33 protein-coding genes and 2 pseudogenes (1 of these 35 running past the window's edge) are annotated in these 57,671 nt (G+C 43.2%); 28 read left to right on the top strand and 7 right to left on the bottom strand.

Translation table 11 applies throughout. From position 1 onward, the window contains the following. The 6 genes from ACGF5R_RS10850 to ACGF5R_RS10825 all read left to right on the top strand — a co-directional run. Positions 1-469, top strand: partial view of a type VI secretion system tip protein VgrG gene (locus ACGF5R_RS10850; protein WP_387690837.1) — the 3' portion only. 1,562 nt of this gene lie to the left of the window's left edge; 469 of the gene's 2,031 nt are visible here — the last part of the coding sequence; the start codon falls outside the window, past its left edge; the stop codon is at positions 467-469. A 90-nt stretch (positions 470-559) separates the two neighbouring features. Continuing rightward, entirely contained in the window at positions 560-967 is a 408-nt protein-coding gene (locus ACGF5R_RS10845) for a DUF4123 domain-containing protein (protein ID WP_240000682.1), read from the top strand. Then, positions 964-1,305, top strand: coding sequence for a hypothetical protein (locus ACGF5R_RS10840; protein WP_112876346.1), 342 nt, complete (start codon positions 964-966; stop codon positions 1,303-1,305). Before ACGF5R_RS10845 ends, ACGF5R_RS10840 begins: the two co-directional genes overlap by 4 nt. A 1-nt stretch (position 1,306) precedes the next feature. Then, the gene (locus ACGF5R_RS10835; protein ID WP_387690835.1) at positions 1,307-2,071 is read left to right on the top strand and encodes a Tox-REase-5 domain-containing protein; all 765 of its coding nucleotides are present in this window, start codon (positions 1,307-1,309) and stop codon (positions 2,069-2,071) included. 12 nt (positions 2,072-2,083) lie between these two features. Further along, complete coding sequence (locus tag ACGF5R_RS10830) at positions 2,084-2,806, top strand: Imm52 family immunity protein (protein WP_112876344.1); 723 nt, start codon at positions 2,084-2,086, stop codon at positions 2,804-2,806. Positions 2,807-2,851: 45 nt separating this feature from the next. Next, positions 2,852-3,118 (top strand): PAAR domain-containing protein, encoded by a 267-nt coding sequence (locus ACGF5R_RS10825; RefSeq protein ID WP_112876343.1) that lies wholly within the window; start codon positions 2,852-2,854, stop codon positions 3,116-3,118. Between the two features lie 217 nt (positions 3,119-3,335). Here the strand turns inward: ACGF5R_RS10825 and hmpA are convergent. Continuing rightward, positions 3,336-4,529 (bottom strand): annotated as a pseudogene (hmpA, locus tag ACGF5R_RS10820) (NO-inducible flavohemoprotein); the annotation flags it as partial. Between the two features lie 365 nt (positions 4,530-4,894). Between hmpA and glyA the strand changes: the two are divergent. From glyA to treC, 5 genes are all read left to right on the top strand, one after another. Further along, positions 4,895-6,148, top strand: coding sequence for a serine hydroxymethyltransferase (gene glyA, locus ACGF5R_RS10815; RefSeq protein ID WP_112876341.1), 1,254 nt, complete (start codon positions 4,895-4,897; stop codon positions 6,146-6,148). A gap of 191 nt (positions 6,149-6,339) precedes the next feature. Continuing rightward, a complete protein-coding gene (locus ACGF5R_RS10810; RefSeq protein WP_387690833.1) occupies positions 6,340-7,485 on the top strand; it encodes a 3-phenylpropionate MFS transporter in 1,146 nt (381 codons plus the stop codon). Between the two features lie 72 nt (positions 7,486-7,557). Further along, on the top strand, positions 7,558-8,505 hold the full coding sequence (gene treR, locus ACGF5R_RS10805; RefSeq protein WP_387690831.1) for a trehalose operon repressor TreR: 948 nt from the start codon (positions 7,558-7,560) through the stop codon (positions 8,503-8,505). 148 nt (positions 8,506-8,653) lie between these two features. Further along, on the top strand, positions 8,654-10,075 hold the full coding sequence (gene treB, locus ACGF5R_RS10800) for a PTS trehalose transporter subunit IIBC (RefSeq protein WP_112876338.1): 1,422 nt from the start codon (positions 8,654-8,656) through the stop codon (positions 10,073-10,075). Positions 10,076-10,159: 84 nt separating this feature from the next. Then, positions 10,160-11,821, top strand: a complete 1,662-nt coding sequence (gene treC, locus ACGF5R_RS10795) for an alpha,alpha-phosphotrehalase (protein WP_387690829.1) — start codon at positions 10,160-10,162, stop codon at positions 11,819-11,821. A 104-nt stretch (positions 11,822-11,925) separates the two neighbouring features. Here the strand turns inward: treC and suhB are convergent, their stop codons facing one another. Further along, complete coding sequence (gene suhB, locus ACGF5R_RS10790; RefSeq protein WP_112876336.1) at positions 11,926-12,729, bottom strand: inositol-1-monophosphatase; 804 nt, start codon at positions 12,727-12,729, stop codon at positions 11,926-11,928. 133 nt (positions 12,730-12,862) lie between these two features. Between suhB and trmJ the strand changes: the two genes are divergently transcribed. The 16 genes and pseudogenes from trmJ (at position 12,863) to ACGF5R_RS10710 (ending at position 39,473) form a co-directional block, all read left to right on the top strand. After that, positions 12,863-13,588, top strand: a complete 726-nt coding sequence (gene trmJ / locus ACGF5R_RS10785; RefSeq protein WP_112876335.1) for a tRNA (cytosine(32)/uridine(32)-2'-O)-methyltransferase TrmJ — start codon at positions 12,863-12,865, stop codon at positions 13,586-13,588. A gap of 86 nt (positions 13,589-13,674) precedes the next feature. Then, positions 13,675-14,169 (top strand): Fe-S cluster assembly transcriptional regulator IscR, encoded by a 495-nt coding sequence (gene iscR, locus ACGF5R_RS10780; protein ID WP_112876334.1) that lies wholly within the window; start codon positions 13,675-13,677, stop codon positions 14,167-14,169. Positions 14,170-14,218: 49 nt separating this feature from the next. Further along, positions 14,219-15,433: an IscS subfamily cysteine desulfurase gene (locus ACGF5R_RS10775; protein WP_387690827.1), complete on the top strand. Its 1,215-nt coding sequence runs from the start codon at positions 14,219-14,221 to the stop codon at positions 15,431-15,433. Between the two features lie 24 nt (positions 15,434-15,457). Then, positions 15,458-15,844 (top strand): Fe-S cluster assembly scaffold IscU, encoded by a 387-nt coding sequence (gene iscU, locus ACGF5R_RS10770; RefSeq protein WP_112876332.1) that lies wholly within the window; start codon positions 15,458-15,460, stop codon positions 15,842-15,844. Between the two features lie 102 nt (positions 15,845-15,946). Further along, entirely contained in the window at positions 15,947-16,270 is a 324-nt protein-coding gene (gene iscA, locus ACGF5R_RS10765; RefSeq protein ID WP_011147476.1) for an iron-sulfur cluster assembly protein IscA, read from the top strand. A gap of 37 nt (positions 16,271-16,307) precedes the next feature. Continuing rightward, positions 16,308-16,829, top strand: a complete 522-nt coding sequence (gene hscB / locus ACGF5R_RS10760) for a co-chaperone HscB (protein ID WP_112876331.1) — start codon at positions 16,308-16,310, stop codon at positions 16,827-16,829. A gap of 11 nt (positions 16,830-16,840) precedes the next feature. After that, positions 16,841-18,691: a Fe-S protein assembly chaperone HscA gene (hscA, locus tag ACGF5R_RS10755; protein WP_387690825.1), complete on the top strand. Its 1,851-nt coding sequence runs from the start codon at positions 16,841-16,843 to the stop codon at positions 18,689-18,691. A 2-nt stretch (positions 18,692-18,693) separates the two neighbouring features. Further along, the gene (fdx, locus tag ACGF5R_RS10750; RefSeq protein ID WP_011147473.1) at positions 18,694-19,029 is read left to right on the top strand and encodes an ISC system 2Fe-2S type ferredoxin; all 336 of its coding nucleotides are present in this window, start codon (positions 18,694-18,696) and stop codon (positions 19,027-19,029) included. 18 nt (positions 19,030-19,047) lie between these two features. After that, positions 19,048-19,248 (top strand): Fe-S cluster assembly protein IscX, encoded by a 201-nt coding sequence (iscX, locus tag ACGF5R_RS10745; protein ID WP_112876329.1) that lies wholly within the window; start codon positions 19,048-19,050, stop codon positions 19,246-19,248. Positions 19,249-19,428: 180 nt separating this feature from the next. Next, positions 19,429-20,724: an aminopeptidase PepB gene (gene pepB, locus ACGF5R_RS10740; RefSeq protein WP_387690823.1), complete on the top strand. Its 1,296-nt coding sequence runs from the start codon at positions 19,429-19,431 to the stop codon at positions 20,722-20,724. A gap of 65 nt (positions 20,725-20,789) precedes the next feature. Then, positions 20,790-21,182, top strand: a pseudogene (locus ACGF5R_RS10735) (enhanced serine sensitivity protein SseB C-terminal domain-containing protein); the annotation flags it as partial. Between the two features lie 1,332 nt (positions 21,183-22,514). Further along, positions 22,515-23,957, top strand: coding sequence for a serralysin (gene prtA / locus ACGF5R_RS10730; protein WP_387690821.1), 1,443 nt, complete (start codon positions 22,515-22,517; stop codon positions 23,955-23,957). A 987-nt stretch (positions 23,958-24,944) separates the two neighbouring features. After that, positions 24,945-25,091, top strand: a complete 147-nt coding sequence (locus tag ACGF5R_RS10725; protein WP_158537749.1) for a hypothetical protein — start codon at positions 24,945-24,947, stop codon at positions 25,089-25,091. A gap of 119 nt (positions 25,092-25,210) precedes the next feature. Next, on the top strand, positions 25,211-37,597 hold the full coding sequence (locus ACGF5R_RS10720; RefSeq protein ID WP_387690819.1) for an amino acid adenylation domain-containing protein: 12,387 nt from the start codon (positions 25,211-25,213) through the stop codon (positions 37,595-37,597). Between the two features lie 684 nt (positions 37,598-38,281). After that, positions 38,282-38,500, top strand: a complete 219-nt coding sequence (locus ACGF5R_RS10715; RefSeq protein ID WP_262980817.1) for a hypothetical protein — start codon at positions 38,282-38,284, stop codon at positions 38,498-38,500. Continuing rightward, positions 38,490-39,473 (top strand): T6SS immunity protein Tli4 family protein, encoded by a 984-nt coding sequence (locus tag ACGF5R_RS10710; protein WP_112876323.1) that lies wholly within the window; start codon positions 38,490-38,492, stop codon positions 39,471-39,473. Before ACGF5R_RS10715 ends, ACGF5R_RS10710 begins: the two co-directional genes overlap by 11 nt. 414 nt (positions 39,474-39,887) lie before the next feature. Here ACGF5R_RS10710 and ACGF5R_RS10705 read toward each other — a convergent pair whose 3' ends face one another. The 3 genes from ACGF5R_RS10705 to ACGF5R_RS10695 form a co-directional block, all read right to left on the bottom strand. Next, positions 39,888-40,556: a helix-turn-helix transcriptional regulator gene (locus tag ACGF5R_RS10705; protein ID WP_262980816.1), complete on the bottom strand. Its 669-nt coding sequence runs from the start codon at positions 40,554-40,556 to the stop codon at positions 39,888-39,890. 376 nt (positions 40,557-40,932) lie between these two features. Continuing rightward, on the bottom strand, positions 40,933-41,619 hold the full coding sequence (locus ACGF5R_RS10700; protein ID WP_387690816.1) for a helix-turn-helix transcriptional regulator: 687 nt from the start codon (positions 41,617-41,619) through the stop codon (positions 40,933-40,935). A gap of 36 nt (positions 41,620-41,655) precedes the next feature. Next, the gene (locus ACGF5R_RS10695; RefSeq protein WP_387690814.1) at positions 41,656-42,345 is read right to left on the bottom strand and encodes a PAS domain-containing protein; all 690 of its coding nucleotides are present in this window, start codon (positions 42,343-42,345) and stop codon (positions 41,656-41,658) included. Between the two features lie 1,684 nt (positions 42,346-44,029). Here ACGF5R_RS10695 and rtxA point away from each other — a divergent pair. Further along, complete coding sequence (gene rtxA / locus ACGF5R_RS10690; protein ID WP_387690812.1) at positions 44,030-54,595, top strand: MARTX multifunctional-autoprocessing repeats-in-toxin holotoxin RtxA; 10,566 nt, start codon at positions 44,030-44,032, stop codon at positions 54,593-54,595. Between the two features lie 342 nt (positions 54,596-54,937). Here rtxA and ACGF5R_RS10685 read toward each other — a convergent pair whose 3' ends face one another. After that, entirely contained in the window at positions 54,938-56,176 is a 1,239-nt protein-coding gene (locus ACGF5R_RS10685) for an acetyl-CoA carboxylase biotin carboxylase subunit family protein (RefSeq protein ID WP_262980813.1), read from the bottom strand. Positions 56,177-56,188: 12 nt separating this feature from the next. After that, positions 56,189-57,520, bottom strand: a complete 1,332-nt coding sequence (locus ACGF5R_RS10680) for an MATE family efflux transporter (protein WP_112876317.1) — start codon at positions 57,518-57,520, stop codon at positions 56,189-56,191. Between the last annotated feature and the right edge of the window lie 151 nt (positions 57,521-57,671).

Below are 57,671 nucleotides of genomic sequence, written 5' to 3'. Positions count from 1 at the left end.
GGTCAATATTGCACATAATCGGACTCATCATATTAAACACGACGCTCACTTACGTGTTGATAATGAATATCGTGTTCTGGCGAAGCATGATATTTCCGTTTCAACCGGGCAAAAACTTCATATCAAAGCTGACGATGCGTTGTTGGTACAAAGTGGAAATGAAATTCATCTCAGTTCCGGGGCGAAGGTGGTTATTGATGCCGGCAGTGAGCTCACCTTACAGGCTGCGGGGCATTTTATTAAAATTGATGCCAGTGGTATCAGCAGTAGTGCCGGGATTAGTTTTGCCAGTGGAACACCGGGCACAGGTTCGGGTTGGGGAGGAAAACTGCCGGATATGCTGGATAAACTGAAACAGGTCAGCGCTGAAATATCCACTCCTGTTGCTAAAGCACTACTTAAAGAAATTTGTCTCAGTTGTTTGATGAAAGCTGAGCTTGAAGAAGCAATAACCGTTATCCGGGGGTAATTATGACACCTGAATTAAGCGAAAAACTGGTTAATTATCAGAAAGAACATCTCGGCGTTCGGCTTTATGCGTTGGTGAATGGTTTGCAATATGAGCTGTTTTGGTGAAGAAATTAATTATATCGCGGGTATCAACAACCCACTATTCCGGCACTATCCAGATTCAAAAGTTGCGTTTGCAGGCCCGTGGCTGTTTGATATGGAATACGCTCATCAGTGGCAAGATAAATTATCAACCCTTGAAGAAACATATCCGGCAGTATCATGGCTGTTAACCGCTCTATCATTAGATAAGTTGACCCACCATCTTGTGCCATATTTGAATATTCAATTGCCGACAAAACAGGCGGCACTGCTACGTTTTTATGATCCCCGTATTTTGCATCGCATCAGTGACATTTTTAGCCATGAGCAATTGTCTGCATTTACGCATTGTATTGATAAATGGGTTTATCAATACAATACCACTTATTATTCGGTGTCAGGAGCTCCATTATGATTGAATTGACTCAGGAACAATTTGATATTATCACCAAACTGGAAAAACAGACGGTGATTGATCGTATACAGGCTGAACTTCTTACCAAACATGCGGGTTTAATTCCTTCCCCATCTTCGCTGAACGAACGGCTAATGGCCGCTTATGATTATTTGCTGACATTAAACTTTCAGGATAAATATTTGATTCAATCCTATTTATCTCTGGTTGCGTTTAATCCTGATTTTCAGCACGCCTTGCCAATCAAGACAGCCTTGGAATCCCCTGACCAAAAATCCGAGCAGCAGTTTAAAGATATTCTTTGTATTGCAAAAAATAAGATAAACAGGAGACGTTAATATGCCAATACCGTTATTAGCCCCTGTCGCCGTGGGTGCGGCTGAATATGTCGCAAGCGCCTGTGCCGGGGTATTAATTGCAGTCGGTATTATGGAAGCCGGTAAAGATAAATCCGTTATAGACGATGACGACATTCACCATAAGAAAACGGATTTTGTGATAAGCCCTGAAATCACCGACGAAGATCGAAATATCGTCTGGAGCGCCGAAGCGCATGCGGATTTTTGGGAGGATGATGATTTAGGGGATGAATTTGTTGATACCAGTGCGGTTCAAACTAAAGCCCAGTCTGAAACGGAAGAATGTGAAAAAAAGGAAACTAAAAAAGCGTGCAAGGCTTGCCTTGCTATTCCGGTGACAAGTGAAAAATATCGTAAGGTTAGTCGCTGGAGCGCTATCACGATTAACTATCAGCGATTTATTGCGAAAACTAAATATAACCCGGTCACACAAATGATCCAGGAATTTCAATGCCTGAAAGTGACGTTTGATGGCTGGCGGCCAGCATATTGCCTGTTTCTGGAGGCTAAAGCGCGGTATGACCAGTTTTTTAAGAGTGATGAGGAACCTAAGAAATGGTGGAAAGGTGTTTTTTCAGCCATAAGGCAAGCCCAAAGGCATCAAACAGTCTGTAACGTTTTGGATGGTACCCCTCATGTGGAATGGCACTTTTTACAGCCGATTAGTTATGAATATTTTAAAGTGCAATTTAGTGATCATAAAAATATCAGTGTTCACTATACCCCCTGCGATAGTTTCTTTTAATTCGAGGTCAACATGACAATAATTCATTTAAAAATCAATGTACGTTATGAACAGCAGGAAACTATTACCGCCCATACTGCGTTGATAGATTTGTTTCATATTACACGTCAAATTGATGTCTTTTTTAACCTGAAAAAAACTTGGTACTTAACTGGTTACTCCCGAAAGGATGCTCTAAAATATATTGTGTTCGATGAGGAGGGGCCAACTGAGGTTGCTATAAAAGATTTTGAAAAAGATTATAAAAAAGATTTTCCAGCGCTTATTACTGGGATATGGGATGGTGAAAAGGATGAATTAGATAGTGGTATTATGTATAAAAAAATGCGAACTGCCAGCCCTAACTGGGTTTGGCTGGAACTAAATCTAAGTATTAACAGCCATCAACTTGATGTCATCCGATTAATTGATTTAGTTAAATACTTAGCTGCCAGTCGTGATTTTCCTTATATTCAAGTGGAAACTAACGGCTATACCTTAAAAGGCAAACAAGTTTTCCCTGATCGCCTCAGTGTTGGTTGGATGCTTTACCAGCCCCGCATTATTGATAAATCCTATCTTCCTATGGCGGAGGATGTGCTTCCTGTGTATCAAAATAATGAACAGGTTGGCAGCTTGATTATTACCAAAAAAGGCATTTTTGATGGAAGAGATCAGGATGATATTGATAAATCCAATGATGTTGAAATTCAGTTGGTGAATCTGGGATTACTGCCATTAATTACCGAAGTTTAATGGGAGTGATGTTATTTACCAATCGAAAAACGAGGGAGAACTTTCATGTCAAAAGCGGTTATTCTGTTAGGCGATACGACAGATCATGGCGGTAAGGTTATTACCGCTATTGATGAATATACTCACAATGGTGTTCCTATAGCAGGTCAAGAAGATTTGGTCGAGTGTCCTCAATGTCAAGGTGTATTTCCTATTATTCAGGGTGCTGGTTCTTTAAAATATAAAGGAAAACCTATTGCGCTTGAAGGAATGCAAACAGCCTGTGGAGCAAAATTAATTGCCAGTCAGAGTAAATTTACCCATGACTTTTGAAATCAATGGAGCTGACGTCCAATTGGGACGGGCTCCATGATAAACAAACGCCATAAGGTCTCTAAAATAGTGATGAATTGGTTTTTTCGGTCACATTAAGCACATTCAATACAGATGAATATTGAATATCAGAGTCTATAAATTAAAGATAGTTTCTGTTCACTTCACTTTATTGGCTATTATCACTGTATAACGTTTTTAATATTAAGCTGAAAATTTAAATCACTTTATGTGGGCCAAAACATTCATAGTGAATAAATTGTTCATCTATTCCCATATCCAATAACTGTTTCGCTACATATTGCATAAAGGGAACTGGACCACAGAAATAGAAGTGCATTCCTTCTGTTTTCAATGCCTCATTCAGAACTGCCAGATCCATAAAACCTTTGTGTTGATAATGAAGACCTTGTTGATCTTCATTCCTTGGTTCGCGGTACCAAATTGTGCTGTCAAAATTCGGCATTGCCTGCGCCATCGTTGCGACTTCATTGCTAAACGCGTGATGGCCGCCGTGTTCCGCCGCATGTAACCAGTTGATTTGGCTATTATGGTTTTGCTGGTGGAGGTGATGCAACATACTCATCATGGGTGTCAGGCCAACGCCCGCAGAAATCAAAGTAACCGGCGTTTCTGGTTTAATATCAAGGAAAAAATCACCGCGTGGAGCGGCCAGCCAGATGGTATCGCCTTCTTGCATTTTATCGTGCATATGGTTGGAAACGATTCCTTGTGGCTCACGTTTAATCGCAATCCGGTAGCTGGAACCGTTTGGGGCTGCCGTCAGTGAATACTGGCGAATTTCTCGGTTAGCAAAATTATCATCTTCCAGATAAATGCTCAGATACTGGCCAGGTTTGTAATCCATCACTTTCCCGCCATCCTGTGGTATAAATTCAAAGCTGCAAATTACCTCACTTTTTACCTCTTTCCGGCTGATACGGAATGGACGTAAGCCACGCCAGCCACCATCTGTTGATTCTCCGCTATGATAGATTTGCTCTTCACGATTGATAAAAACATCAGCGAGCACGCCATAAGCTTTTCCCCAGGCATCCAGAATTTCATTTCCCGGCTGGAACATTTCATCCAATGTTGCCAACAGATGAGTACCGACAATCTGATAATGCTTTGGTTGAATATTCAGGCTAGCGTGTTTATGCGCGATTTTTTCTACAGCCGGTAATAGTACCTCTAAGTTATCAATATTGGCGGCATAGGCGCAGATCGCGTTGAACAGGGCTTCACGCTGATCGCCATTAAGTTGATGGCTCATATTAAAAATATTTTTCAACTCAGGATTATGTTTAAACATCCGTTCATAGAAATGTGCTGTCAGTCGTGGACCAGTAGCAGAAAGTAATGGAATCGTTGATTTGACAGTGGCAATAGTTTGGCTATCCAGCATGTTGAAGCTCCTGAATTTCTTTCAAGTGGGTAATGAAATTTATAACATGTAATTAAAATGCAACTTATACTTTTTTGGGGGCCTTGTAAATATAGAATGTGGTCTTTATGGTAAAAAAATAGTCATAATGGATATTTGTACTAAGGAAGGGACTTCTTTGGGCCGTAAATTCTGACAAAGAGGAAAAATGGAGCGTAATTTTCATTACCCTACTTTGGAGCAGATACTTTGCTTGCAATCGATATGCAATCGTTTGCGTAAAATATTTTGTCAAGACTATCTCATTAGGTGAAAAGGGTTTACACTGTGTGCCATTCGGCCCCTTGGGGTGTTGTTTGAAGAGAAGTTAGCTGAGTCAGGAGAACCCAATGTTAAAGCGTGAAATGAATATTGCTAGTTATGATCCCGAACTATGGCAGGCGATGGAGCAAGAAGTTGTTCGTCAGGAAGAACATATCGAATTAATTGCCTCTGAAAACTATACCAGCCCAAGAGTTATGCAGGCACAGGGCTCTCAACTCACTAACAAATATGCCGAAGGTTATCCGGGTAAACGCTATTACGGTGGTTGTGAATATGTAGACGTTGTTGAACAATTAGCTATCGATCGTGCTAAGGCGCTGTTTGGTGCTGATTATGCCAATGTTCAACCACATTCTGGTTCTCAAGCGAATGCGGCAGTTTATATGGCTTTGTTGCAACCGGGCGATACGGTTCTGGGGATGAATTTGGCACATGGCGGTCATTTGACCCACGGCTCTCCGGTTAACTTCTCTGGTAAGTTATATAACGTTGTGCCTTACGGCATCGATGAAAGCGGTAAAATCGATTATGACGATATCGCGGCACAAGCTCAAAAACATCAGCCAAAGATGATTATCGGCGGTTTCTCGGCTTATTCCGGTGTGGTTGACTGGGCAAAAATGCGTGAAATTGCAGACAGCATTGGTGCTTATTTGTTCGTTGATATGGCACACGTTGCCGGCCTGATTGCCGCAGGAGTATATCCTAACCCAGTTCCTCATGCCCACATCGTGACTACCACGACGCACAAAACACTGGCGGGTCCACGTGGTGGTTTGATCTTGGCGAAAGGCGGCGACGAAGATCTGTATAAGAAGCTGAACTCTTCAGTGTTCCCTGGCTGTCAGGGTGGACCCCTGATGCATGTGATTGCAGGCAAAGCGGTGGCATTGAAAGAAGCAATGGAACCAGAGTTCAAAGCGTATCAACATCAGGTTGCTGATAACGCGAAAGCGATGGTTGAGGTGTTTTTGGCACGTGGTTACAAAGTAGTTTCTGGCGGTACAGAGAACCACCTGTTCCTGCTGGATCTGGTTGATAAAGACATCACTGGTAAAGATGCCGATGCTGCGTTGGGTCGAGCCAACATTACGGTAAACAAAAATAGCGTGCCTAATGATCCGAAGAGCCCATTTGTAACTTCTGGTGTGCGTATTGGTACGCCTGCGATTACCCGCCGTGGCTTTAAACAAGCAGAAGCGCGTGAATTGGCTGGCTGGATGTGTGATGTATTGGACAACATCAATGATGAAGCGACTATTGAAACAACTAAGCAGAAAGTTCTGGCTATTTGCGCAAGATATCCGGTTTACGCATAAATTAAAATTTCAATAAGTCATTACAAAACCTGCTCCGGCTAACATTGTTTGCTTAAGTGGGATATTGAGGAGTGATGCGTGGATTTTCCCCCGGGAATATCTACTTCAAGATAACTCTCAGTATCTTAATTTCTTGAGCTAATCAAGTTAGGTAAGGGCGGGTTTTTTGCATTTTTTACCAGGGAGGACTAATGGTTATTCGATCGACGCGCTGGCTGGCGTTAGATTACTTCACATATTTCTTTTCTTACGGGATATTTTTACCTTTCTGGGCAACTTGGCTACAGGGTGAAGGTATAGAGCACGATATGATAGGGGTTCTATTGGGTGCAGGTTTGATTTCCCGTTTCTTGGGCAGTTTATTAATCGCACCTACAGTTAAAGATCCCGCAAAACTTATTTTTGCGCTACGTATATCAGCATTGATAACCTTTATTTTCATCGTTGGCTTTACATTAGGAAATCATTGGGCGTGGCTCCTGTTCGTCATGGTTGGCTTCAATCTATTTTTTTCGCCGATGATGCCATTGAGTGATGCGCTGGCGGGAACATGGCAAAAACAATTTCCTTTTGATTACGGCAAGATACGGGGTTGGGGTTCAATTGCCTTTATTATCAGCTCAGCATTAACCGGGGAATTGATCTCTGTCGGGGGACATCGTGCCATCCTCATCACGATATTGTTTAGCGTCTTCTCTACGTTGTTGGTGACATTACTTAGGCCCTCTATCATGCCTGTTGGTGAAGTCAAATCCGCCAAAGTGGATGTTGTGTCATTTAAGCAGTTGTTGTCTGAAAAACCGGTATGTCGGTTCCTGTTATGTGTCGCTTTATTGCAGGCGGCTCATGCGGGATATTACAGCTTCAGTGCGATTTACTGGAAAAATGCAGGCTATTCTGCCTCGGTAGTCGGTTATCTCTGGTCATTGGGCGTAGTGGCTGAAGTTATTATTTTTACTTTGAGTAATAAATTATTTCGGCGTTGGAATGCTCGTAATCTTTTGCTGCTTTCTGGCATATGTGGCGTTGTTCGCTGGGGATTGATGGGAACATTCACCTCATTACCAGTGTTGATTATCGTTCAAATTTTGCATTGTGGTACGTTCACTGTCTGCCATTTGGCAGCGATGCGTTTTATCGGTGCAAGAAGAGAAGGGGAAATTGTGCGTTTACAGGCGGCTTATTCCGCGTTGGCAATGGGGGGAGGTATCGCTGTCATGACGGTAATTGCTGGATTTATGTATGATTATCTGCACAGTGGCATTTTCTGGATGATGGCTTTGGTTGCTTTTCCTGCTATTTTCGTACGACCACAGGTTAAAGCTCATAATTATTAACAATATACATTTAGTTTCTTACAATATTTTTGTAAGAAACTAAATGCCTCAATAAGATTTTTATGAGATATCATGTTGAATAAATTAACAATAAAAGATATCGCTCGCTTGGCTAATGTCAGTAAATCAACCGTCTCGCGAGTATTAAACAATGAGAATAGTGTAAGCCCACAAGCACGTGAAAGAGTTGAAACGATTATCCAACAAAATAATTTTATTCCATCTAAATCAGCAAGAGCGATGCGAATAAAGAGTGACAAAATCATTGCTTTAGTTGTGTCGCGTCTGGGATCTTTTTCAGAGAATTTATCGATAAGTACTATGTTACCCCTGTTTTACCAGCATGGTTACGACCCCATTATTATGGAAAGTAATTTTGATCCACAGCTTTTACAGGAACATCTACGTCAGTTGGCATTACGTCATGCAGATGGCATTATTTTGTTCGGTTTTACCGGATTGTCAGAAGAGTCCCTCTTCCCTTGGCGTGACAAAATGGTGGTATTTGCCCGTGAATATACAGGTTTTTCTTCTGTATGTTATGACGATATTGGTGCTGTTCGTTTATTGATGAATGAATTCTATCGGCGGGGGCACAGAGATATTAGTTTTCTTGGCGTAGATGATTGTGATACCACGACAGGTTTTCTTCGCCATCAATCTTATCTAACTTGTTGTGAACAGCAAGATTTGCTTCCGCTTGCTGTTCAATGTGATTTAAGCTATCAGAGTGGGTTTCAGCATGTTAATAAGGTATTGAGAGAGAAAACGACAGCTTTAATCTGTGCAACCGATAGTTTGGCATTAGGTGCATATAAATATTTGCAGCAAAATAATCGGGAAGATATACAAATAGGTAGCATTGGTAATACACCTTTATTGAATTTTTTATACCCTAACACGCTTTCTATTGATTTGGGTTATGGTGAAGCGGGTAAATATGCGGTTGGTCAATTAATTGCTCAAATAAATCGTCAATACCCAAAACAACAAGTAATCATTCCGAGTAAGTTGGCTTAAAAATAAGAAATATTTCCGTCTCAATGTGATCTTCAACCCACTTTTGGGAACGTTCCCATGACAAGCATAACCAAATGATATTAGGATAAAATTAGTTTACTAAGCATGCTAATTAGTAATTGATACTAACTTATGATGACTGGCTATTATGAAAAACAAAATAAATTCTAAAGATATAGAAAAACTAATTACATTAATCGGTGGTTGTGAAAATATAGCCAGTGTAACTCATTGTATTACCCGATTGAGGTTTATATTAGTTGAACCAGTTAAAGCCAAGCCGGATGAGATAAAGAATTTGCCGATGGTTAAAGGCTGTTTTACCAATGCAGGGCAATTCCAGGTAGTGATAGGCACGAATGTTGGTGATTATTATCAGGTTTTAAATCGTTATCTTGGTCAATCTGAATTGAATAAAAAAGATAAACAGCAGGTTGAGAAGAAAAACATGAAATGGCAAGAGCGCTTCATTTCTAAGTTTGCGGAAATATTTTTTCCTCTCTTACCAGCATTAATTAGCGGTGGGCTTATTCTAGGTTTCCGTAACATTATTGGTGATATTCCTTTTAGTGAAGGCAAAACTTTAGCTCAAATATATCCTATTTGGAAAACGATATATGATTTTTTATGGCTGCTAGGAGAGGCAATATTCTTCTATCTGCCAGTGGGTATTTGTTGGTCGGCGGTTAGGATGATGGGTGGAACACCGATATTAGGCATTATATTGGGAATAACACTGGTCTCGCCGCAATTAATGAACTCTTATTATTTAGGGCAACAAATCCCTGATATATGGAATTTCGGCCTGTTCACGATTGGAAAAGTGGGTTATCAGGCGCAGGTTATTCCGTCACTTTTGGCGGGTATTACTTTGGGGTGGATTGAAGTTCAGTTAAAACGGGTGGTTCCTAGTTATCTCTATTTGGTGATTGTTCCAGTAGTCTCGTTAATATTGGCAACCTTTTTAGCACATAGTCTTATTGGGCCATTTGGTCGGTTACTTGGTGATGGGGTAGCTTGGGTTGTTAAGGCGTTGATGACCGGAAGTTTTGCTCCTATTGGTGCAGCTTTATTTGGATTCTTTTACGCGCCGTTGGTGATTACCGGTATACATCAGACCACATTAGCTATAGATATGCAGATGGTTCAAAGTATAGGTGGAACACCGATCTGGCCTATTATTGCATTATCCAATATTGCTCAGGGATCGGCGGTTGTTGGTATTATTTTAGTCAGTAAGAAGCATAATGAACGTGAATTATCCGTACCTGCGGCTATCTCCGCCTATTTGGGCGTTACTGAGCCGGCAATGTACGGTATTAACATTAAATATCGATTTCCTATGTTCTGTGCCATGATTGGTTCCGGTTTAGCTGGGTTGATTTGTGGGTTGAGTGGTGTATTGGCAAACGGTATTGGCGTGGGTGGGCTGCCAGGTATTCTTTCGATCAAGCCGCAATTTTGGCTAATTTACGCATTAGCTATGCTTGTCGCCATCATTGTTCCGTTGATTCTCACGACCGTTGTTTATCGAAAGAAGAATATGACCGGTATGTTAGCTGTTGAATAATGCTGTTAAATCTTCACAAGTAACAGATATAAAAATAACCATTTGGTTATTCAATTCAGGAAATATATTAATAAGGTGTTTTTGATGGACAAAATCATTCCGTGGTGGTTACAAGGCGTCATCTATCAGATATATCCTAAGAGTTTCCAGGATACTACGGGTAGCGGAACAGGCGATCTTAATGGCATTACTTACCGGCTTGATTATTTGAAGAAACTGGGCGTAGATGCTATTTGGGTGACGCCTTTTTACCTCTCACCACAGGTAGATAACGGTTATGATGTCGCTGATTATTATGCGATTGATCCGGCTTACGGCTCAATGGATGATTTTAAGCGTTTGGTTGATGAGGCACATCAACGTGATATCCGTGTCATCGTGGATATTGTTTTCAACCATACCTCGACTCAACATCCTTGGTTTAAACAAGCGCAAGATATTGATAGCCCTTATCGGCAATATTACATTTGGCGGGATGGGGTACCTGGAATCCCGCCTAATAATTGGTTGTCAAAATTTGGTGGTAATGCTTGGGCGTGGCATGAAGCAAGCAAGCAGTATTATTTGCACCTGTTTGCTGTTGAGCAGGCTGATCTAAACTGGGAACATGAACCCGTACGGGCTGAACTGAAAAAGATTTGCGAATTCTGGGCTGGCCTTGGTGTTGATGGTTTCCGTCTGGATGTCATTAACTTGGTTTCTAAGCAGCAAGATTTCCCTGAATCAACTCAGGGGGATGGGCGTCAGTTCTACACTGATGGCCCGCGTATTCATGAATTTCTGCAAGAAATGAACAGAGAGGTATTCCAGCCTACCGGAGTGATGACCGTCGGGGAAATGTCCTCTACTTCACTGGAACATTGTCATCGCTATTCTTCATTAGATGGTGAAGAGTTGTCGATGGTTTTTGCTTTTCATCACTTAAAAGTCGATTATCCTAATGGTGAAAAATGGGTTGCAGCGCCACCCGATTTTATTGAATTGAAGAAAATTTTTGCCAAGTGGCAGCAAGGCATGTACGAACGGGCATGGAATGCGCTGTTCTGGTGTAATCACGATCAACCCCGTATTGTTTCACGCTTTGGCGGTGAAGGTGTTTGGCGGGTGCCGTCCGCTAAAATGTTAGCAATGGTACTGCATGGTATGCAGGGAACCCCTTATATCTATCAAGGGGAAGAGCTGGGAATGACTAACCCTCACTTCTCTCATATTGAAGAGTACCGGGATATAGAAAGTTTAAATATTTATCAAGAGAAGATTGAGCAGGGCAATGATAAACAACAAATCTTATCAGTCTTAGCGAAGAAATCTCGTGATAATGGGCGAACGCCAATGCAGTGGGATACGACTGCTAATGCAGGGTTTACTCAAGGGGAGCCGTGGATAGCGCTGAATAGTGATTACCAGGATGTGAATGCTGAAAACGCTATGCAGGATGATGATTCAGTTTTTCATTGTTATGCCCGTTTAATCAAGTTGCGTAAGGAATATCCTGTATTGACTTATGGCAGCTATGAAGACTTATTACCATTTCATCCTTCTCTTTGGTGCTATGTGCGTCGTTGGGAAAATCAGACGTTGTTGGTTATTGCTAATCTCAGTGTTGAAGTGCAGGAATGGTCGCTGGACGCTTCTTTATCCGATTGTTCATGGGTTAAATTGATGGGGAACTATCCTGAAAACCATTTACCTGCAAAAGATATGCAGCTACAGCCTTATGAAGCTGTTTACTGGTTAGCGGGGTAACAATGGTTTTTGTTGCTAAATGATATTGCAGGAGCGGGGGTAGACCGCATTTTTGCAGTCTACCTGATTACCGTCTTGCGATTCTTATTTGAAATTAACTGGAATTAACGTTTCAATGCTTCTGATAATTCGTTACGCATTTCAGCCAGAATATCTTTAACAACGCGTGGATTACCTGCAACAATGTTGCCGGAATGAATATAATTATGACCGCCAACGAAATCAGTTACGATACCGCCAGATTCACGAACTAACAGTTCGCCACCCATAAAATCCCACGGTTTTAGGCCAATTTCAAAGTAACCATCCACCCGACCAGCCGCAACATAAGCCAAATCCAGTGCAGCGGAGCCTGTACGACGGAAGTCAGCACAACGAACAAATAATTTACCCAAAGTATTAATAAAAACAGTGGAATGATGTTTTGCTTTGAATGGGAAACCTGTTGCCAGAATAGTGCCATCCAGATCACGGGCATTGGTACCACGCAGACGGTAGCCATTCAACTGCGCCCCTTGACCACGGGTTGAGGTGAAAAGCTCATTGCGCATTGGGTCATAAACAACCGCAACTTCAGTACGGCCTTTAATGCGTACTGCAATAGAAACGGCGAAGTGAGGGAGGCGTTTGATAAAGTTAGTCGTGCCATCCAGTGGATCGATTACCCATTGAATATCAGCATCTTCGCCTAGCAGCTCGCCACTCTCTTCAGTAATAATCGAGTGTTTGGGATAAGATTTGCGAATAATGTCGATAATGAGCGCTTCTGCGGCTTTGTCAACGTTGGTAACAAAGTCGTTACTGCCTTTTTGGCTAGCTTCAACCGCATCGGGAGTTTCATAATTTTTGGCAATTAAGTTGCCGGCTTTACGCGCTGCGCGTATAGCGATAGTCAGCATCGGATGCATGGGATATCTTCCACCAGGATGTTAAAGAACGGGTAATTAATCGGCGCGTAGTATAGCAGTAATTCGGAAAAATGACTAATGCTGTGTTAAGATATTTGACTCTTATAATTATCCAGACTATTCAGAAGTTGTCATGTTAGAAAATATCCGCATTATCCTGGTTGAAACTTCCCACACTGGAAATATGGGGTCAACCGCCCGGGCAATGAAAACAATGGGATTAACCAATCTTTATCTGGTTAATCCTTTGGTTCTGCCAGACTCTCATGCGATTGCACTTTCTGCGGGTGCTAGTGATGTTATTGGTCATGCGACGATTGTCGATAGTTTGGATAAAGCGCTGGCGGGTTGCGGCTTGGTGATTGGTACCAGCGCCCGTTCCAGAACGTTATCATGGCCGGTGGTCGAGCCTCGTGAATGTGGTGAGCGTAGTGTTCAGGAGGCTGTACATGCGTCGGTTGCCATAGTTTTTGGCCGTGAGCGGGTAGGGTTGACCAATGAAGAATTGCAGAAGTGCCATTATCATCTGAATATTCCAACTAACCCGGAGTACGGTTCATTAAATCTGGCAATGGCGGTTCAACTTGTTAGTTATGAAATCCGTATGGCCTATTTGGCGCGTCAGGATAAAAATGAGCAAAAAACCGATGAAGTGGAATATCCATTATCTGATGATATGGAACGCTTTTATCATCATCTCGAATCTGTGTTAAATGATTCCGGTTTTATCCGAAAAGCACACCCAGGCCAAATAATGAATAGATTAAGGCGGCTTTTTACCCGTGCCCGGCCTGAAGCGCAGGAACTGAATATTTTGCGTGGCATCTTGTCCTCCGTTGAAAAATGGGCGAAGAAATAGTTGAGTAAATTACTAGGTTAAATAGTTGACTAAAACACTCAGGAATGACACAATTTCTTCATATTTCACCACGGGGTAATTCATTTATGAGATTGACATCTAAAGGGCGTTATGCAGTAACTGCTATGCTTGATGTGGCGTTACACTCACAAGAAGGTCCGGTACCATTGGCCGACATTTCTGAACGTCAGGGTATTTCCCTCTCCTATCTTGAACAGTTATTTTCTCGCCTGCGCAAAAATGGTCTGGTTTCAAGTGTCCGTGGTCCGGGTGGCGGTTATTTATTGGGCAAAGATTCCAGTGAAATTGTTGTTTCCGAAGTGATTTTTGCTGTTGATGAATCGGTAGATGCTACCCGTTGTCAGGGTAGAGAAGGATGTCAGGGCGGTGATCGTTGCCTGACTCATGCTTTATGGCGCGATTTAAGTGATCGTATTACCGGTTTCCTGAGCAGTATCAGTTTAGAAGAATTGGTCAATAACCAAGAAGTATTGGACGTTGCTGATCGCCAGGATAACGATAAACGCCGTGCACCTAACGGCAGAGCACAAGAAACAATTAATGTCAATCTGCGCCCATAAGCAGAACTTGTGATGAATTGAAGTATTAGAAGTAGGGAGCATGTGAGTAATGAAATTACCAATTTATTTAGACTACTCAGCAACGACACCGGTTGATCCGCGTGTTGCTGAAAAGATGATGAACTATCTGACTAGGGACGGGATATTTGGTAACCCCGCTTCTCGTTCACACCGTTTTGGCTGGCAGGCTGAAGAAGCGGTTGATATTGCCCGTAATCAGATTGCTGATTTAGTCGGTGCGGATCCGCGAGAAATTGTTTTTACTTCTGGCGCAACGGAATCTGACAATCTTGCCATTAAAGGGGCGGCTAATTTTTACCAGAAAAAGGGCAAACACATCATCACCAGCAAAACCGAACATAAAGCGGTGCTGGATACTTGCCGTCAATTGGAACGTGAAGGATTTGAAGTCACTTATTTGGCACCTCAGAGCAACGGGTTGATTGATTTAAACGATCTGGAAGCCGCGGTGCGTGATGACACCATTCTGATTTCTATCATGCATGTTAACAATGAAATTGGCGTGGTACAGGATATTACCGCTATCGGTGAAATGTGTCGCAGCCGCGGAATTATTTTCCATGTTGATGCTACTCAGAGCGTAGGCAAACTGCCAATTGACTTAACCAAACTGAAAGTTGATTTGATGTCTTTCTCGGCCCATAAGATTTATGGGCCGATGGGGATTGGCGCACTGTACGTTCGCCGTAAACCCCGCATTCGCATTGAAGCACAACAACATGGTGGCGGTCATGAACGTGGGATGCGTTCTGGTACTTTGCCTGTTCATCAGATTGTGGGTATGGGTGAAGCTTACCGTATTGCCAAACAGGAAATGGAGAGTGAATCTCAGCGTCTGTGTGGTCTGCGGTTGCGTCTGTGGCAGGGTATCAAAGATATCGAAGAGGTCTTCCTTAACGGAGATTTAGAGCACGGCGCACCGCATATTCTGAATGTCAGCTTCAACTATGTTGAAGGTGAATCACTGATGATGTCATTAAAAGATCTGGCGGTTTCTTCGGGTTCTGCATGTACTTCTGCCAGCTTGGAGCCTTCCTACGTATTGCGTGCGTTGGGGATGAATGACGAACTGGCTCACAGCTCTATCCGTTTCTCTTTAGGGCGCTTTACGACAGAAGAAGAGATCGACTACGCCATTGAATTGATTCACAAATCTATTGGCCGCCTGCGTGAACTTTCTCCACTGTGGGAAATGTTTAGACAAGGTGTGGATCTAAATAGTATCGAATGGTCTCATCATTAATCAGATGGTTTCAGGAGTAATAACATGGCTTACAGCGAAAAAGTAATTGATCACTATGAAAATCCACGTAACGTCGGTTCTTTCGATAGTGAAGATCCAATGGTTGGCAGCGGCATGGTCGGTGCCCCTGCGTGTGGTGATGTGATGAAACTGCAAATTAAAGTCAATAATGAAGGCATTATTGAAGATGCGCGTTTCAAAACTTACGGTTGCGGTTCTGCGATTGCTTCCAGCTCTTTAGTCACTGAATGGATGAAGGGCAAATCTCTGGAGCAGGCAGAAGCGATTAAAAATACTGAAATTGCCGATGAATTAGAACTGCCGCCGGTGAAAATCCACTGTTCTATTCTGGCAGAAGATGCGATTAAAGCAGCGATTGCGGATTACAAAAGTAAATGCCAGGGCAAATAATTGCCCTTGATAATAAGAAAATAGAAAAAAATTTGGTGGATACGGGCTGTTACATACCATCCGGTATCCGCCTTTTCTGGTTTTAATAAGTGAGGTTGTTGTATGTCAATTTCCCTTACAGAAAGTGCCGCACAACGCGTTTCGTCATTCCTGAGTCACCGTGGAAAAGGTGTTGGTTTGCGTCTGGGCGTCAGAACATCAGGCTGCTCAGGTATGGCCTATCTGCTTGAATTTGCCGATATGATTAACGAAGATGACACTGTGTTTGAAGATAAGGGTGTCAAAGTTATCGTAGATGGCAAGAGCATGGTCTATCTCGACGGTACGGAACTGGATTTTGTTAAAGAGGGCCTTAATGAAGGCTTTAAATTCAACAACCCAAATGTTTCCAGCGAATGTGGTTGTGGAGAGAGTTTTAACGTTTAATTCCGTTTTTCGGCCAAATCCAGAGTAAGTTTAGATTATGGACTATTTCACTTTATTTGGGCTGCCGGCTCGTTATGCTGTTGATCGTGAACAACTGGCAAGCTGTTATCAAGAATTGCAGCGTCAGTTTCATCCGGATCGCTTTGCTAGTCAGCCAGAGCGTGAAAAAATGCTGGCATTGCAGCAGGCAGTGACTATCAATGATGGTTATCAAACGCTTAAACATCCACTGAAACGCGCTGAATATATGCTCTCTCTGCATGGTTTTGATTTAGCCAATGAACAGCACACTATGAATGACAATGCTTTCCTGATGGAACAGCTTATGTTGCGGGAAGAATTGGAATGTATTGCCAGTGAAACCAATGCAGAAGTGGCATTGGCTGATTTTGCCGCTCGCCTGAATGGGATGATTAAAACCCGTAATCAGTTAATGGTGCAGCAATTGGATGAACAGCAGTGGGAGCAAGCAGCCGATACGGTGCGTAAATTACGTTTTTTGGATAAATTGCAACAGCATGTTGAGCAACTAGAAGAACGTTTATTGGACGACTTTTAAGGAAGGCGTATATGGCTTTATTACAAATTAGCGAGCCGGGTTTATCCGCTGCACCACATCAACGTCGTTTAGCTGTCGGTATTGATTTAGGCACGACACATTCATTAGTTGCCACTGTTCGCAGTGGGCAAGCGGAAACATTGATGGATAGTGAAGATCGTGACCTGCTTCCTTCGGTTGTTCGCTACCATGAAAAGGGCCCTGAAATTGGTTGGCGGGCCCGTCAACAGGCTGCGTGTGATCCTGCGAATACCATCAGCTCAGTAAAACGTATGATGGGACGCTCTCTGGCTGACATTCAGCAACGTTATCCAAATCTTCCTTATCAATTTCAAGCGAGTGAAAACGGGTTGCCGTTAATCAACACCTCAACAGGTTTGGTCGATCCTATTCAGGTTTCTTCTGAAATTCTTAAATCGCTGGCGCAGCGTGCAGAAGAAACACTGGATGGTAAGCTTGACGGTGTTGTGATCACGGTTCCTGCCTACTTTGATGATGCACAGCGTCAGGGAACAAAAGATGCGGCGCGTTTAGCCGGGTTACATGTTTTGCGCTTACTTAATGAACCGACTGCGGCTGCGATTGCTTATGGACTGGATTCTGGTCAAGAAGGTGTGATTGCGGTTTATGATTTAGGCGGCGGTACATTTGACATTTCTATTCTTCGGCTAAGCCGTGGTGTCTTTGAAGTGCTGGCAACCGGTGGTGACACCGCACTGGGTGGTGATGATTTCGATTTGATACTGGCTGACTGGATACGTGAACAGGCAGGGATTGATAATCGAGATGACCATAGTCTGCAACGTCAGCTATTGGATATGGCTACTCAGGTAAAAATCGCCTTGAGTGATGCTGATATTGCAGAGATAAACATTGCCGGTTGGCAGGGTAAAATCACCCGTTGCGAATTTGAAGCCCTGATAACACCATTGATAAAACGGACTTTACTGGCAAGTCGCCGGGCATTGAAAGATGCAGAAGTCTCTGCGGATGAAGTTTTACAGGTGGTTATGGTGGGTGGTTCAACCCGTGTACCGCTGGTTCGTCATAGGGTTGGTGAATTTTTTGGCCGCGAACCGCTGACTTCCATTGATCCAGATAAAGTGGTGGCTGTGGGGGCTTCGATTCAGGCGGATATTCTGGTGGGTAACAAGCCAGATAGCGACATGTTGTTGTTGGATGTGATTCCGCTTTCACTTGGGCTGGAAACGATGGGAGGTTTGGTTGAAAAAGTTATCCCACGTAACACGACCATTCCGGTTGCCAAAGCGCAGGAATTCACCACCTTCAAAGACGGCCAGAGTGCAATGAGTATTCATGTAGTGCAAGGGGAAAGAGAATTGGTAAGTGATTGCCGTTCACTGGCCCGTTTTACTCTACGTGGTATTCCGCCATTACCGGCTGGTGGGGCCCATATCCGGGTTACTTTCCAGGTCGATGCTGATGGCTTGTTGAGTGTCAGTGCGTTGGAGAAATCCACTGGCGTCGAAGCTTCTATTCAGGTAAAGCCTTCCTATGGCTTATCTGATGAAGAAATTGCTCGCATGATAAAAGACTCTATGGCGAATGCTCAGGAAGATATCAATGCGCGCCAACTGGCAGAACAAAAAGTTGAAGCGGCACGGGTACTGGAAAGTGTCACCGGTGCGTTAGAAAAAGATGCCGATCTACTGAGTGAACAAGAACAGGCGGCAATTGATGCTGCCGTAGAAATACTTATAAAAAGCGTTCAGGGCAATGATCCTGAAATTATTGAAAACGCAATTAAACAACTGGATAAGCAAACGCAGGAATTCGCTGCACACCGGATGGATTCATCTATTCGTCGGGCGTTGGCGGGCCATTCTGTGGACGAGATTTAATTATGCCGAAAATTGTATTTTTACCTCATAACGATCTTTGCCCTGATGGCGCAGTTCTGGAAGCCAAAGAGGGGGAATCCATTCTGAATGTTGCATTGCGCAATGGGATTGAAATTGAGCATGCTTGTGAAAAATCCTGTGCTTGCACAACTTGCCATTGTATCGTTCGTGAAGGTTTCGATTCACTGGAAGAGAGCTCTGAACTGGAAGATGACATGCTGGATAAAGCTTGGGGGCTAGAGCCGGAAAGTCGTCTGAGTTGTCAGGCTAAAGTTTCTGACGAAGATTTGGTGGTAGAAATTCCAAAATACACCATTAACCATGCCCGTGAGCACTGATTGGCAGGAGAAAAATAAATGAGCCTGAAATGGTCCAATAGCCGTGAGATCGGTGAAGCGCTATATGACAAATTTCCAGAGGTGGATCCAAAAACGGTTCGCTTTACTGATATGCATCAGTGGATTTGCGAGCTGGACGATTTTGATGATGTGCCTGAGAAATCCAATGAAAAGATTTTAGAAGCGATCCTTCTCGTTTGGTTGGATGAGTTTGAATAACAAATAGCATTAATTTGTTATTTATCTGTCATCGTTTTAAGTTAGGCTGAACTTCTGAAAAACTGGCTTTGGCCGGTTTTTTTGTAGGATGAATATCGGGCAGGCGAAGAATTATGTAGGTAGAAGCTTGAGTAAGCTCCTTACTGCCATTAAGCGGTAATAATAAGAGGTGAGAAAAGAATGACCAAACAAATCATGCCAATAACACTGTCTTATGAACCAGCAGCAGCTTGCTGGGGTGAAAAAGCGCTGATTAGTTCCAGTGAGCAAGGGGTGATGATTCACCTGGTTGGTAAAGGTAAATTAGGGGTGGTTCAACGTGCCGGGCGTAAAATTGACGGGCAGGGAATTCGTCATGTGGCTCTGGTTGGCGAAGGTTGGGACTTGGAGAAAAGTTGGGCTTTCTGGCAAGGGTTCCGTGCGCCAAAAGGTAATCGCTCTATCGAATGGCCTCAATTGCCCGCGGCTGAAAAACAGGAGCTGGAAAGCAGAATTAAAATTATTGATTGGGTGCGTGACACCATCAATATGTCAGCGGAAGAGCTTGGGCCGGAACAATTGGCGAAGCGTGCGATTGATCTGATGTGTGGTATGGCTGGTGAGTCAGTAAGTTATCGCATTATTAAAGGCGAAGATTTACGTGAACAGGGCTATATGGGTATTCACACCGTTGGCCGTGGTTCTTCTCGTGATCCGATCTTATTGGCGTTGGATTACAACCCAACTGACAACCCACAAGCGCCGGTATTTGCCTGCCTGGTAGGTAAAGGCGTCACATTTGATACTGGCGGCTACAGCCTGAAACAATCTTCCTTTATGGATTCCATGAAATCGGATATGGGGGGAGCAGCAACTCTGACAGGTGCATTGGCGCTGGCAATCAGTCGTGGCTTGAAACAACGGGTTAAACTGTTCCTCTGCATAGCGGATAACATGGTCAGTGGTAACGCCTTTAAACTGGGTGATATTATTCGTTACCGCAATGGCAAATCTGTTGAAGTGATGAATACGGATGCGGAAGGTCGTCTGGTGTTGGCTGATGGTTTAATTGATGCCAGCAGAGAAAAAGCGAAGTTAATCATTGATGCGGCAACCTTGACCGGTGCGGCGAAAACGGCTGTGGGTAATGACTACCACTCTGTACTCAGCTTTGATGACAAACTGGCGGCTGATCTGTTGGCGGCGGCTGCATCTGAGAATGAACTATTCTGGCGTTTACCATTGGCTGAATTCCATCGTAGCCAACTGCCATCGAATTTTGCTGATTTGAACAACGTTGCTGCACCATCACATGCTGCGGGTGCCAGTACTGCGGCGGCTTTCCTGTCTCATTTTGTGGAAGAATACCAAAAAGGTTGGATTCACATTGATTGCTCGGCAACTTATCGTAAATCTGCGGTAGAACATTGGTCCGCTGGTGCAACAGGTTATGGGGTTCGTTCGATTGCTAATTTGCTGTTGGCGAAGGCGAAATAAATTTATTTTATCTAAAAAACTGATTGGAGATTTGTATGGGTTCATTAAGTGAATTAATTTCGGTTGAGATTGATGTTCCAAGTGGTAGTAAAATAACGCTTAGCCAACCGGAAGAATATCCTTCGCAGCTCATTGAAGCTTTGGTCAGTTTATTTAGCCAACGTAAACCTGTTCGCCGTGCTTTTATCATACAAGTTCATGATAAAAATGTGGATGAAAACCCCAATTTATTAATTGGACTGGAAATAAATGGCACCGCAGACGAAATTGAACAACTGATCCATGAAGCGGGCACTATTGCTTGTGAATACACATCGGAAGAAGAGCCGATTGACTTCTGTTTGGTTGATGAAAAAGAGAGTGGCATCAGCCATTATTTGATTCAGCATACGCAGCCATTTTACCAGCGTAAATTAGGCAGTTGGTTACGTGGAAGCATTCCGGTTATGAATAAGTGACTGTTTATCGGGTGATAATATAGTTGTCGGTAGAATTGAAGTCTCCTATTTATTACCACAACCATTACTGAATCAAGTAAAAATTAAAGAGTCTGAGCCTGGTAAAATATAGGGCTTGGACTTTAATAAATGCATGGTTTAATTTCTCAATTTTTTTGTAATAATTCACCATATCGTGGTAGTTTTGACTGCCGTATTTTTTTGTGAATAAATATTAGGTACAAAAATTTTAATTATTTTTATTGATGGTTGTTTGAAAAATAATTTAATTTTAATTATTACTTTATAAATATTCTTTTAACTCAAATAGATACAATAAATTAAAAATAAGAAAATGATAATTGTAATCCAGTTTTATTTCATATATATAGTGAGCCAATGTTAAATCGGTGATTGCAGATAATAAAATGAAAACAAAAATGGCAATATAAAATAAAGATATTTTTTATAAAGATAAAGAATAATAAGTTAAATGACAAAGATAATTGTGAGGCGAATAAACTAAAATCCTAATAACCTATAAATAATTCAGTGTCTCCATTATATATTAACTCTTGTTTTTTAAGTCAATGAAATCATTCATAATTAATATTTCTATTTTTTAAATAAATTTAATTTAATTATCACAGAAATAAATTTATAGAACGGATAAAGTATTCATTATCTGGTAATATATATTTTTTTATTTATTTCACTGGCTTGTTATTTGTTATTAATATTAACTTGTTGATTTTTATTTTTATTTTTATTTTTATTTTTATTTTTATTTTTTCTCTATTTTCAAGCGCATTCAGTCACTATGGAATAAATTTTTCATTTTAAATTTATTTGTTTTTGTGTTCTATTTGAATAGTTACTTTATAAAATTATTCATAATGATTTTATAAAAATTTTTAATTTCACTATATGGATAGTTAAATAGGTAATAGTATTGAAATAAAATACTGATGAGAAATTAGCAATATTTTTTGTCTTAAATAGCTATGTTATATAAAACAATTGTTTATTTGTTTTATGCTATTTTTATCACGTTTATATTAAAAAAATATGTTAATTTTTTTTTACGTAATTAACTTTAGTGTTACTTTTATGGGCAGGAGTTTTTAATTGCGTGGCCGGGATAGCCCATTGTTTATAGGTTTTATTGACAGGTGTTTAATTAAATAGAAAGGTTTTATACCCTATGGATTTCAAGATGAATCACGACGGCAAGGGAGTGAATCCCCGGGAGCATAGGTAACTATATGACCGGGGTGAGCGAGTGCAGCCAACAAAGAGGCAACTTGAAGGATAACGGGTATATATCTAAGCTTTGAACTTATGGAGAAATATATGTCTGTAAAGAGGAAAGTTTCATATTTGGAAGAAGTTAGTGGTTCAGCAAAGGTAAACGAGGTATTGACCTGGCTACAGGCTTATATTCCAGGTAAAGATCCTAATATTGTCGTTCGGCATGAGCCCAGTAAAGATGCGGCGAAAGAATTAATCCGCAGTGATTACCGTTGGGGGCATCAGAGTGATGACAAATCTGAAACTTTCCAATTAACGTATAACTTCCTGGAGAGTGAACCAGATGATATGCCGTGGATTATTTCTGGATTTTCAGCATTTAATGAAGAACAAAAAGCTGCTGCAAAGCTGTCAATTCAATCTTGGGCTGATGTCGCGAATATTAAATTCACCGAAACCTATGATATCAAGGAAGCGAATATCACTTTTGGTTTCTTTGATTTTAGTTTAACAGATGATTATGCGTTTGCTGAGATGCCGAATCCAGGTTTGAAACAAGTAGGAACTTGGTATAACGCGGAAAGCCGTACTTTCTTAAAAAATGATATTGGAGTGAATGGTTATGGCCGCCATACATTTACTCATGAGATCGGCCATACACTGGGGTTGGATCATCCGGCTGATTATGATGCATCTGATAAGGTAATGCCGACTTACAAGAAAAGCGCTACCTATTTTGAAGATAGTAGTGCTTATACCGTCATGGGTTATTTCAGTGAAAAAAATACAGGGCAAGATTTTAAAGGTATTTATTCTGCCGCGCCATTACTTAACGATATTTCTGCCATTCAGTCGGTGTATGGCGTAAATAATACTACTCGTACCGATGATACGGTATATGGTTTTAATTCCAACACAGATCGCGATTTCTTTACTGCAAAAGATGCAAAGAGCAAACTCGTGTTTACTGCTTGGGATGCGGGTGGCAATGATACCTTTGATTTCTCTGGTTTTACTCAAGATCAACGCATTAACTTGAATGAAGCCTCTTTCTCGGATGTTGGTGGTTTGAAAGGCAACGTCTCAATCGCCCGTGGTGTCACGATTGAAAATGCGATTGGTGGCAGTGGTAATGACATTCTGATAGGGAATGATGCCAATAATACTTTGAAGGGTGGTACCGGTGATGACATTATCTACGGTGGGCTGGGAGCAGATCATCTTTGGGGTGGGGAAGGCAAAGATACATTTGTCTACTTGAACGCCAAGGAATCACCTTTTCTTGAGCGTGATTGGATCCATGACTTTGTTTCCGGTGAGGACAAGATTGATGTGTCATTGTTCGATCTGGGTGAAGCAGGAAAAGGCACTATTAAGTTTGTCGAGGAATTCACTGGCGCTATTGGGGAAGCAGTGATCAGCTATGATAGCGTTAACAAGGTAAATGATTTCGTTATTAATATGGGGGGAGAATTATCTCAAGATGGTTTTGGGGTGAAGATCGTTGGAGAGCCGCTGACAGAGTCTGATTTCATCCTTTCATAACACTTTCATAACGCAACAACACAACCGCATCTGACTGGATGCGGTTATTCGTTTAGTCACTTTGAACGTCTGGGCGTGTAATTTTGCTATGCTGTTTATGTTGTGCCTGCCAATATGCATTTTCCTTTCCCCTGATTGACGTCAAATTCTTTTAACCAATCGGTTCCCTCTCAAATTGGCGATAGATATTGTAATAAACATTATCAATACCCGGGATCTGGATGTGTTGGCAATATTTTTAGAAATAAATTTGATATTAATGGTGATATTAAATTTGCGGACAAAATGATTTTAGGGGAAACCATATCGGGATGAACTTATTTAACTATTCATTGGAATTCCTAATCGAACATTTTTTTATTATATGATAAGTAAAATACATTTGAATAAGTAATTAATTGTGTTATTTTTTTATTTTAAAATAATCTATTTTTAATTTAAAATTATTTACTAATGATATTAAATGTGATTAATGCATACGTTGTTCGTATTATTTCATTATGACAAAACAATATATGTGGAAGTTAGTTTTAGTTTGAAATTGTTTCATATCGGTGTTAAATGTAATTAACGTTTACATTAGTTGTATAATTTGATTATTATAAAATAATATGTAATCAGACCAGTTGATAATTTTTATGTGTATAAATATACATTAATCAGTTTAACCAATTGATAAATAATGTTTTTTATGGTGAAATCTGTTTCCTATTGGAATGGATAGGTCCATTTTTCAAAGAGTTATCAAAGTAAATTCGGTGTTAATTGGGGAACAGGAGGTTTAGTTTGTTTTGCTAATTACTTAATTATTTGTGAAATAATTTACATATGATATTAATTCAAAATAGACAAAATACAGCAGGGATTTAGCATTTATGCCAGTAAATATATTCAATAAATCCATTTTTATTTAGTTGTGAAATTCAGTGTAGGCCAATAAAAAATTGCACAAAATCAAAGGCGATTATTAAAAAGACAGGAACAAAAATGGAATATCTTTTGCCGGTTCACTTGGTGAATCGTTTATTCCGTTATCAGGAAAATAATTGTCGAAGAATTGATAATTATGCGGCTATTAACCGGGATATTACCTCCGGCGTCCAAGAGAATGTGCTGTCTGAGGATTTTAATTGATGCCTGGTGTGTGCCCGTTTTTATTTCTTGGAGGGAAGAAATAAGGGCAAAACATTTGTGATGACTGTTGAGAATGACAGTTTTCAAATAACTAACAGATTCGTTGAGGTAGTAAGTAGATGAAAGATAGCATAGCTAAAAAGGAAATTATCTTTGACGCTGGATTAGTGCAAGTACCGTCAGACAAGGTTGGTGATGACATCTCTGTTCAGAAACTTAATTTGTTGTCAGAGGCTGAACGTACACTGCTGTTGGAAACTTGGAATACCACTGAAACCGTCTATCCTGACCAGTTAGGTATCCATCAGTTGTTTGAACGACAAGTGGAGAAAACCCCGACAGCGACGGCGCTAATCGCAAATGATAAGACCCTAAGTTATACGGAGTTGAATACTCGCGCTAACCGACTGACTCATCAACTGATTAAACAAGGGGTTTGCCCGAATGACCATGTGGCAATCCTGTTAGAGCGATCCATCGAATTAGTTGTGGCTCAATTGGCTATTCTCAAAGCGGGGGCGGTTTATGTCCCTATCGATCCCGGTGTACCGGACGAAAGAAAAAATTGGCTGCTAAACGATTGCTTAGCCAAATTGTTGCTCACCAGCGCACAAACGGATATCCCGGCAGATCTGGATGTTCCGCTAATTCGTCTCTCTGATGAGACAGAGGTGAGCAAAGCGGAAGAGGGCTTTAATCCTGACTTACTTTATTCTGGTACTGCGCCAGCATATATCATGTACACCTCCGGCTCGACTGGCACCCCAAAAGGGGTGATCGTGCCTCACCGCGCTGTGGTCCGACTCGTTATTAATAATGGCTATGTTGAAATTGAACCCAATGATCGGGTTGCTTTCGCGGCTAACCCGGCTTTCGATGCCAGTACTTTTGAAGTGTGGGCACCTTTACTCAATGGCGGGGCATTGGTGGTTATCGACCACACCACTTTGTTGACGCCGCCGGAATTTGTACAGGCATTAGACCGTTATCAAATTAATATTTTATGGTTAAGCGTCGGCCTGTTTAACCGGCTGGCGGCGGAGTTGTCCCCAGTTTTGCCTCAGTTGAAAAACCTGATTATCGGCGGCGATATTCTTGACTCCCATGTGATTTCCCAGGTTTTACGCAAGAACCCGCCTCAGCAGTTATTGAATGCCTATGGGCCGACCGAGGGCACCACCTTTACCACCACATACCGGATTGAAACGTTATCCCCAGGAACAACCAACATTCCTATTGGTCGACCCATTGCCAATACGCGGGTTTACTTACTTGATGAGCAGGGCCAGCCCGTGCCATTGGGGAAAACGGGCGAGATTTATGTTGGCGGCGACGGGGTGGCCTGTGGTTATCTGAATCGCCCTGAATTGACCGCTGAACGCTTTTTGGTTGATCCATTTAGTGATGCACCGGATGCGCGGATGTACCGGACCGGCGATTTAGCTCGCTACCTGCCGGATGGCAATCTGGAATTTTTGGGCCGCAACGATCAGCAGGTGAAAATCCGCGGGTTCCGAATTGAACCGGGAGAAATTGAAGCCCGATTGGTGGAGTATTCTGCAGTACGTGAAGCGGTGGTATTGGCGTTAGGTGAGGGGCAGGACAAGCAGTTAGTTGCTTATGTGTTGGCAGAGTCGGATAACGAATTGCCTACCCACTTGCGTGAACACCTAAGTGCGCGGTTGCCTGATTATATGGTGCCGGTGGCCTTTGTGCGGTTGGATGAATTCCCGTTAACTCCTAATGGCAAACTGGATCGTCGGGCGTTACCGGCACCGGGGGAAGACGCCTTTGCTCGTCAGGTTTACGCCGCACCGCAAGGGGAGCGGGAAATTGCATTGGCTACTATCTGGCGTGAGTTACTGGGTATTGAGCAGATAAGTCGGTATGACAGCTTCTTTGCCTTGGGCGGCCATTCACTGCTTGGCGTGCGCATGATTGAACAGCTACGCCATTTAGGGTTGACATTGGCTGCCCGCGACCTGTTTCAATTGCCAATACTGGCGGAGTTGGCCCAAACATTGGGGCAGCATCAGATTGTGACAGTGCCGCTAAATGTCATTACCCCGGCGACCATTGAATTGACGCCAGCGATGTTGCCGTTAATTAATTTGACTCAGTCTGATATTGATTACATCGTCGAGCAGGTACCGGGTGGAGTGGTCAATATTCAGGATATTTATGCGCTGTCACCGTTGCAGGACGGTATCTTGTTTCACCATCTACTGGCGAAAGAAGGTGATCCTTACTTGCTGGCCTATCCAATGATCTTTGCTGACCGTGGTTTGCTAGACCGCTATTTATTTGCGGTACAACAGGTGGTTGACCGTCATGATATTTTGCGTACCGCTTTTATCTGGCAAGGGTTATCCGTTCCGGCGCAGGTGGTTTGGCGTCAGGCCCCATTGTCAGTAACTGAACTGACGCTGAACCCGGCTGACGGGCCGGTCAGTGACCAATTGGCGCAACGTTTTGATCCACGGCAATACCGTCTCGATCTAAGTCAGGCACCGTTGTTACGCTTTGTGATAGCACAGGAAGCAGATGGCCGCTGGTATGTATTGCAATTACAGCATCACCTGATTGGCGACCATACCACGCTGGAAGTCATGAACCGTGAAGTTCGGGCCTATCTTGACGGACAGGGCGATAACTTACCGGCACCGGTCCCTTTCCGCAATCTAGTAGCTCAGGCCCGGCAGGAAGTTGACCAGACAGAACATCACCGATTCTTTACCGACATGTTGGCGAAGGTGGATGAACCGACGTTACCGTTTGGGTTGACTGAGGTGCATCGTGATGGTTCTCAGGTCATACAGGCGCACCGGATGCTGTCTCCTACGCTGAATGACCGACTGCGTACGCAAGCGAGACGTCTGGGTGTCAGTCTGGCAACTTTGTGTCATCTGGCTTGGGCACAGGTGTTGTCGCGGACCAGCGGACAAGAGAAAGTGGTGTTCGGCACTGTGCTGTTTGGACGTATGGCGGCGGGGGAAGGGGCTGACAGCGGCATGGGGCTATTTATTAATGCCTTACCACTACGGCTGGATATCGATGATACCCCGGTACAGGATAGCGTCAGGGTGGCACATGCCCGATTGGCTGGACTGCTGGATTATGAACATGCTTCACTGGCGCTAGCTCAGCGTTGCAGTGGGGTACAGGGAGGAACGCCGCTTTTTAGTGCTCTACTGAACTACCGGCATAATGAGCAACCGATGGTCCCGCATGAGATGGTGCCAGGTATTGAATTTCTCGGCGAACAGGAGCGGACCAACTACCCGTTTGTGCTGTCGGTGGAGGATGGCGGCGCCACACTGGGGCTGACAGCTCAGGTAGTACAACCATTTGATTCAGAACGAGTATGCGGTTATATGCAACAGGCGCTGGAAAGCTTGGCGGATGCCCTTGAACTGGCGCCGGAAACACCGGTACGGGCTTTAAACGTTTTGCCCGCATCGGAACGCACATTATTATTGGAAACTTGGAATGCGACTGAAACCCCCTATCCAGAACAACTCTGTATCCATCAATTGATTGAACAACAGGCGGAGAAAACCCCGACAGTGACGGCACTCATATCGGGAGATAAGAGCCTCAATTATGCGGAATTGAATGCTCGTGCTAACCGACTGGCTCATCAACTGATTAAACAGGGAATTGGCCCGAATGATCATGTGGCAATCCTGTTAGAGCGATCTATCGAATTGGTGGTGGCTCAATTGGCTATTCTTAAGGCGAGTGCAGTTTATGTCCCTATCGATACCAGCGTGCCGGACGAGAGAAGAAATGGGTTGATAAACGATTGTTTAGCCAAATTGTTGCTCACCGGCGCACAGGCGAATATCCCAGATAATCTGGCTGTCCCGCTAATTCGTCTCTCTGATGAGACAGATGTGAGTAAGGAGGAGGAGAGCTTTAATCTTGGCTTACTTTGTTCCAGTACCGCGCCAGCGTATATTATGTACACCTCTGGCTCGACGGGTGCCTCTAAAGGGGTGATCGTGCCTCACCGTGCTGTGGTCCGACTCGTTATTAATAATGGCTACGTTGAAATTGAACCCAATGATCGGGTTGCTTTCGCGGCTAACCCGGCTTTCGATGCCAGCACCTTTGAAGTTTGGGCCCCTTTGCTCAATGGTGCGGCACTGGTGGTTATCGACCACACGACTTTGTTGACGCCACCGGAATTTGTACAGGCATTAGACCGTTATCAAATTAATATCTTATGGTTAAGCGTCGGCCTGTTTAACCGGCTGGCGGCGGGGTTGTCTCCAGTTTTGCCGCAGATGAAAAATCTTATTGTCGGCGGTGATGTGCTTGATCCCTATGTGATTGCCCAAGTTTTACGTAAGAATCCTCCTCAACGATTATTGAATGCCTATGGTCCGACCGAGGGCACCACCTTTACCACCACATACCGGATTGAAGCCTTGCCCACGGGAACAACCAGTATTCCCATTGGTCGACCAATTGCTAACACGCGGGTTTACTTGCTGGATGAGCAGGGTCAGCCAGTGTCATTGGGAAGGGTGGGCGAGATTTATGTTGGAGGCGACGGGGTGGCCTGCGGTTATCTCAATCGCCCTGAATTGACCGCTGAACGCTTTCTAATTGATCCATTTAGTGATGCGCCGGGTGCGCGGATGTACCGAACCGGGGATTTGGCCCGCTACCTGCCGGATGGCAACCTGGAATTCCTTGGCCGCAACGATCAACAAGTTAAAATCCGGGGTTTTCGGATTGAACCGGGGGAAATTGAAGCCTGTTTGGTGAAGTATCTGACAGTACGCGAAGCGGTAGTATTGGCGTTAGGCGAAGGGCAAGACAAGCAGTTAGTCGCTTATGTGCTGGCAGAGCCGGATAACGAATTGCCTACTCACTTGCGTGAACACTTAAGTGCGCGGTTGCCTGATTATATGGTGCCCGCGGCTTTTGTGCGTCTGGATGAATTCCCGCTAACGCCAAACGGTAAATTGGATCATCGGGCATTACCGGTGCCGGGGGAAGATGCCTTTGCCCGCCAAATTTATGTTGCGCCACAGGGAGAAATGGAAATTGCAGTGGCGGCTATCTGGCGCGAGCTACTGGGTATTAAGCAGGTAAGTCGACATGACAACTTCTTTGCGTTGGGCGGACATTCATTGTTAGCGGTACGGATGATGAATCGGATAGCCGCTTTCGGTGTCGAATTGCCGTTGGCCGCTTTGTTTACATCTCCGTCACTGTCTGCGTTTGCCGGAAAGATCTGCGCACAACATAATGCGGGCAGTGATACATTGTCTGAGATTAAGCCAATATCTCGAGATAGTGTCTTGCCCTTATCGTTTGGTCAACAGCGTCTGTGGTTTCTGGCGCAATTTGACGGTGTCAGTGAAACCTATCATATTCCGACAGCCCTGCGTTTACGTGGTCGGCTTAACTTCTCTGCTTGGCAGCAGGCACTGAATCATTTGTTTACCCGTCATGAGGCGTTACGTTCTGTCTTTATTACCGTGGGTGGTCAGCTTCAAGTTGAACTATTGCCGGCGGAATTTGGTCTACCGGTGAAAAAATATGATTTGCGTAAAGCTCCAGAGGTGGATGAGCAACTTAAGCTTCTGTGTGCACAGGAAGCCGAAACGCCGTTTGATCTTGCCCGTGGTCCCTTAATCCGTTGCGCCGTGATCCAACTGGCTGAAGAAGATTATCTCTTCCTGTTGACCCAACATCATATTGTCTCTGACGGGTGGTCTTTAAGGGTACTTAAATCGGAACTGGAGATTCTTTATACCGCTTGTCTGAATCAACAACCTGATCCATTGCCGCCTTTGACCATTCAATATCCTGATTATGCGGCATGGCAGCAGCAGGTGTTTTCCGGCGAAGAAATACAGGCACAGAGTGATTACTGGCGTCGTACGTTGGCGGATGCGCCGGTGTTACTTGAGTTGCCGACAGATCGGCCACGCCCTCCCCTGCAATCATTTCTCGGCGGTCGGGTAGCCGTGCACATTGATGCCGATCTGGTACAAGCTCTAAAACATCTGGGACAACAGCACGGCGCCACCCTGTTTATGACTTTGATGACGGCTTGGGCTGCGTTGCTATCACGCTTATCTAGGCAGGATGATGTGGTAATTGGTATACCGAGCGCCAACCGCAACCGGCGGGAAATTGAGCCGCTGATGGGTTTCTTTGTCAACACACTGGCGTTGCGTATCGATTTATCCGGCCTGCCGGATGTGAACACATTGTTGCGACGCGTACGGCAGACGACGCTGGAAGCGCAGGAACATCAGGACCTACCTTTTGAGCAGGTGGTGGAAATTGTTCAACCGCCGCGCAGACCGGAACATACTCCACTATTCCAGGTAATGTTTGCTTGGCAGGAGAGTGAAACAACGGAGTGGAAATTACCAGGATTGGCGGTAACGTCCTTCGATCAGGGATACGATATAGCGAAATTCGATCTGCAACTGGAATTAACGGAGAAGGCGGGCAAGATTGTTGGGGAATTCCGTTATTCTTCTGCCTTGTTCGACCATGAAACCATCGAAAGACAGGCGGGTTATTTGCAGGCTATATTGCGGGCAATGGTGGAGCAGCCTCAACAACCTGTTACGGCTATCGATATTTTGTCATCCGCTGAACGGGAGTTATTGCTGGAGAATTGGAATAAGACCGAAGAACCATATCCTACTCAGGTATGTATTCATCAGTTGTTTGAGCAACAGGTGGAGAAAACTCCGGAGTTGACGGCACTGATAGAGGGAGATAAAAGCCTGAGCTATAAAGAGCTGAATATCCGCGCCAACCAGCTAGCTCGTCAGCTAATCGAACAAGGGGTTTACCCCGGTGATCATGTTGTGCTTCTGTTAGCGCGCTCGATAGAACTAGTAGTGGCCCAATTGGCGATTCTTAAAGCCGGTGCTGTTTATGTGCCGATTGATCCTAGTGTGCCGGATGAGCGGAAAAACTGGCTGATAAGTGATTGTTCCGCCAGATTGCTGTTGACCAATATACAGACTGATATTCCGGATAATCTGGCTGTTCCGCTGCTTCGTCTCTCGGGTGAATTAGGCACTGATGGAGAGGAGGGGGGCTCCAACCTTGATTTACCGTGTTCCAGCGCTGAGTTAGCGTATATCATGTACACTTCTGGTTCTACCGGGATACCTAAAGGAGTCTTGGTGCCGCATCGTGCGGTAGTCCGGCTAGTTATCAATAATGGATATACTGAAATTGGGTCGGATGATCGGGTGGCCTTTGCTGCTAATCCGGCTTTTGATGCCAGCACATTTGAAGTTTGGGCACCGTTACTCAATGGTGGCGCGTTAGTGGTTGTCGATCACGCTACTTTGCTGACGCCGCTAGAGTTTGTACAAGTTCTACAGATTCAACGAATAACTATTCTGTGGTTGAGTGTCGGATTGTTTAACCAACTAGCGGCGGAGCTGTCTCCGGTTTTGCCGCAGATAAAGCTCCTGATTGTTGGCGGAGATGCCCTTGATCCTCATGTCATCGACAAGGTTCTGCGCACAAGCCCACCACGGCAGTTATTAAATGGCTATGGGCCAAGTGAAGGTACCACCTTTACGACAACATACCATATCAATGCAGTAGTACCGGGAATGACCAGTATCCCGATTGGCCGACCAGTAGCCAACTCGCGAGTTTATCTGTTGGATGGGTACGGTCAGCCGGTGCCGTTGGGAGTGACCGGAGAGATTTATGTGGGGGGAGATGGGGTAGCCTGTGGTTATCTTAATCGGCCTGAATTGACCGCTGAACGTTTCCTTATCGATCCGTTCAGTAATAACCCAGATGCCCGCCTGTACCGTACCGGGGATTTGGCGCGTTATCTGCCGGACGGCAATCTGGAATACCTAGGTCGCAATGATCAGCAGGTTAAAATCCGCGGTTTCCGAATTGAACTGGGTGAAATTGAAGCTCGGTTGGCAGAATACCCAACGGTGCATGAGGTGGCGGTGTTGGCTCTAGGGGAGCAGGATAAACGGCTGGTTGCCTATGTGGTAGCGGAAGAGAATGGTGGGTTGGTGGATAGCCTGCATGCCCATTTGAGAGCTGTTTTGCCTGATTATATGGTGCCAGCGGCCTTTGTGCGTTTGGATGCATTTCCATTGACCCCGAATGGTAAATTGGATCGCCGAGCATTGCCGACGCCGGACAATGAAGCTTTTGTCCACCAAGTTTATGTCGCGCCTCAGGAAGAAACAGAAATAGCACTGGCGGCGATTTGGTGTGAATTACTGGAGATTGAGCAGGTTAGTCGGCATGACAGTTTTTTTGCCCTAGGCGGTCATTCGTTGCTCGCGATACGGATGATTGAACGCTTGCGTCACTTGGGATTGACATTGATGGCGAGTGATCTGTTCCAATCGCCAGTGCTATCAGATTTGGCCCAAACGCTGGGACGACATTTCGCTGTGATAGTGCCACCTAACGTCATCACCCCGACAACCACGGTGCTGACGCCGATGATGTTACCGCTGATTGATTTGATTCAGGCGGATATTGACTGCATCGTCGAGCAGGTGCCAGGAGGGGTAACCAATATCCAGGATATCTATGCCCTGTCGCCGTTACAGGATGGGATCTTGTTCCACCATTTACTGGCAGACGAAGGCGATCCTTATCTGTTGGCTGGTCAAATGGCCTTTGCTGATCGGAAGCTGTTAGATCGTTATCTGGCGGCGGTTCAGCAGGTGATTAATCGTCATGACATTCTGCGGACTGCCTTTATCTGGCAAGGATTATCCGTGCCGGCACAGGTTGTCTGCCGTCAGGTGCGGTTGTCGGTGACGGAATTGACATTAGATCCGGCTGATGGGCCGATCAGCGACCAATTAGCGCAACGTTTTAACCCACGTCAATATCGCCTCGATTTGGGGCAGGCGCCGCTATTGCGCTTTGTGGTAGCACAGGAGGGTGATGGCCGCTGGATTGTGTTGCAACTAATGCATCATTTGATTGGCGACCATACCGCACTGGATGTGATGAGTCACGAAGTTCAGGCATACCTTGACGGGCAGGAAAGCCGTTTGCCCGCTCCGGCGCCATTCCGCAATCTGGTGGCGCAGTCCCGGTTAGGGATGAGTCAGGCAGAACATACGCGTTTCTTTACTGAGATGTTGGCTGAGATCGATGAACCAACATTACCGTTTGGATTGGCGGAGGTTCGCCATGATGGTTCGCGGATGACCGAATCGCACCGAATGTTGACGCCTGAGCTAAATGACCGTTTACGTGGTCAGGCGCGGCGATTGGGTGTCAGTCTGGCGGCGCTGTGTCATCTGGCTTGGGCGCAGGTATTGTCGCGTACCAGCGGACAGAAGCGAGTGGTCTTTGGCACCGTCTTGTTTGGGCGCATGTCGGCGGGGGAAGGCGCTGAAAATGGAATGGGGCTGTTTATCAATACTTTGCCGCTACGGTTGGATATGGATGATACCCCTGTGCGAGACAGCGTACAGGTAGCACATAACCGGCTTGCAGGATTATTGAAACATGAATATGCCTCACTGGCATTGGCTCAACGTTGTAGCAGTGTACAGGGAGGAACGCCGCTGTTTAGTACCTTACTGAACTATCGGCACAATGCAGCTTCGGCAACGTCGAATGAAATCATGAGTGGCGTCGAATTCCTTGGTGCACAGGAGCGGACCAACTATCCGTTTGCGTTGTCAGTGGAAGATTTTGGCGATGCCTTGGGGCTGACCGCGCAAATCGTCCAGCCGTTTGGCGCCGAGCAGTTGTGCGGTTATATGCAACAGGCGCTGGAAAGTCTGGCGGAAGCACTGGAACACGCCCCGGAAACCCCGACGCGGCAGTTGGAAGTTTTACCGGCAATAGAAAGGAAACTGCTACTGCAAATCGGCAATGGCCCGCAAACGGCCTATTCCGACCCGCAGTGTATTCATTACCTGTTTGAACAGCAAGCAGCGAAAAATCCTGCGGCTACGGCACTGGCCTATGAAGAGCAGACGCTCAGTTATGCCGAACTGAATACGCGAGCTAACCGACTAGCTCATCAATTAATTGAGCTCGGCGTGGAACCTGATCACCGGGTGGCGATTTGTGTCACGCGTTCACCGTTAAGAGTGGTCGCGTTGCTGGCGGTACTGAAAGCGGGTGGCGCTTATATTCCTTTAGATCCCGCTTATCCGGGCGAGCGGCTGGCTTATATGCTTAACGATGCAGCGCCGTCAGTGGTGTTGGCGGATAAAGTTGGCCGGGTTGTGCTAGACGAGCAGGCGCTTGCCGCGTTAACGGTGCTTGATCCCGCCATTCAGCCTGATCAGCCGGACAACAACCCGTTAGTACCAACGTTGACCTCACGGCATTTGGCGTATGTGATTTACACCTCGGGTTCTACCGGCATGCCGAAAGGGGTGATGGTTGAGCATCGTGGGTTGGTCAATTTGATTGTGGAGAAAATCACCCAATTTGACATTTGCGTAGATAGCCGGGTGTTGCAATTTGTCTCATTTGGTTTCGATGCCAGTGTTTGGGAAATCATGGTAGCGTTGTGTGGTGGCGCTACCTTGGACATCCCAGTTGATGCGGTTCGTCAGGACCCACTGCGCCTTTGGCGTTATCTGGAAGAACGGGGAGTAACCCACGCCTGTTTGGCTCCGGCTCTGCTACGGGATGGCGCTGATTTGCCGGCGATAACGATAAAACCCACCTTAATATTGGGTGGAGAAGCGCCCAGTGTCGCGTTATTTCAGGCATTGCGGGATCGGGCAACGCTGTTTAATGCTTATGGCCCGACAGAAATCACCGTGTGTGCCACGACCTGGCGTTGTCCATTTGGTGATATGGGTTCCATCATTCCTATTGGGCGCCCGACAGCGAATACACGTATTTATCTCTCGGATAATCTCGGCCAGCCCGTGCCGTTTGGGGCCGTGGGAGAATTGTACATTGGCGGCGCTGGTGTTGCGCGTGGCTATCTCAACCGCCCTGATTTGACGGCTGAACGTTTTCTTACCGATCCATTCAGTGATGAACCGGATGCTCGCATGTACCGAACTGGGGATTTGGCTCGTTATCTGCCGGATGGCAATCTGGTGTTCGTTGGTCGTAATGATCAACAGATTAAAATCCGTGGTTTCCGCATTGAACCGGGTGAAATCGAAGCACGGCTGATGGAGTACCCTGATGTGCATGAGGCGATTGTATTGGCGCTGGGCGATGGTCAGGATAAACGTCTGGTGGCTTATGTGGCGGCGCCAGCGGATAACGGATTGGCAAACCAATTACATCGTCATTTAAGAGCTTTGTTGCCTGATTATATGGTGCCGGCAGCCTTCGTGCGTCTGGACGCCTTTCCGTTGACCCCGAATGGTAAGCTGGATCACCGGGCGTTGCCGGTGCCCGATCAATACGCCTTTGCTCGTCAGATCTATGAAGCGCCGCAAGGGGAAACGGAGATCGCTCTGGCGGCTATCTGGCGTGAATTACTGGGGGTTGAGCGGATTGGCCGGCATGACAATTTCTTCACCTTGGGTGGACACTCGCTGCTCGCCATGCGGATGATCAATCTGGCCGCGGAACGGGGATTAATTTGCTCGTTGAATAATCTGTTCCAATTTCCGGTGCTAGCGGAGCTAGTGGCGGAGATCACCTCGGATTCACGATCTCAGTGGCAAAGCCGCGCCATCCCGGTGCGGCCGGATGGCACCGAGCCGCCGCTATTCTTCGCACCGTGCGGCATGGATGACTATTCCTATGTTTTCGGGCTGGCTCGGCATATTCAGGCGGATTACCCGATTTATGCGCTACCTTGGCCGTCTATCAATGAGGAGCTGGCGTCAACCATTGAAGCGTTGGCGGACAGAATGATCACCTTTATGAAGGTCGTGCGACCGGAAGGTCCGTATCGAATATACGGCTACTCTTCCGGCGGTATATTGGCTTATGCTATTGCCCAGCAATTGCTGCATGCTGGAGAGACAGTTGATTTCTTGGGGCTAATTGATACACCGGTTCCTCACTGTTTCAAGACACGAGCCGATCAACCTAAAATTCAGTTCCTTGCGGAATTGACAAGGCAGTCAGTGGATAAGCATCCTCAAGAGATTGCCGTATTGCATCAGAAAATGGACGAACTGAATTTAGTGCAACTTATTGCAGTTGCGCAGGAACTGAGATTATACCCATCAAATCTGCATCCTGACTTGATTGCCAAACGTTGGGTACATATGGGAAATTATGTCCAAATGGTCAAGGATTATCAGCCGAAGGTCCTTGCGATAACACTGCATCAGTTCTATGCGATGGAGCCTTATCCTCAGATCCCGTTTATCACGGATATTGCGTCACAGATGTTAACGATGGAACCGTCGTTAGGTTGGGAACAGATAGTTCCCGACTCTTCGCTACAGTTAACCTCGGTTCCGGGGGATCATTTTAGCCTGATGGAAGATAGTGAAAATAAAATTATTTTGGCTAAGACCTTAAGCAGGGCGTTGGCAATGAATTGTGAGGCGGAGGCGCTGTAATGCCAGTGATATTGTGGGATGAAAGGCTGTACTTAAATAAAAATAGTTAAAAATCAATTTGTCCGGTTAACGGTTTTTATAATAGCCGGACAATCTTGCTGAATATAGGCACCGAATGTTAATCACTTCGGTGCTTTATTTTTTTATCAAGTCCGACACCTGACGCTAGAGGAGAAATCCTATTTCTCAGCATTGTCTACGCGTGTAAACAATTCTTACACCCTTAAGTATGATAACCACCCATGGAGGTAAATGAGGAAATAGCGTAATCGTTAACTGTCTTTGTTAACAGAATAGCTGTCAGGATAAATATCACTACAGATATTCCGATTAAAACATTTGGCTATATGGGTGAGAGCCATGATTATGCTTTTCTCAGTGAAGAGGGCATGTTGCTATGGGGTTATCTTGATGTCAATAAATGTCATGTTATTGTCATGAAGTTTAAATATTTTGTTCAACATGCTGTTATATCGGTGGTGACAATGGGGGACATTAAAAAATCGTATTTTTTTGAAAAAAAGAGTTGATCTTTATAAGCACCCGTTAAGAAGATAGAAAAAATCAGAAATCGCTCATCCTGTTTATGCATGATGTTATGCAGCGGCTTTTGCGGTAGGTGCTCCTTTGAAAGTAGCTAGTTCCAGTTTACCGAAGGATTTACGTACTGATATAGGGAGAATAATGGAAGTAAGTTTACAACGTGAATTCATTATCGCCGCTGAACTAGTCAATCGCTACGCCAACGGCATGCTGCTCAGTACGCCGTTTTTTCATGAAGCTCTCAACCGTGATGCGAAAAAAGATAGGCACTTATATTCTGTGGCAGTGATATTTCTCTGCCCATTATTATCCCGTTTTAACCTAAAAAGGAAAAGAGAAGGAAAAGAGAATGAAAACTGAGATATTAGCCAATATGCAGACTCGTTGTATCGGGCGTTATCTGATTGATATTCCCTTGGCATTTGAAAACATCATCAACAATGAGATATTTATTGATGATGCAAAAATAGAAACCAAGCGTATGCATCTATCCGCATTTGAACAGCGCATAGAGATAAGAGAGCAAAAATTAAGGACGACTAAAACTGCCGATCCGAAAGATCTGCCCTTTTTAAAGAAAGTTTATCATCTCCAGGGAAAATTATATGGTGTGATTTTTGATAGAAATAATAGTGTCAGTGAACCCGGCTTTTCCAGAATATTAGAAGCCCATTTATATGATAATGAGGTTGCTTTTATTATAGAAATGAAATTTATGGAGATATCAGATGATAAATATAGTTATTCAAGAAACCTTTATATAAAATCTGGATTGAATGAAAGCCAATATAAAATGTTTTCTCAAACTCTGGACAAAATGCAAAGGCTAATTGCCAGAATCAGTGGCAGAAAGGATAGTGATATTCCGATAGAGGTAGGAATCTGTATCCCTGATGGCTTTGTTGCCGACTATAATAATGAAAAAGAAAATATAAAGTTTGTCTATCAAGGAAATCAGGATGATAATTTCACATTCAGTCTTGAAATTATTAATGACTTTAAAGGGGAAGGCACTTTACTTGAACGTATTAGTGCGATTGAAAGGGATTGGTTTATTAACTATGGCAAGGTAATAAGAAAGAGGGAAAGAGAAATAAATGGGATTCATGGGGAAGAGTTATTAGCAGTAGGTATGCAATCTCTTGATAATAATCCGCGTTATCAATTTGATTTTATTGCAAATGATATGGTATTGGATGATAAAAAAATCTGTGTTGTTATTATGTTAATGAATTACCAGTTACCTGCAACGCCATATACCGAAGATGAATTGATCGCGTTTTGGGATGCAATAACGAAAACCTTTCGTAGAGGACCGGATGCTTTCGAATAGCGATGAAGTGAGAGGGATAGTGTTTTAAATAATTCACTAATGGGAGGCTTGATTTATATCGCTAATGGCTTTATTAGATTATATGTTGTTTTTAAGTCCGGTAATATTGGTTGTTGATATACTTATCATTTGTCGGATAGGTTACCCGCAAATGCACATGCTCACCATCCCTCTCAACCCTTTCACATTCTCCCTTGTTTGTAAATTTCTGGTGCTATTATCTCGATGTCGAAGTAAATAAATTTTTAAATAAGAAAAAGAGAGAAAAATTATTTTAATTCGTTTTGCCATAATAGCGTTAATAATGCTGTTTCAGCGGTAGCCTTATTAATAGATCAAGGCTACCGTTATTTATTCTGGTACGTCCAGATTGAATACTATTGTCAGGAACAAAATGGTTTAATAATAAAATTGCTATGACAATAAGAATTTTTCTGGTACATAATGATGAAAATTATTCGCTAAACAATATTCTTCCAGTTGTTGGCTGGAATGAATCCCTATCTTGTTATATATCTGGGCCATATAGGTTTCAATGGTACGATAAGCAATATTTAATATCTGTCTAATTTGTTGTCTGGTGTATTTTTGTAAAAAGAAAAAGATGATATCCCATTCACGCGGCGTAAAAATATCGCTTGGTGGTTGAAGCATAATGGATGCCGGTAGTTTTTTATAATATTGATGTAGGCTGGCTAATGAGTAGCTTTTAGCTTCCCAACAATGATACATGACGCCGATACAATTTCCATCTTCATGATAAAAAGGCAATTTTTCACAAAAGTAAGATGATAACATTTGATCTTGTCCGAATATATGTGTTTCAACTGAACATATTCTCTGTTCTTTTGCCATGACCATACTATCTTGAATAATAAATTCCTTAGCAAATTCAGCGCCGTCCCAAGGGAGTTCATGATCATAAAGTCCATCATAATTAAATGATGCTTTAAAGTTATGAATATATTTCTTTGTTGCTGAGTTACCATAAATGAAATTTGAAGAACTATCTTTTATTCCCCACGGCTCATTGCTGATTGCCATCGTGTTGATAATTTGAGGTGATATCGTATAGTTCTTCATAAAGACTCCTTGAAAATTTTCAGCTTAAATAAACGTTCTACTTTGAGATTCCCTAGCGCTTTCTGGGATATAGCGATAAAATTGATGTTTTTCATAAGAATTTTCTAGTGTTATATGTTATGGCAGAATGAATTGTTGCTTGTTATTTGACTTATTGTTTTGGTTGCCTATTTATTATATTTAAAACAATGAATTATGTAGTAAGGCTTCTTGCAATCAAATAATTTATTAATATTATGAGTGAATTATTTTGTTGCTGGATTGCCGTAAATAAAGCATGAAGAACTATCTTTTACCTCCCTACAGTTCATTACCTAATCTGAGGTGATATTGCATAGTTCTTCTTCATAATAAAAATCTTATTGTGATTTGGGGCCTAAGGAAATATTCTGCTTTCCCGGTTCACAAATCTCTCTGGCACGTAGAGGTCATAGTCATTCGTGCGGCAATATTCTTCTAATTGACGGCTAGAATGAACACCAATTCGTTTATATATTCGTGAGAAATGGGTTTCAACCGTACGATAGGAGATATTTAACATCCTACCGATTTGCTTACTGGTATACTTATGTAACATGAGGAAAATAACATCCCATTCCCGTTGCGTAAATATATCAGTTGGTGGAGAGAACAGAATAGATGATGGTAGTTTTCCATAAAATAGACGGGTAAATGAGAAATCCTGAGCTTTCCATGCATGGGCAATGATGCCGATACATTCGTTTTCATCATTATAGAATGGATATTTTTCACAGAAATAAGATGATAGAAATTTATCTTTTCCAAACATATGTGTTTCAAGTGAACATATTCTTATGTCTTTCTCCATTACACTTTGATCGTGAATAACAAATTCTTTTGCAAATTCAGCACCATCCCAAGGAAATTCATTGTCATACCGTCCTTCATAATCAAATGATTTTTGAAAATTTTGAAGAGATTTACATGCCTCGTTGCCAAAAATCCAGCACGACTTTTTATCTTTGATCCCCCAAGGTTCATTACTTTGCTGCATGGTATTAATGACTTGAGATGAAATATTTATCCTATTAAATTTTCTCATAATGAGATCCTGCCGTGTAATTAATGTTTTATAAATTTACAATTCCTTACTACCAATAGTAATAAAACGTTCAGGAATATAAAGATGATAGTTATTCTTCTTACAGAAATCTGCTAATTCTATCTGTGGTGGTAAATTAAATTTCTGGTAAATTGACTGAATATGATTAACAACATCTTCTGTGCTCATCGTTAATTCTTCACCGATGCTCTCTTCATCCTGTGATCGCAGGGTTAGAAAAAGCACCTCCCACTCGGTTTGCGTCAATAGATTATTTGGTGGCGTAAATTCCAGGTTTGATGGCGATGTTCTGTCATAATAGTAAGAAACAGAAAAGTTTTGAGGTTGATACATATGAAAGAAGATCCCAATGCAATCATTATTCTCATCATAAAGGGGAAATTTATCACAAATATAGCTTTGTTTGACGTTATTTTCTCCAAACCGATGTGTTTCCAGTGAAGTGATGCGTTGCATAGTTTGGATGGCTTTTTGATCCTGACGGTGGACTTCTTCTGCATATTCGGCGATAGGCGAGGGTAATTCACCCATGGTAAGCCCGATAATATCGAAATCTTTAGGAAGGTTGAGTAGTTGATAGAAAGCAGGGTTAGCATAAATAAATCTTGACTGATGATCTCTGGCACCCCAAGGTTCATTGCTTTTGTCCCACATCAGGGTTAATTGTGGTGTAATAAGAGTGGATTTATTTCGTATGTTTGACATAGTAACTCCTAAATTCCTATTTAAATCATTATCTGAATGGTTGCTTTTTCGATTATGTCTTAAGTGGACAGCCATATAATAGAATATAATGCTTTTCTCGTCAAAAAGCGTATGTTTATTAATTGAATTTTTACTATTTAATAATGAAACTTTAAATAGAGAGGAATATAACTATATATACTATTTTAGATGAAGATTATTTAAATGATTTATTGAAAGATCAAGTAGAGGTTGTTGCTGTGCTCGCTGCTGTGCCTGATATCAGCTATTTTTAGCTGAAAAATAGGTATTATTAATGGTCAATAATTGCAGATTATAGTTGAAATTATCAGCATCCTCATTGTTGTCAGTTGTTCAATAATTATTTGTCCTAATGCTTAAGAGCTGTTCTGTTAAACTATTTGATTTACTCGTCTTTGTAATAAAGAGAAAATCTGAACAGCGGCATGAAAAAAATGATGGTTTTTGGTCATATTTTTGATGTGACATAAAGATTGGACTAAATAGATTACGCCTGTTGTGTTAAGTATATACCCGTTATCTTTCAAGTTACCTCTTTGTTGGCTGCACTCACTCACCCCGGTCACATCGTTCTCTATGCTCCCGGGGATTCGCTCCCTTGCCGCCGCGATGCATCTTGAAATCCATAGGGTATATGCTCTTAGCTTTTTACATTGTTTGTGCTCATTACCCTTTTAAAAGGGTAGTTGACAATAGTGACTCTCTTGGGATTAAGTAGTAAATACTTAATGAACGACGCTAACATAAATTTTTTCCTAACCTTATTAGTTCATATTCAAAGGACTTGAGTAAAAAGCCAAGTTGTGATTCAGAATGCATTATTGACGAATTTTATCTTTGAGTTACTTTCTCTTGATAGGTATCAAGAATCAGAGGATATCCTAATTGGTAGAATTTCATATAATGATTTTAACTTTATCGACAAAGAGGTAATTAAAACAGGTAAGTAAATAAAGGGGTATGCCGCTTAATTGCGGCGGATTCGACTAATAAGTTAAATTTTCCTGCATTTCTGATGCAATAATGTTAATAATTTAACCTTAGTAATTTTATTTATGAAAATTTTTTAATTATACTAATAAAAACAAAAAGTTAACCTGTAAGTTGATATTATTTTTCACTATTTTATTTGTATTGTTAATATCAATGTAGGGATATAGGGCAATATATGGGGGGTAAACAGACTTTCTTATATATTAATATTGATTTTGAGTTTTTGCTCTATATTATTTTATTCTGCTTATTCATTTAACCGTATTTGTAGATATATAAGTCTATTATATCTCTGAGCTTAGGGTTTTTGCTTCACTATATATTTTATAATCTTTGTCAGTAAATTTCTTGTTGAGGAAGAAATATGTTTAAAAATTTCGAACAAATCACTTCTGATATCAGTTATAACAAAGGCGTTTTTTTTCATTATTTCGTTGATTAGAAAGAAAACAATCAATGGAGTAATAACTCAATAGAGTTAGAATAATCTATCTAATTAGACATAATTTTATAAATAATGCCTGAGTGATGGCTGTCATTATATTTTTTTACCGTGGGAAGAACGGTGGATTTGCTCTGTCCGCGGAAAACTAGATTCTCAAAACCGCTTCTGTATCTGTCAGATGCAGTGGTTTTCTATTTAACCTCAGTTTAAATTAAGGGATTGTTTATGGGAAAATCATCAAACCGCAGTACAGAATATTTCTTTACTGGAAAATACTACGACGATGATGATGGCAATAATATTGTTGCTATTGGTGTCGGAGGGGTTATTTATGCCAAAGGGGGAGATGATCGTATTATCCTCGGGTCAATTGGAGCAACAGTTTATGCCGATTCTGGCAACAAGGTAGTCGATGGTAGCGCCGGATATTTAAAAGTAGTGGATAAGGAAGGTAATCTGGCCGTACATGGCGCTGCGGGTTATTCGGGTATTGATAAAAGTGGTAATGGTAATATTTCATTTACTGGTGCGGCAGGGGGTGTTTTTATGGATCATCAGGGTGACCACGGTGATCTCAATTTCTCAGGAGCAGCGGCTTATAATGGCCTGAATCGCAAAGGACAATCCGGTAATGTGACTTTTAACGGTGTTGGTGGTTATAACGAATTATGGCATGAAACGAATCAAGGTAATTTAAATTTTGCCGGCGCTGGTGCCGGTAATAAAATTGACCGTACCTGGTATGATCACTATGAGACAAGCCACGGTGATGTGAAATTTGACGGTGGGGGAGCAGCGAATAGTATCAGTTCGTTGGTTGAAAGTGGCAATATTAATTTCACAGGTGCCGGGGCTGATAACCACATTATACGTAAAGGTAGAGAAGGCAATATTATTTTGCATGGCGCCGGGGCATCAAACCGTATTGAGCGTTTGCGCCAAAGTCAAGATCAATATGGACAGACGCACGGTAATATCGAATTTGAAGGGGCAGGGGGTTATAACCGGATCTATTCTGATGTCGCACATGGTGATATTACTTTCGATGGTGCCGGTGCTTACAATGAAATATCAAGAATCGACGCAGATAGCGGTTCTCGTGATGGCACTCTGGAATATGCTAAAGCTGAAGAGATTGTATTAATAACGGCGACGATGGGAGGAAGTTGGATTCAGCAATCCCAACAAGTAACAGGTATTAAATCAACTATCGAGCCTAACACTTACCTCTTTGCATTTGCCGATGAAATGTACACTAAGATTAGCAAAGTCCAACTCCGAAATGATCCTGAAACCGGTAAGCTCAATTATTACGCCACTTCTTGGTATAAACAGGGAAATCACCTTAAGAATCTTGCTACGGAGAATATCTCTTCAAGCAATGGATTTACTGATATAGGCATCAATGGTGGTTACCGTCTCTCTAATTTAATCTTCGAACATCATCACCCTGTTATTATTCAACATACTGTTGAAGAAGATTTGCAGGAGAACCAGTGGGTGACTTATGCCGGTGGAACCAATGCCCGAGCAGGAGATATCACGTTAATTGATGCCAAGATGCATGGGTATGCAATCCATTCTGGTGGTTTGATATTAGATGTTTCAGCGGTGAAATCGAACTGTCAACCGAACACTTATATTTATGCCAAGTATGTTGAGTCATATACCAAAGTGGTGATGGTTGAATTGGCGAATAATCCTGAAACCGGCGCGCTGCAATATTATGCCAGTGCGTGGTACAAAGCAGGTGATCATACCGGTAATCTGGCTGCTGAAGATTTTTCATTCAAAAATGGTTATCGCTCAATGGGTATGGGCGGATATTCGCTAACTAATCTGCAATACAAAGTGAATTCAGTATGCCGTGTTTCTGAGCACTTAGCACATACCGAAGAGTACAGTCATCAGGAGTTGGTGAAATTATCTGCGGGCATAGGTGACAGCTCCGGTGATATTGATTTCAAGGGCATGGGGGGTGGCAACGTCATTACCTCCAGTGTCATACGCGGCAATGTCAATTTTGAAGGCGCGGGTGCTGCTAATGTCATCGTGAAAAAGGGGGAACAGGGCGATCTGACGTTCCGTGGTGCAGGTCTGGCAAACGTATTGGTTCATCAAAGCCAGCGTGGAGAAATGGATGTTTACGCTGGCGGTGCAGCGAACGTATTGGTTCGAATCGGTGATGGGCGATATCTGGCTCATCTTTTGGCAATGGGTAATATCTCGATCCACCAAGGCAATGGCGATAGCCGAGTTATCATGTTTGGGGGTTACAACACTCATGACCAAATAGGTAATGGCAACGCTAATTGGTTAGGTGCCGGCGGTTTTAATGTGATGACCCAAACAGGTAAGGGGAAGGTCTCCTCGGTACTGGTGGGTGGCGCCAATGTGCTGACTAAGCTTGGTGCCGGTGATTTGGTTGCCGGTATGCTTGGTGGCGCGAACATTATCACGCATCTCGGCGATGATAAAATATCAGGCACCACGGCGGTTGCATTAGGTGGTGCCAATATTCTGACGAAAAAGGGCAGAGGTAAAGCTATTGCGCTGATGGGCGGTGGTGCCAATGTGTTTACTCACATTGGCAATGGAAGTACGACGGGGGTGATGTTAGGTGGCGCTAATATCTTGACCAAAATCGAAAATGGTGACACCACGGGTATCATGCTCGGCATAGGTAATGTGCTGACTCATGTCGGTGGCAATCAGACTCTGGGAGTTATGGGAGCCGCAGGCAATGTCTTTACCAAAGTGGGTAATGGAACGGCGATTGCGGCCATGATTGGTGTGGGCAATATCTTTACTCATGTTGGCAACGGTGATGCATGGGGATTGATGGGGGGATTGGGGAATGTTTTTACCAAAGTGGGGGATGGTAAAGCGTTGGCATTGATGATAGCCGCCGGCAATGTGTTTACTCACATTGGTGATGAAATGAGTGTTGCCTTGATGTTGGCTAAAGGCAATATCGCCACCAAAGTGGGTAACGGCATGACGCTGGCAGCAATGATCGGTGAGGCCAATGTGATGACCCATATTGGTAATGGCTCAACCTTTGCCGCGATGATCGGGCAGGGCAATATCCTGACGAAAGCGGGCAATGATTTGGCGCTCGGTTTGATGATTGGTGAGGCCAATATCTATTCGCATGTAGGTAATGGCACCAGTATTGGCTTGTTTGCCGGCGAGCTGAATGTAATGACCAGGGTTGGTGATGGTACAACATTGGCGGCAATGTTTGGTCAAGCCAATATCATGACTCATTCCGGCAATGGCTTAACCGGCGTTTTAGCGTTAGGAGAGGCGAATATTGTCACCAAAGTGGGCGATGATTTTATGGGGGTGGTTGCGGCGGCGGAGGCGAATGTCATCACTCATAAGGGATCATCAACTACTGTTGCCGTGCTATTCGGTAAGGGCAATATTCTAACGAAGGTAGGGGACGGGACAACAGTCGGTTTACTTATTTCCGATGTGGGTAACATCATGACCCATGTTGGTCATGGCGTGACGGTGGGGTTCGCCAAAGGGAAAGCCAATATCATTACCAAAGTGGGGGGTGGTATCGGCGTTAATGCTGTTTGGGGGGATGCTAATATTCTAACGCAGGTTGGTGATGGTGACCGTTATAACTTCGCGAAAGGTAAAGCAAACATTATTACCAAAGTGGGTAATAATCAGCAAGTCACGGTTGTTCAGGGTGATGCCAATATCATCACCCATGTGGGGCAAGGTGATGATTATACCGGCGCTTGGGGCAAAGCTAATGTGATTACCAAGGTCGGTGATGGGCGCAATGTCGTGCTTGCCAAAGCGGATGCCAACATTGTGACTCAGGTCGGTAATGGTGACAGCTTTAATACCTTGTGGAGTGAAGGAAATATTGTCACCAAAGTGGGTGACGGTATGCAGGTTACTGCGGCAAAAGGCAAAGCCAATATCACGACCACGGTGGGGAATGGTTTAAGTGTCACCGCGACGCATGGCGATTTTAATGTCAATACCAACGTGGGTGATGGTGTTTCCGTTAACGCAGTGTGGGGTGAATATAACGTTAATACTAAAGTCGGGCAGGGTCTTAATGTTGCGATCATGAAAGGTAAAAGCAATGCCAATATTCATGTTGGTGATGGCCTGGGGATTAACGCCTCTTATGCATGTAATAATGTGGCGATTAAGGTGGGTAATGGTGATTTCTACACGCTTTCTATTGCAGAAAGCAACACGCAAAGTAATAACCTCCCCTTACTGTTTAAAAGTATTAAACAAACTGTGTTAAATGTGGAAGGTAGCCACGCAATTAACTATCTGATTCACGGTAATGAGGCAAATACTTCTGGAACCCATAAAAGCCGAGGGGCGATTAATTTAACCGAAGTTTCTGCCATTGATGGTTTCCAGATGAATGCCATTGATGAAGTTGATTCGGATCTGCGTGATAAATTAAGTGGCACGGTAACTCAGGTGGAGACTCCTGATACTGAGGCTATCCAGAATGCCTTGCATATTGGAGACAAGGTTGATTCGACTCAGAGTGAATCATCATCGCAAGCTGATGCTGTTATTAAACATGCAGAACAGGGCAGCGCTGCGCAAAATGCGTTAAGTGATAAAGAGAAAGCGGAGGAGAATCGCCGTATTCTGGAACAAGAAAGGGATGACCAACTTAAAACAATTTCAAAATCACAATTCCAATTGGAATCAACGGATCAAAATGCGCTGAAGACCAATGGACAAGTACAGCGTGATGCAATAAGTGGAGAAGAGCGAGCAGTAATGAAGGAACTGTTCTCCATGACTCAACGTCTGGATGCGCTTAATGGCTATGGGAATTACGCTGGTCAATCGGGTGATGAGTGGCGTGACCGGTTTGCTGCGGGATATTTGGACCGTACTCAGGAGAAATTAGATGACACCAAATTTATTTCACAGAAAAAATTAGCGGGTTTACAGCCGCGCCTTATTGATAACCAACAACAAGTAAAAAATGCAATTGGCAAATCAGAAGCAGGTTTAGAGCAAGGTTATCAGAATATAAAGAACGCAGACGACAATATTGAGGATGCGCGTACAAAAGCGAAATCAAGACAGAAAGAAGCAGATTTACAACGCCTGCGGGCAGCAAAAGCGGAAAGTGATGCCTATGCCGTGTATGAAGAAGCGAAACAACGCGGTGAACATGATAGTTCGGTGGCGAAAAATAAAGTCGCTCAGGTACAGGCTGATGCGAAAGGTGCGAAACAGGCTGGTGATGCAAAACCCGATCGTAGCGGGGCGACCGGCAGTGGCTTGTCTGGAAAAGCGTATACACCAATCGACGTAGCGAAACCGAAAAGTCATATCAATCCTGAATCCAAAACGGAAGCTAATGGCTGGAACAGTGAAGATCTAACGCTAACAGCCACAGATTTGGCGGCATTGAGTAGTGCGCAACAGGCGATTAATCGGCTACAGATCAACAGGAGTATTCGCGCAGAAAATGTTGGTGCTTCGATCATTTCCCTGCTTACCGGAACGTCATCCGATAGGGTTGTGGAACCTATTTCGAATCAACCTGGAAAGTTAACCAAAAAAGCACCTGTAATTTCGGGTATCAATTTGCAAGGATTGGGGCAAACGGCTGGTGGAGATAGCCTTAAATCTCATTCTTCCATCCTGAGAGAGTTTGAGCCTTTCTTGCTGAATCAAGGTGACAAACGGTTTATTGATTCGACAAAAAGATATCTTGGTCAGATAAATACCGATCGGCCCAGTAAGGCGCTGGTGGCAGTACGTGAGGCTTTCAACAATACGGTCGAACAACCTAATGAGCAGCATGTGTTGCAGCTTGAGCAAGCGCTTGCTCATTGGCAACAGCATGATCCCAATGAATTTACCAAGCGTGGTCGATTAGTCAAAAGCCTGCGTTTTGAGATGGGGGAATTGGTTGCTTACCTTCAGGCAAAAAGAGCTGAATCAGCCGGGATTTTAGGGGTTAGCTTAGCGCCTGACCATGTTGCACTGTTTGATCAATATGTATCCTTTGATGGATTCGGGCGTGTGGTAGGTCTGAAAGGTGATATCGCACAAAGCGAGATTAATCGTCTTACTGATTTACAAATCAAGCCATTGACTCAGATTAACTCTGCGGCGGAACGGGAAGCGCCTAAAACTGAAGGTGAAAGCCTGATCGTTTTCATTAGCCGATTGCAACAAGAAGCTATTCCTGAAGGTATGCCACTAATTGAACGGGCCAAAAACCTTTGGTTTAGCGGACAAGTAACCCGACAGGAAACCATTAAGCTATTTGAGGATGCGGCTACCCAGTTGCAGACACATCCTGAATTACACACGTTAGCTCAGCAGTTACTGGCTGATGCCGGCAAAGAAAAGACGACGGGGCAATATATTGACAACCTGTTTGGCCGCCATTTTGATTCTGAATTGGCCCATGAATTGGTGAAAACAGCGCCACAGGATGCCATGACCACTTCCAGGCAGACAGGACAATTTCTGGTAGAGAAATTTGAACAGTGGATAGCAGGTTTTTATCCTGATGTAGCCGAGCGTGAGAAGATTATTGCTAAAAAGATGACGGGGTTCGCTAGGGCCATTAACAAGGACTTTCGTCCCTGGTTTAGTCGGGTGCCTGAATTGACGACGTTTCTGGATGAACCGACTTTTGCCAATTTCAACGTCATGATGACTCAGGTTGATGATGGTTTTGCTGTGATTAAGGTGCCATTTCTGGCAGTAAAAATGGCAATTACCCCAGGAATGGGGATGGATCGTGCAGAGTGGAAGGTTAAAGGGGATCGTTTCTATGAAGATGTTATCACCAAAGCCCGTTCGACCAGTAGTCAACTGACTAGCGGGGCTGATGTCACGTATGAAGTTGAAATAACCGAAAAGCAGACTAACGATTATGGTACTGCGTTACCCTACCAGCCTGCTAATAACAAGCATGATGACTTTTTGTATGGCAGAAAGGTTGCTACGGGTCGAATTTTGGTCCCCGGATGGGAAACGAGATTTGAGTATAATGCGTTAGCGCAAGGTCATTCTGTGGTAACGGGGGCTTCTGGCTCGACCAATATCATGGTTCACCTCAATAACTATATTGCTAGTGAACAGCCTACTTTCTCGGCCAGACAGAGCTATCTCAACACGCTGGCGTTTCTGGTATTTGATGGTGGTCATTCTGTCAACGAAAGTCTGGCGGTTTATCGGGCACTACAGGTAACCGGTGATGAACAACGTAAGCAGTTACTAAATAGCTACACTGCCAATTATCGGGATCTGTTGGATATTGCCGGTGAAGAAGGCAAAGTGTGGGTAAGTCGGGCGCTGGATAACGCTTTCCAAGAAACTGGGGAATTCTATCAGAAACATGCCAGGGTGAAACCACAAAGCCGCCCTACAGTGGAGGAGTTAGATGAGTTATCGAGTAAGAATAAGAAGTCAGAACCTACTATCATCGACGATACTCATCAAGATAAGAAAACGAGCAGGCTACTCGGTGACTGGCAAATAGAGAAGGTGACGCCACAAGCTGATGGTCGTGAAACTCGCTTTGATGGTCAGATTATTATCCAAATGGAGGATGATCCGGTCGTTGCCAAAGCCGCGGCTAATCTGGCGGGTAAACACTCAGATTCTAGCGTAGTGGTTCAACTTAATTCTAAGGGCAAATATCGTGTGGTTTATGGTGATCTTGCCAGATTATCCGGTAAGTTACGTTGGCAGATTGTCGGTCATGGTCGTGATACGTTGGAGCAGAATAACATTCGTCTGAGTGGTTACGCTGCTGATGAACTGGCGACCAGATTAACGCGGTTTTATCAGAACGTTAATCAGGGTAACAGCATAACTCACAAACCTGATCACATCAGTATTGTGGGCTGTTCTTTGATAAGTGATGACAAACGGGATGGCTTTGCTCGTCGCTTTATCACAGTGTTGGATAAACAAGGCATTCGCAGCGATGTTTCCGCTCGCAGTAGTGAAGTGGCTGTTGATGCCAGTGGACGCAAATTTACCCGTGATCAACATAACCAATGGGTTAACAATTTGCCTGATAATAAAATCGTATTGAGTTGGAATAACCAAAATGAGTTGATCACGCATACCGAGCTAGTTCGCCGTGGTATTGCCGAAAGTGATATTAACTTCTCTAGGGTAGGACATACCGAAGCTGATACTGTTATTAAAGGAGCGATCGCGGGTAACGTTGAACAATTTGTTAAACCAAACAAACGTAAAAATACGATTCAAATTGATTCCAATGAGAAAGCGAATAATCAGCTCAGTTACTCCGGTAATATCCAGGTGAATGTGGGAGATGGGGAGTTTACCGCACTCAATTGGGGAACCTCGAACGTTGGTATCAAAGTGGGTACCGGTGGTTTTAAATCACTGGCCTTCGGTGATAACAATGTGATGGTGCACATCGGTAATGGCGACAGTAAACAGAGCTTCGATATTGCAGGTTATCAAGCGCTTGAAGGGGCGCAAATGTTTATCGGTAATCGTAATGTCAGCTTCAACCAAGGCCGCAGTAATGACCTGATTGTGATGATGGATAAATCCATCCCAACGCCGCCGTTGGTTAATCCGTTTGATGGTGTGGCGCGTATTACCGATGTACTGCAAGGTGTCGCGGGTTCCAGTGAGGATCAGGATTGGTTAGCGGCACAAGACCAGCAGTGGACCATCGCCGGTGCGAAGAAGTTTGTAGAGGATATGTCCGGTTTGGACCAAACCAGCAGCGTGGACTACAACACATTGACTGATCTGGATTCTCAACATGAGCGTAGCAGCCGTGGTTTGAAGTATGATGCTGAATTGACATTGAACAAGAAGTTTAATCAGTGGCTAGGCGAACATGGCAAGGGCACTGGTATGGGCAAAATAAGTCGTATAGAACAATTCCGTCAGGCCAATCAAAAACTGGCTTTCAACTTTGCTGTAGGTGGGCGTGGCGCCGATATCCAGGTGACAACCGGTAACTGGAACCTGATGTTCGGAGACCATATCCAGTCGATTCTGGATACTAACTTGGGTTCGCTGTTTGGCTTGATGACGCAGCAATATTCGGCAACCGGCATGGCGAAGACCACCTTTACCTATAATCCACAGGACTTACCGCGTCAGCTTAAGAATAAACTGATTGGCCGATTAGCGAGTGTAAATGCAGATACCACCTTAGCGGATATTTTTGGCGTGAACTACACCGCAGAGGGGAAAATTATTTCCTGTACAGGCAAAGCGATTGATGGTGAGGCAATTCTGCAAGAGATGCTGGAAGTGATTGGGGAATTTAGTGGTAGTCAACTACAAGTTTTCACCAATCCAGAAAAGTTACTTGATAGCCTGGAGGCGGGCATTGATATGGGCGAGGAAGGTGTCAGGTCATTTGTGGAGAGTCATGGCCTGAAAGAGAAAGCGCCTGATGAGAGTCAGGAATCAGGATCTTCGGTGAGTATCAATGGAGAAAATGCTCAGACCAATAATAAATCAAAGCCTGCATTTGGTTTTAATGCGCTGAACTTACCTAATCTGTTTGCAACGATGTTTAGCGAAAAGAAGCAACGAGAGATGAAATCGTTAGTGGCTAACCTGAAAGAAAACCTGACGACAGATCTGCTTAATATGGAAGAAAAAACGTTTGATTTCCTGCGTAGCAGCGGTCATCTGCAAGGGGATGGCGATATCCACGTATCGTTGGGGAACTATAACTTCAACTGGGGCGGTGACGATAAAGATCTTGGCGCTTATCTGGGAGATAACAACAACTTCTGGGGTGGTCGTGGTAGTGATGTCTATTACTCGCTAGGTACCTCCAATATTTTTTCAGGTGGTGAAGGTAATGACTTAGGCGTCCTGATGGGGCGTGAAAACTGGATGTTTGGCGGTAAGGGGGATGATACCGCAGTGGTGGCCGGGCGTATTAACCATGTCTTTATGGGGGAAGGCAATGACCAGACATTTGTCTTTGGTGAAGGCGGTTTTATTGATGCGGGTAACGGGCAGGATTACGTTGTCACCTCCGGCAACTATAATCGGGTGGATACTGGGGAAGGTCAGGATTATACGGTGATCATCGGCAATAATAATCAGGCCGAACTGGGAGGAGGCGACGACTTTGCCAGAGTATTTGGTAATGACAACCGGATTGATGGTTATTCCGGCAATGATGCGATTAAGCTGATGGGCTACCATGCGGTAATCAACGGTGGAGAAGGTGATGATCATCTGATAGCCGCAGCGATTTCGAAGTTCAGCCAGTTTGATGGCGGTGAAGGTCAGGATCTGCTGGTGTTAGGCGGGTATCAGAACCATTTCCGGGGCGGTGCAGGTGTGGATAGCTTTGTGGTCAGCGAAGAAGTGATTGATAACCGAGTGAGCGATATTAACGCAGAAGATATGATCTTGTTTAACGGTGTTGACTGGCAAAATTTGTGGTTCCAGCGTAGCGGGTATGATCTGGTGCTGTCAGTGAATCGCCATACTCAGGACAACACGGCTCAAGGGAGATTTGAATCGGTGGGTTCTGTCATCTTTAATGATTACTTTAATGGCAATCGCGCTAAATTGGTGACTCGGATGAGTGATAAGAACGCGTCAGGGGATCGCGAATTTACGGCACTGTCAGATAATGCTGTGGATTCCTTGATCCAGGCAATGAGCAGTTTTGCTCCGGCAGTGGGTGATAATGGTTTTATTGAGAGTCTGGACAGTCAGGCGAAAACGGCTATCGCAACGGCGTGGACCGATGTCACGATTGGTAAGGGGAAATTTGCTTAATTAACGGCAGATTTGCTTAAGGGCGGCAATTTCAGAATCATGTAAATTCAAGCTCGGCTTTTTCGGTAAATTGTTGGCAAAAGTCATCGATGTTGCAGTAAAGTTCTTCTAGATTATACATGCCTGAGGATTTCTACGATTTTGTTTTCTTGAGCAGAAACTTTGATTAAGCCTCAGGCACTTACTGCCTATCCTAATAGGACTATTTTATTTGCCCTTCTTTGCCATAAAGAGCGAACTTGGGCAGTGCTCAGACAAAAGCATTAGCTTTTGACCGCACTTTACAATTACGCCTATTGGGATAGGCTCTTAGTTCCCTTCTTAAACAAACCTCAGGTCAACTTAATTAACTGCTTTAAAATTAATTTGGCTATAGAACCATTCCATAATCTCGGCGATAAGGTTTTTAACTTCATTCGAAGTTGATGAAGTTATAGTGATTTCAGCTATAACTTGGCGCTCGTCAGAAAAATAATCTCCATCCTTAGCAAAAGTTTTATAGCTTGTAACTTGAGGGAAAGGGCAAGATTCAGGAATATTATAAATATAAGAGTTGGTTAATTTATTTGGTATAATTATCCATCCGCAAATTGAGCTTGGCCTAATATTGATAGAGTCAAGCTGTTCATTTGACACATTACCAATGTAAGCATTAAATGCAATCTCTTGTGGGTTGATGCCAAATATATTTTCTATCGCAGTCATTACTGGCCCACCGCCTGCACGAGCAGCGATTTCGCATAATTTAAAACTTCCGTCAGAACATAGGAAAACTTCTGCATGAAAAGCAAAATTCACAGGTGAAGGAAGTGCCCCAATACATTTTCTTACATATTTTATTATTCTATCAAACAGTTTATCCTCAGGTAATAACAAACAACTTGAAATATAGTTTCCATCCTGAAAGTCCATGCAATTTGACACATATAATGAAGGCCAAATAAATCTTATCTGATTATTTAAGACAACTCCATCAACATGATACATTGGGCTATCAACAAATTCCTCGACCATCATATTAATTAGCTCTTCGGAATTTTTCTTTAATCCAATATATAAAGAATTATGGAGATCATTGTCATTTTTCAGTATTGAAATGCCTCGTGCACGTTTAGAAGTTCGTGGTTTGAGTATGACGGGATAATCATGCTCCTCAATGAATTTGATAACATCTAGAGCATTTTTTATCAATGAAAACTTAGGGATGGAAACATTATTTCTTTCCAAAATCTTTTTCATCACACCTTTGTCTCTATATGCTTCTATTGCCTCGACACTTGCACCTGACAGACCCCATTTATCTCTTATGTAAGCAGCGGATAATAAGTCAAACTCTCTGACCCCTATAACGTAATCAAAGACCGTTTCTTTTCTCAACTTTTCTGCATGATAAAAAATAAGGTCATCATTATCTGGATGTAAACTTTCAATACCAACAACTTTCTTAAACGATGAAATCACTTCATTGCTCATTAGCCTTAATGATTCGATAGAGGTAATTAAATAGCAATTGTGATCTTTATACCATTCACTTACAGGGTTAGAATTAGAGGATTCAAAATCAATAATAAGCAAATTCATCTTATACACACCTTAGCAGTCAGCGGATTTAGGAAACTTAGCAGGAACCCAACTTTCTTTTAACCAAATAATCAGCATGAATATTGATTCAATTAAACGATACACGAGAAACGAAAACCATAGTATTTCAATGCCATGATTTTTGAAAAGACAAAGATAAATAGCTAACGGTATGAAAAAAAACCACTGCAATGGCACAGTAACCATTGTCAACTGCCGGTTGAAACCTGCTCCAAACATAGAGAATTTTAATATTTGAGCAAAAACCTCAGAAAAAACAAACAATACCGTTATTTTAAACAATCCTATATAATTATTTACTATAAAATTATCTTTTATGAATAAACCCATAATGTAATGTGGATTTATCAAAATGAAGAGTTGAATAGTGAATATTCCAAAGCCTAACTTTACCGCAATATTACCCCACGATTTAGCATCCTTATATTTATTTGCTCCAAGAGATCGACTCACATAAACCGCAGAAGCCATTCCCATTCCGATTAACGGTGTGATGCTTAGCAGAATAAGATTATTGAGAACTGTTATCACTGCCAAAGCGGAAGAATTCATTTGGCTAGCAATAATGAACATGACTGCAAACCCACCCGAAAAGAAGAGTTGCTGTATACCTGCATAGAAAGAAAGTTTTGATATCTCACCGATCTGTTCAAAAATTTTAGTAACTTTAAAAAAACGATATTTAGAATCTATAAAATATCCACTGAAATAAAACAAGCAGGCACCTATATAAAAAGCACAACATGTTCCCAATCCAGCACCTCTGATTCCATACCCTAAGGAAACGAGTGTAAAACCTATTAAGAAATTAAAAAAATAAGTAGAGAAGATTATTAATACACTCATTTTATTCTCACCGATCCCGCCATAGTAACCTCGAAAAGCCCTGACAATCCCTATAGCTGGAGCACCTAACACTAGAGCTTGAAGGTAAGTTATACAGTTAGAAGCTAAAACTTCATCATGAATAAACAGTGTTATGAATTTTGGGATAAAAAAACCTAAGCCTATGATTAATATACCTAAAACTATAGCAACAAATATTGCACTATGAAGCGCATTAATACCTTGATTTATTTTTCCAGCACCAATGCTCTTACCAACTACAGTTTGAACGCTTATGGTTATACCAGTTACACAACTGGTCATTATCGAGAAAATAAATCCGCAAAGACCAACAGCGGCGATGGCATTCATGCCGATCCTACCTACAATGAACATATCAATAATGCTATTTAAGCTTTGTGAAAGCATAAGCAAAATAAAAGGGAAGGCAGTAATTAAAACTTGCTGATATGATTTGAAGTTAATTCTGTTATTCATTCACATCACCAGATTGGTTTTCTTCACAAGAAGTAATATCTGGCAGATTCGACTAATAAGTGCAATTTTTCAGAAGGGCGGTCAGTTGCTATAGTAGGCATCTTTCTCGCCAAAGGAAAATGCACTATGGCCTATACACAACTGACCGAAA

The sequence above is a fragment of the Photorhabdus sp. RM71S genome (assembly GCF_042879355.1).
GTDB classification, from domain to species: Bacteria; Pseudomonadota; Gammaproteobacteria; order Enterobacterales; family Enterobacteriaceae; genus Photorhabdus; species Photorhabdus kayaii.
This window is presented reverse-complemented; position numbering and strand designations above follow the sequence as displayed.

Bases quoted from the DNA above. Each gene is read 5' to 3' on its own strand.
- suhB (WP_112876336.1), bottom strand. From the start codon at position 12,729: ATGCATCCGATGCTGACTATCGCTATACGCGCAGCGCGTAAAGCCGGC.
- ACGF5R_RS10715 (WP_262980817.1), top strand. From the start codon at position 38,282: ATGGAAGTAAGTTTACAACGTGAATTCATTATCGCCGCTGAACTAGTC.
- iscA (WP_011147476.1), top strand. From the start codon at position 15,947: ATGTCAATTTCCCTTACAGAAAGTGCCGCACAACGCGTTTCGTCATTC.
- iscX (WP_112876329.1), top strand. From the start codon at position 19,048: ATGAGCCTGAAATGGTCCAATAGCCGTGAGATCGGTGAAGCGCTATAT.
- ACGF5R_RS10680 (WP_112876317.1), bottom strand. From the start codon at position 57,520: ATGAATAACAGAATTAACTTCAAATCATATCAGCAAGTTTTAATTACT.
- iscR (WP_112876334.1), top strand. From the start codon at position 13,675: ATGAGATTGACATCTAAAGGGCGTTATGCAGTAACTGCTATGCTTGAT.
- hscB (WP_112876331.1), top strand. From the start codon at position 16,308: ATGGACTATTTCACTTTATTTGGGCTGCCGGCTCGTTATGCTGTTGAT.
- ACGF5R_RS10695 (WP_387690814.1), bottom strand. From the start codon at position 42,345: ATGTCAAACATACGAAATAAATCCACTCTTATTACACCACAATTAACC.
- ACGF5R_RS10710 (WP_112876323.1), top strand. From the start codon at position 38,490: ATGAAAACTGAGATATTAGCCAATATGCAGACTCGTTGTATCGGGCGT.
- trmJ (WP_112876335.1), top strand. From the start codon at position 12,863: ATGTTAGAAAATATCCGCATTATCCTGGTTGAAACTTCCCACACTGGA.
- ACGF5R_RS10840 (WP_112876346.1), top strand. From the start codon at position 964: ATGATTGAATTGACTCAGGAACAATTTGATATTATCACCAAACTGGAA.
- ACGF5R_RS10835 (WP_387690835.1), top strand. From the start codon at position 1,307: ATGCCAATACCGTTATTAGCCCCTGTCGCCGTGGGTGCGGCTGAATAT.
- hscA (WP_387690825.1), top strand. From the start codon at position 16,841: ATGGCTTTATTACAAATTAGCGAGCCGGGTTTATCCGCTGCACCACAT.
- ACGF5R_RS10845 (WP_240000682.1), top strand. From the start codon at position 560: ATGAGCTGTTTTGGTGAAGAAATTAATTATATCGCGGGTATCAACAAC.
- ACGF5R_RS10705 (WP_262980816.1), bottom strand. From the start codon at position 40,556: ATGAAGAACTATACGATATCACCTCAAATTATCAACACGATGGCAATC.
- ACGF5R_RS10775 (WP_387690827.1), top strand. From the start codon at position 14,219: ATGAAATTACCAATTTATTTAGACTACTCAGCAACGACACCGGTTGAT.
- ACGF5R_RS10720 (WP_387690819.1), top strand. From the start codon at position 25,211: ATGAAAGATAGCATAGCTAAAAAGGAAATTATCTTTGACGCTGGATTA.
- ACGF5R_RS10830 (WP_112876344.1), top strand. From the start codon at position 2,084: ATGACAATAATTCATTTAAAAATCAATGTACGTTATGAACAGCAGGAA.
- pepB (WP_387690823.1), top strand. From the start codon at position 19,429: ATGACCAAACAAATCATGCCAATAACACTGTCTTATGAACCAGCAGCA.
- ACGF5R_RS10700 (WP_387690816.1), bottom strand. From the start codon at position 41,619: ATGAGAAAATTTAATAGGATAAATATTTCATCTCAAGTCATTAATACC.
- fdx (WP_011147473.1), top strand. From the start codon at position 18,694: ATGCCGAAAATTGTATTTTTACCTCATAACGATCTTTGCCCTGATGGC.
- treC (WP_387690829.1), top strand. From the start codon at position 10,160: ATGGACAAAATCATTCCGTGGTGGTTACAAGGCGTCATCTATCAGATA.
- ACGF5R_RS10825 (WP_112876343.1), top strand. From the start codon at position 2,852: ATGTCAAAAGCGGTTATTCTGTTAGGCGATACGACAGATCATGGCGGT.
- iscU (WP_112876332.1), top strand. From the start codon at position 15,458: ATGGCTTACAGCGAAAAAGTAATTGATCACTATGAAAATCCACGTAAC.
- treR (WP_387690831.1), top strand. From the start codon at position 7,558: ATGTTGAATAAATTAACAATAAAAGATATCGCTCGCTTGGCTAATGTC.
- ACGF5R_RS10685 (WP_262980813.1), bottom strand. From the start codon at position 56,176: ATGAATTTGCTTATTATTGATTTTGAATCCTCTAATTCTAACCCTGTA.
- ACGF5R_RS10725 (WP_158537749.1), top strand. From the start codon at position 24,945: ATGGAATATCTTTTGCCGGTTCACTTGGTGAATCGTTTATTCCGTTAT.
- treB (WP_112876338.1), top strand. From the start codon at position 8,654: ATGAAAAACAAAATAAATTCTAAAGATATAGAAAAACTAATTACATTA.
- prtA (WP_387690821.1), top strand. From the start codon at position 22,515: ATGTCTGTAAAGAGGAAAGTTTCATATTTGGAAGAAGTTAGTGGTTCA.
- glyA (WP_112876341.1), top strand. From the start codon at position 4,895: ATGTTAAAGCGTGAAATGAATATTGCTAGTTATGATCCCGAACTATGG.
- rtxA (WP_387690812.1), top strand. From the start codon at position 44,030: ATGGGAAAATCATCAAACCGCAGTACAGAATATTTCTTTACTGGAAAA.
- ACGF5R_RS10810 (WP_387690833.1), top strand. From the start codon at position 6,340: ATGGTTATTCGATCGACGCGCTGGCTGGCGTTAGATTACTTCACATAT.